We start from the raw sequence: 55,624 nt of genomic DNA on the forward strand, positions 1-55,624 counted from the left end.
GCAGGTCGAGGCGCGTCTGGCGGCTGCCGGCTCGCTGTCTTCGAGCCAGGAGCGTTCCTACAAGCAGCTCAAGGACCAGTTGATCACGGCGGTGAAGTCGCTGTCGCTGAACAATGCCCGCATCGAGGCACTGGTCGAGCAGCTCTACGACATCAACAAGCGCCTCGTGCAGAACGAGGGCAAGCTGCTTCGTCTTGCGGAAAGCTATGGCGTGCGCCGCGAGGACTTCCTGAAGGAGTACCAGGGCACAGAGCTCGATCCGAACTGGATGAAGTCGATCGCCAACCTGTCCAGCCGTGGCTGGAAGGAGTTCTATCAGAACGAGAAGGAAACGATCAAAGACATCCGCGCCGAGATTCAGAACCTCGCCACGGAGACGGCGATCTCGATCCTCGAGTTCCGCAAGATCGTCAATCAGGTCCAGAAGGGAGAGCGCGAGGCGGCCATCGCCAAGAAGGAGATGGTCGAGGCCAATCTGCGCCTCGTCATCTCGATCGCCAAGAAGTACACGAACCGTGGCCTTCAGTTCCTCGACCTCATCCAGGAAGGCAATATCGGCCTGATGAAGGCGGTGGACAAGTTCGAGTACCGGCGCGGCTACAAGTTCTCGACCTATGCGACATGGTGGATCCGGCAGGCGATCACGCGTTCGATCGCCGACCAGGCGCGCACCATCCGCATCCCGGTGCACATGATCGAGACGATCAACAAGATCGTGCGGACCTCGCGCCAGATGCTGCATGAGATCGGTCGCGAGCCGACACCGGAGGAACTGGCCGAGAAGCTGGCGATGCCTCTGGAGAAGGTGCGCAAGGTCCTCAAGATCGCCAAGGAGCCGATCTCGCTCGAAACGCCGGTTGGCGACGAGGAGGATTCGCACCTGGGCGATTTCATCGAGGACAAGATGGCGATCCTGCCGATCGACGCGGCGATCCAGGCCAATCTGCGCGAGACGACGACGCGCGTGCTGGCCTCGCTCACTCCGCGCGAGGAGCGCGTGCTGCGCATGCGCTTCGGCATCGGCATGAACACCGACCACACGCTTGAGGAAGTCGGACAGCAGTTCTCGGTGACGCGCGAGCGCATCCGCCAGATCGAAGCCAAGGCGCTGCGGAAGCTCAAGCATCCGAGCCGGAGCCGCAAGCTGCGAAGCTTCCTCGACAGCTAAAGACACCAAAACCCGGCCTCGTGCCGGGTTTTTTCGTTTTGAGGATTCGTGCTAGCTTTCAAGGATAAGCAAGCCCGCCACACGTCCTGCCGAGCTATCATGAACGACATTACCCAGACCCTGCCGCGTGCTGACCTTGTCACCGTGAGCGATGCGAGCGAACGCGACCTCATTGCCGTGCAGGCGATCTATGCACATCACGTGCTGCACGGGCTCGCAAGCTTTGAGGAGGTCCCGCCCACTGTCGAGGAGATCGCTGCGCGACGGGCAGGGGTGCTGGCGGCAGGCCTGCCCTATCTCGTGGCCGAGTTGGGCGGGCGCGTCGTGGGATATGCCTATGCCACTGCATACCGCCCGCGCCCCGCCTATCGCTATACGGTGGAAGATTCCGTTTATGTCGAAGACGGGCTGGGCGGCAAGGGTGTCGGCACCGCTCTGCTCGGCCAACTAATCCAGCGCTGCGAAAGTGGCCCATGGCGGCAGATGCTGGCGGTGATCGGAAACAGCGAAAATGCCGGCTCGATGGGACTGCACCGTCGCATGGGGTTTGCAATGGTCGGGACCTTTGCCTCGGTAGGCTTCAAGCACGGACGCTGGGTCGACTCGGTGCTGATGCAGCGGGCGCTGGGCGATGGCGACGGGAGCCTAACAACTGCGTGAAACAAGACCGTCGATGATTGCCTTCAGTACCGCGCGATGATCGTCGGCGCTGCCGCCGGCTTCAATGGCCAGGGCTGCGCGGTCGTACATGGCCGCTAGTTGGGCTGTCAGCGCTTCCAGCGGCAGGGGCGGCAAGACACCTGCTTCGATTGCGGTAGCCAGTCCATCCTTCAGGGTGCGGTTGGCGTGGCGCGTCTCGATATCATCCATGATCGACCGGCCGAGGACAGACGGCCCATCCAGCAAGAGCAGCCGCGTTCGGCCCGGCGAATTCATCGCGTCTAGGAATGCCTCTCCGCCGGTGACAAGTGCGTCCCGCGGCGACAGGCTCTCAGGAGCGGCACGCTCGATCTCACCAGCGACCGATTGCGATTCCCGTTCCACGACGGCCGCCAGAAGTGCCCTCTTGTCGACAAAATGGTGATACAACGCCCCACGCGTGACGCCGGCTTCCGCGACGATTTCTGGCGTGGCCGTCTCCGCATAGGACTTTTCTACGAAGAGTTTCCGCGCCGCCTTCAGCAGGGATGCGCGCGTCGCTTCGCTACGCTGGTCGTTTGAGCGGCGAGATCGATTCTCTTGCATGCATGCAGCCTGTATGTTAATTGCCAATACATGCAGACTGTATGTTTTATGATCGAGAAAGGGAAGACTATGAATGTGACCAGTTACTATCCTGTGATCATGACCGGCGACGTGGCAGCCACCGTTGCCTTTTACGTGGAGCATTTCGGGTTTAGCACGGCCTTTGAAAGCGACTGGTATGTCCATCTAGCCTCCGAGACCAACAGCAGCGTGAACCTCGCGATCTTGCAAGGTGACCACGAGACCGTCCCGGAAGCGGCGAGGGGGCGAGTATCTGGACTGCTGCTGAATTTCGAGGTCGAAGACGTCGACACGGTGCATCAGCGATTGGCCGATGCAGGCCTCCCGATCTTGCGCTCTCTGCGCGACGAAGATTTCGGACAACGGCATTTTATCACCGCAGACCCAAACGGCGTGCTGCTCGACATCATCACACCGATCCCGCCAAGCGCGGCATTTGCAGCCCAATATACCGATGGCGCATTACCGCGCTAAGGTGACTTGCGCGTCAGTCGGATCGACTGTACCGCCGACGCGGATACGAAATCAGAGCACGTCTGGCTGCAGACGTGCCAGCCCGGAGGCAGATATGACCGCGGATGAACACGAGCGAACGGGCGGCTGCCACTGCGGAGCGGTTCGCTTCCGGGTGCGGCTTGCAGAGGGACTGGACAGCGCGCGACGTTGCGACTGCTCGTTGTGCCGGATGCGTGGTGCGGTGGCCGTCACGGCCCGGCAGGGCGATCTGACGATAACCCAGGGCGAAGACATGCTGGCGCTCTACACGTTCAACACCGAGGTTGCCGAGCACTATTTCTGCTCGCGCTGCGGAATATACACCCATCATCGCCGTCGTTCAGACCCGACCCAGTTCGGCGTCAATGCAGCCTGCCTCGACGGCGTCAGTCCGTTCGATTTCAGCGAAGTGATCGTCACCAATGGCCGCCAGCATCCAAACGATCGCGCGCAGCAGCCGGGGCCGTCCGTCGTCGGCACCTTGACGTTCACGCCTGCGACAGAGCGTTGAGCATGACCCGGCAATGTCTGCTGTCGCTGCAGACACAGGGGCCTGGCCTCTACGAGTTCACGGACCGGGCAACGGCTTTGGTGAAGGATGCGGCGGTCGACACCGGCCTGCTGACCGTCTTCGTACGCCATACCTCGTGTTCGCTCGTGATCCAGGAAAACGCCGATCCCGACGTGCGGCGCGATCTTGACGCATTCTTTCGCCGGCTGGTGCCGCCGTCGAACGACCCGTCCATGCGCTGGGTCGTGCACACGACCGAGGGGCCGGACGACATGCCCGCCCACATAAAGGCGGCGCTGACGGCGGTCTCGCTGTCAATTCCAGTCATGGATGGACGGCTGGCGCTCGGCACCTGGCAGGGCATCTACCTGTTCGAGCACCGCGACCGACCGCACAGGCGCGAGGTGGTACTGCATCTGGGTGCATGATCATCTTTTGATCGCGCCGCTACTGGCGCTATATGAAACCACACCCCTATCGCTCGCCGCTTGGCGAGCCCTGGCACATGGAGATGCGCGATGTCGTTCTGGAAGAAGCTGTTTGGCGGCGGCGGTGGCGGCGAGACCGTGGAAGAAGCGGCCGGCGAGCCGGTCGAGCACAATGGCTTTACCATTCGCGCGACGCCGTTCAGCGAAGGCGGCCAGTTCCAGACTTGCGGCGTGATTTCCAAAGAGATCGGCGGGGAGGTGAAGGAGCACCGCTTCATCCGCGCCGACCGGTTCACCTCGAAAGACGACGCGATCGACGTCACGCTGCGCAAGGCGCGGCAGATCATCGACGAGCAGGGGGAGCGGATCTTTGGCTAGGACGGCTTCGGCGCTGGTGCTGGTTTCAAGCCTGCTGTTTTGCGGGTGCACCACCTATGGCGGCGTTACCGGCGCGCGGATCAGCGGCTCGACTCTGTCGACATCGTCGGCGAGCGCCAGCATCGGCACCGATGGAGTGTCGACGCGATCGAGCCGTTCCACGACTGACATCAGGATGCCCGAATAGGCGGGTCGAGGAGGAAATCATGTCTCTCAAGGGAAAGACCCTGTTCATCTCGGGCGGGTCGCGCGGGATCGGTCTGGCGATCGCGCTGCGGGCGGCCCGCGACGGCGCGAACGTGACGATCGCGGCGAAGACCGGCGAGCCGCACCCGAAGCTGCCCGGCACGATCTACACCGCCGCCGAAGACATCGAGGAAGCCGGTGGCAAGGCCCTGCCGATCCTGTGCGATATCCGTGAAGAGGTACAGGTTGCAGCGGCGGTTGAAAAGACGGTCGAGACCTTTGGCGGCATCGACATCTGCATCAACAATGCCAGCGCGATCAACCTGACCGGGACGCTCGCCACGGACATGAAGCGCTTCGACCTGATGCATCAGGTCAACACGCGAGGCACGTTCCTGGTCTCGAAAATGTGCATTCCGCATTTGAAGTTGGCCGGTAATCCTCACATTCTGAATCTTTCGCCGCCGCTCGACATGCAGGCCAAGTGGTTTCAGAACCACGTCGCCTACACGATGGCGAAATTCGGCATGTCGATGTGCACGCTGGGCATGAGCGCGGAGTTTGCCAAGGACGGCATCGCGGTCAATTCGCTGTGGCCGCTGACGGCCATCGATACAGCTGCGGTGCGCAACCTTCTGGGCGGCGAAACCGTGGCGGCGATGAGCCGTTCGCCCGCGATCATGGCGGATGCCGCTCATGCAATCCTGACGCGGCCGTCGCGCGATTGCACCGGCAACTTCTTCATCGACGAGGAAGTGTTGCGCGAGGAAGGTGTGAGTGACTTTTCCGTCTATTCTCCCGGCGCGAAGGGCCCGCTGGCTGCCGACTTCTTCGTTCCCGATGCGGTGTACGAGAAATCTGACACGAAAGTCGTGCGCTCGTTCGGCTGAAGCCGGTCGAAGACAACGTTGCCCGGCGTTGACAGGTGTCAACGCAAGATCTGGTCGTATTCAATGATTTTCGAGGCCAACGGGTCCCGATAGTCTCCGCTTCGACTTCCTGGATGAGGCCGGGTGCGGGCAACTATGGCCGGTTAAGGGCAGGACCCACCATCGGTCATCTGTGTCGACCGACGAGAGCTCCTGTACATAAAGCAAGGCCCGGCCGGGAGGGGGATCGGCCGGGCCTTGCGCCGTCGTCCCCCAATGGGGGACGGGGCAGGGAACCTTACTGCTGCGCTTCGGCTACAGGCGAGACCAGCGCGGTGATGCGGCGCATTGCGACCCGGCGATTTTCGCGTTCCGGGTCCTCCGTATTGATCTTCAGATAGCTCTCGCCATAGCCCTGCGTGACGAGGTTTTCAGGCGGGATGCCGAAAACGTTCGTCAGGGCAGCCGCGACGGATTCGGCGCGCTGGTCCGACAGAGCCAGATTGGCCTCGTCGGTGCCGACGGCATCCGTGTGGCCCTCGATGAGGAACGTCTCCGCCGGGTTTTCTTCCAACAGGCGCTCCATGGCGATCGCTACGCCTTCCAGCCGGCCGATCTCGCTCTCGGCGATAGAGGCCGAACCGAATTCGAAGGTGATCGTATCGAGGTCGATGCGCCGCACGCTGTCGCGAACGCGGGCGGAATACTTCACCTCGTCGATCGAATAGAGGCGCCTGACAGGTTCAACCGGCGGCTGGTCGAGGAACTCGTAATAGTCCTCTGGCGCGTCGACTCGGCCTGCGTCGAGAATGTATTCCTCGACCGGTATCGTCAGACGCAACGGCGGCAGGTCGCGTGCCGGATCGCGCCATTCCCGTCGCTCGTCGCGCTCGGAATCGCGATCCCCGGCATAGACGAGTACGTATTCGCGGCCGTCGGGCGTGATACGCGAACGCCGGATGACGTCACCATAGCGATCGCGGATCGTGACCACCTCCACGCCGTTCGGGCGAACGATCGTTTCGCGGCTGCGGCCACGCGGCAGTTCTTCATAGTAGACCTCGCTCGCGTCGCGGCCCATGCGATCACGATCGTCGCTGCGCACGATGGTCTGGTTGTTGAACTGCAGGATCACGCGGTCGCCGATCTCGCGAAGCACATCGCTGCCTTCGCGGCTCTCGCGACGCTCGTCGCGGCGCTCAATGCGGCGCCCTTCTTCCTGGCGCAGGGACCGGACTTCGACGGGGGCCTCGAGCTGCTGGGCTTCCTCATCCGAAGCAGGGGGGGGACCTGATTGCTCCGGAGCCGGCTGCGCGGCTTCGCGGGCCGGCCGCTCACCATTGCCTTCCTTCTGGCTGTCCAGGATCGGCGTGCCCTGCTCGTTTTCGACAGGGGCGGCTTCCGCTGGCTGTTCGGGCTGTTGGGCCGGCGCAGCTTCAGGAGTCGGTGCCTCGTCGGCTTCCGGCTGGCTCTGCTGTTCTTCAGCCTCGGGTTCGGGCTGCTGGTCCTGAGCCCCGGCGGGCTGTTCCTGGGGAACCGGCGCATCCTCGGGCGTCGGAGCTTCCTCGGCAGGCGCCGCCTGCGGGGCGGGCTGTTCTTCTTCCGCAGCAGGCTGCTCCTCAGGCACAGGGGCCTCTTCAGGCGTTGCCTCTTCCTGTGTTGCAGCAGGAGCCTGCTCTTCGGCAGGAGCCGCTTCGGGAGCAGGTTGTTCTTCTTCCGCGGCAGGCTGCTCTTCAGGAACAGGAGCCTGTTCGGGCGTTGGCTCTTCTGCGGCGGCAGGCGCCTGCTCAGCAGGTTCTTCCTCCGGAATGGGCGCTTCCTCAGGCGTGGGCTCTTCGGCGGGCGCCGGCTGCTGAGCCTCGGGTTGGGGCTCCTCGACAGGTGCCTCGGGCTGTTCCGCAGCCGGCTCCTCGACAGGTGCTTCCGGTGCCGGCGCCTCGTCTACAGGCGCTTCGGCTGGGGCTTCCTCGGCAGGCGCTTCCTCGGCAGGCGCTTCCTCAGCGGGGGCTTCTTCTGCCGGTGCCTGCTCCTCCTGCTGACGGCGCAACTCTTCCTCGCTCGGTGCGTCAGTCGCCTGCGCAAGCAACACGGCATCCGATGGCTGGGACGATCCGGCGGGCGCTGCGAGTGGCGTTTTGATCTGGGGGGCGGACATTGCGGGGGCGGCTGCCATTACAAGCGCCAGCGCAGTTCCCGCAACAATACCTGTTCGAATTCTCATTGGTCGTTCACTCCTGTCCGGTGGTCCCATCGGACAGGCAACTTAGAATGCAGCACTTTGTTCCCCTCAAGCAGCGACAACGGCTGAAGCCGGGCGATTGTGGGGCGATTGCGTGGCCAGCCGGCATGGACTTGACCGCGGCGCCGCGAACGCCCAAACCGGCACCATGAGCCGACCATACTGGAGAGAGAAGACGCTGGAGGAACTGTCCCCGCTGGAATGGGAACAGCTTTGCGATGGTTGTGGCAAGTGCTGCCTGGCAAAGCTGGAAGACGAAGACAGCGGCGAAATCTACTTTACCAGCGTTGGTTGCCGTCTGTTCGATGGTGCGCAATGCCGCTGCCGCGATTATCCGAACCGGCTGAGCGAAGTGCCGGACTGTGTCGGTCTGACGCCGGAAAAGGTGCGTGCCCTGAAATGGTTGCCCACGACATGCGCCTACCGCCTAGTGGCGGAGGGCCATGACCTTTACTGGTGGCACCATCTGGTTTCGGGTAGCCGCCAGACCGTTCATGACGCGGGCATTTCCATGCGCGGCAGGGTGAGCGTTTCCGAAGAGGAACTGGCGGACCCGGAAGACTATTTCGACTATATCCTGGAGGAAGAGCCCTAGCCGCAGGGCAGCGCTGGCTCGATCGCACGCCATTCAACAGAGGACCATCCTGATGAGCGAAGCTGAAACAATCGCGCTGGTGGAGCGCTATATCGCCGCGTTCAACGCCGGCGACAACGACGCAATGCTGGCGTGCCTGTCGCAGGACGTGGCCCACGACATCAACCAGGGCGCGCGCGAAATCGGCAAGGACAAGTTCCGCTGGTTTCTCGGCATGATGGACAAGCACTATCGCGAGGAACTGTCCGACGTCGTCATCATGGCCGGACAGGGCGGCAGCCGCGCCTCGGCGGAATTCACCGTGCGCGGCAAATACCTTGCAACGGCTGAAGGTCTTCCCGAAGCCGACGGCCAGACCTATTCGCTCCCGGCCGGCATCTTCTTCGAGGTCGATGACGGGCTGATCTCGCGGGTGACGACCTACTACAATCTCGCCGACTGGACGGCGCAGGTCAGCAAGGGCTGAGGCTATGGTGGAGGTGCGTCGGCTTTCGCGCGCGGAGGCCGCGGCGCGCTTCGATGATCTTGCCCGGCTGCGCATCGAAGTGTTCCGCGATTTCCCCTATCACTATGACGGGGACGTGGCGTACGAACGGGGCTATCTGGCGACCTACATGAAGGCGCCGGGCGCGCTCGTCATTGGCGCGTTCGATGGCACGAATCTCGTCGGCGCAGCGACGGCGGCACCCTTGAACGAGCATTTCGAGGAGTTCGCCGCGCCGCTTGCCGAGCGGGGCTACGACCCCGCGCGGTTCTTCTATTTCGGCGAATCGGTGCTTCTGAAGCCCCATCGCGGCCGTGGCATCGGCGTGACATTCTTCGAGGCGCGCGAGGACGCCGCGCGTGCGGCTGGTTTCGCAGACTGCCTGTTTTCTTCCGTGGTGCGGCCGCTGGATCACCCGGCGAGACCTCGCGACTATCAGCCGCTAGACGCGTTCTGGCGCAAACGTGGCTATGCGCCGATCGAAGGGCTGACGACAGGATTTTCCTGGCGTGACCTTGGCGAGGCGGAGGAAAGCGTCAAGCCGATGGAGTATTGGCACAAGGCGCTGTGAAGCGGCGGAGACTGAACGCTTGATGAACGACCGGTTCGAAACCGGTTCAGGAATGGCGCGTTATGGTCCAGGGCATCGAACAACCAGCCCGGAGACAGACCATGTTCAAGTTCATCAAGACCGTAGCACTTTCCGCCCTCATCGGCATCAGCGCGTTTGCGGCAATGCCCGCCACCGCCCAAGCCCAGAGCGGCGGCATCTATCTCGGCTTCGGCAGCCAGGGACCGAGCATCGGCGTACAGTTCCATGATCGTGATCGCGACCGTGACCGCCGTCACGGTTTCCGTCGCGACCGCGACCGTGGCTGCTCGGCGCGCGAGGCTGTGAACAAGGCAGAGCGGATGGGACTGCGCCGCGCGCGTGTCATCGGCGAAAATCGCCGCGTCCTGCGCGTGGCAGGGCGTGCGCGTGGCCATGGCCCGGCGACGATCGTGTTCGCCAATGCACGCAACTGCCCGGTCATCCGCTAAAGCCCAGGCCGCTCCGGCAACCCGCATGATCAACGCCGGCTCGAAAGAGCCGGCGTTTTTCGTTTTTGCTATGAGTGACTACTGCTTGAGTTCGAAGGTGACGTTGACCTGGACGCGGTAGGTGTTCTCGCCGGCAGCAACGGGCACCGAGTCGGCGGCTGCCTCCATGCGGAGTGCCTTACCGGCCATCGGCATGGGCGGCTGCGAAAAGGCCTGTTCCGACATTTCGATCACCGGGCCGAGCTCTGCGCCGGCTGCTTCCGCAAGTGTTCGGGCACGCGCCATCGCATCTTCCACTGCGCGCTTGCGTGCCTGTGTCGTGGCCTCGGCCGGATCGTCGTTGGTGAAGACGATGCTGCCGCCCTGGTTGACGCCCAGCGTCACCGAGCGATCGATGATCTCGCCGACGGCGTCTATGTCGCGCACGCGCACGCTGAGCGTGTTGGAGACCTGATAGGCGACGATACGCGGCTGTTCCTCGCCGCCATTGTTCTGCGGATAGACATAGCGCGGATTGATCTGCAGGCCGGCGGTCTGAAGGTCTCGATCCTCAATGCCGGCCTCCTTCATCGCAGCTATTACGGCTGCCATGGCCTCATTATTCTGGTCGAGTGCCGCGCGCGCGGTCTCGGCTTCGCGCATGACGGCGAGCGACAGGATCGCCATGTCGGGCGCGACCGCCATCTCGCCTTCGCCGGAGACCACGATGCGCGGCGTGCGCGGTCCTTCCTCTGCGAAAACGGGCGCGGGAAAGGCGAGGGCGGCAGCCAACAGAAGCGGCGCGTAACGACGGTACATGAACGATCTCCGATCCGGTTTAATGTCCCTGGTTGCGGGATAGATAGCGAATATGTGTGGATTGCGGCGGCGCACTTGTGCGCGAAGGAAAAAGCCACTAGGTCAACCGCGTGGGGCCTGTAGCTCAATGGTTAGAGCCGGCGGCTCATAACCGCTTGGTTGGGGGTTCGAGTCCCTCCGGGCCCACCATTCTCGGCTGTCCGACTTGGTCCAGTTTGTGCCACAACGGCCATTTTATCTTTCTGTTTCAGTGGATTGCGGCAATGGTATTGTTTGTCGTCGTCTCGTTGCGTCCGACGAAATCCGGGCTGCCTGTTGGTAAAATTGTTGGTTTCGAGTGGCGGTTTATGCAAAAATACCAACATGCCCTTGACCGATGTCTTCTGCCGAACCGTTAAAGCTGCTGAAAAGCCCCAGAAATTCAGCGACGGCGGCGGTCTATTCCTGCTTGTCGAGCCACGTGGGAGCAAACTTTGGCGGTTGGCTTATCGATTCGATGGCAAGCAAAAGACACTTTCATTTGGTGTCTACCCAACAATCGGCTTGAAGGAAGCGCGCGAGCAGCGAGACCGGGCGCGAGAACTGTTGGCCCGCGACATCGATCCAGGAGAACACAAGAAGCAGTTGAAGCGCAGAAAGCGACTTGAAGCGGAGAACACTTTTGAAACCGTTGCCCGCGAGTGGTTCGATGGGCAAAAATCGGGATGGACGCAGGGTTATTCTGACAGGATCCTGAGAAGACTGGAAGCCGATGTCTTTAGGGAAATTGGCCGCCGACCGATCAACGATATTGAGCCACCCGAGCTGTTAGAAACAATTCGGAAAATCGAAAAGCGTAATGCGGTGGTCCTTGCTCGCCGATTGCTGCAAGTTTGCGGCCAAGTCTTTCGATATGCCGTCGCCAGCGGACTTGCGAAGCGCGATCCGTCGCAGGATATCCGGGGCGCGTTGCGCTCCGCCGGTCCTAAGAAGCGACGCACCGCACTCAAGGAAGCCGAAATTCCGGAGTTTCTGTCTGCGCTAGACGCTTACGAAGGTGACCGCAGAACCGTGCTGGCGCTCAAACTGGTCATGCATACATTCTTACGCACATCCGAAATTCGCTTTGGGGTTTGGTCGGAATTGGAGGCACTGGGCACCGAGCGTGCGCTCTGGCGCATACCGGCAGAGCGAATGAAAGCAAGGTCTGAGCATCTGGTACCGATTACGCCTCAGGTCGAGCTGATTCTTGAGGAGCTAAAGCGGCTCTCTGGCGATAGCCCCTACCTTCTGCCTGCGAAGACAAAGGAAGGGGTAATATCTCAGAACACGCTCATCTATGCGCTTTATCGGATGGGCTACCATTCCCGAGCTACAGTTCACGGTTTCAGAGGGACGGCCAGCACGATCCTAAACGAGCACGGTTTCAACCGCGACTGGATTGAGCGCCAATTGGCTCATGCCGAGCGCGACGGGGTGCGTGCAGCCTACAACTCTGCTGAATGGCTACCTGATCGCCGAAACATGCTTCTCTGGTGGTCTATGCACCTTGAAAACTTGAACAATGGCGGGCTGCGGGATGGCTAAACAGTCGTCAGACCGTGCCCGAGAGAGGTTTTTCTTTGAGCATACGTGGCTCCGGTTTTCGCCGCGGCGCAATCTTCGATTCCTCCTGCGGGATGATGAGCAGTTTCTCGATCAAAAGGAGATGGTGACGAGAGCACTATCGACGTGGGTAATCTCCGGTCGCCGCACACTGTGCAAGAACGCTATTGCTTTACAGATCGTCAGCACGATTGGCCGGGTAGAGCGCATCGCCTTCGAGGAACATCAGCAACGAGACATCATCACCGATTTCGTCGGGCGTGTATCGCACATGAAACCGGAGTTTTTCACGCTCGCCTATTATCCGATTGGCGGTATGACCACTTTGTCGAAAATGTCCTCGCTAAAGCGGCACCGTGAGGTTCTGGCGGATGCATCGAAGGACCTTGATGCCTTCATCGAGCTGATGCGGATCTTCCATTTCTGGCAAGCCGAGCTAGTCGATCCGACGCGGTTCGCAAAGCCCAGTCTGAACAAGGCGGTGGGGCTGATTGCGGACGTGAAGGCGTGGACAACGTTTCCAGCGTTCAGCACCAGCAAGCTTCGCGGCGATCTGCGCCGTTACATGGGGCGAGGAGCACTGATCTATGCAGCATCAACGATCGAACTAGGGAACGGCCGGACCTTGTTGGAGGCGATGCGGCTGCACTTCCTCTCGTTTGATCAGCTGCAACCTGTCCTCGATCTCTGGATTGCCCGCGCTCAGTTCGTGACCCAGTCGCTCTTACAGCACGTGGCGAAAGTTGCCGACCAGACGGGTCGGGAAACGTACGACCCTAAGGGGCTAAATATGAACACGCTGCCGAGGGGCGATGCCAGTTCTTTCCCACTCGATCCTCCTTTCTCCGCGGAAGCCGAGAAAGCAGTTCGCAAGCAGTTCATTCGCGATCCCGGCGGGCGGCCGAAAACGCGAAAGGTTGAGCAGGAGGTGACGCCATCGGATCGAGCAGCGAAAGGGTTGCCCTAAAAAATCCAGCAAATGTTTTGCCGTCCGATACGGTTCTATCTGTCGGTCCTCTTCAACACAGAGAGGACTAGGAAATGAAGGACAGAACTGTAACCAACCTGCGCGGCACCCATGCATTTAGCAATGTGGCGGCAACCGAAAAGCGCCTGCTCGCGGGCTTTCAACCTGACGGCTATGTTCGTCTCACTTCGATCATCAGGCCCTTGGGTCCGCTGCCAATCAGCCGCAGCACGTGGTGGAAAGGCGTCAAAGAAGGGCGCTATCCCCAGCCGATCAAGCTCGGGCCGCGCATCACGGCGTGGCGTACCGCCGATATTATTGAGCTTGTTGAGCGGACGGGAGGGCCCGTCAATGACTAAGAACGAGAAGCCCCGGCTGAACGGGAGGCTGTCACTGGCGAACGGCCGCGAAAGTTTCGGTAACCGAAAAATTGCTACGAGCGATCCTGGAAGCAGTGAGAACAGGCCGCCCGCCTTCCCAGATATGTGTGGGTGGAAGTCCGTCAGCTACACGAACCAGTTCCCAGCGATGAGGGACAATCCACTGGAGATGGTGGACCGCTGTCAGACAGCCTTCTCCGCACTGGACTCCAGCTTCCGTCGTCAGCGTCGCGAGTTGATGGCGCTGATCTACGGCTTCGCCATGATAGCCCGCGATGATCCGGCCACTATGGAGGGCTTCATGAAGAAGCCATTCTGGAAGCACCGCAAGTACAAGGTGCAGTCGGGTATACTGCAATTGGCAATGCAGTATTGCCTCAAGGCTCCGAACGATGACCCTAAGTACGGACGCGCCTGCACGTATGCGCGCGGCCTGTCCGAATTCTTCGATAAAGCTATTCCAATGGAGGAAATCCCCGATCTGATCGAAAAGGCGGGTGGTATAGAGAAGCTTGCTGGTCCGGAGGTTTATCGGCACGCTGATGACCCTCGGAACAGTCGGGCAGCCAGCACTGGTGCTGCTCACCGCTCCCAATCGGTCTCTGAAAATAGGGGTGAGGCGGAGGGGCAGGACGAACCGTCGGTTGAGGTCCATGCTTCACCCCATGCAGATGTTCTCGAACTCGACGTTCTCGCTGATGCGGGCACTGACCCTACTCCGATAGGGAACAGGCCAGCGCGTGCCTCCGCCCCTAAGCCCGACTGGAGCTGCCAGATCTTGGTCGAGCTGTCACCGAAACAGATGAGCCGAGCGATGAACTGTCGCGAGAATGAGCGGGTCAAGATCGTTGCCACCGTCTCAGGCGAACCCGGAAAGTGGCGCGCATTTGATGCCACGTCCGTCAAGAAACTGCCTGCAAGAGATCTTCCGTAAGTGGGTGCGACACCGGGGCGACCTTTGTCCCGGTGTCGGCTGTCGATTTCTAGTTCAGTTCGCTGACCGCTCTGGGCAGCACGAGGATGTCGTCACATCCAGTGCGTCCCGACTTAATTGCCTTGAAGACGTAATCGGTGACCTCGCCCGGCGTTTCATGGATCTCCATCGTATGAATGCGATGGAGATGGGGCTCAGCATCGAAATAGAGCCGCTGCTCATCGAAGAAGATGTGGTCACTTAACAAAATGCCCCGCTTCCGCAGCCGCGAGTGCGGTGACTCCAGTGCCATTATGTGCACGTGCTGGCCGTCATTCAAGGCGATGTTCGCGTAGTGATCCTTGTCCCACTTTGGTATCGGCCAGTCCGTGCAGCCCATCCAGAGAGGCAGCCTGTCCCAAGCTTCCTTGCGCGGGCGTCGGTTTGTCCTTGTCAGAACCTTTTCGAAGGTCCTGCGGACTGTGTCATACATCTCAATCTGTTTGCGGGCTGGCGAGCCCGGTATCGGCTTGAACATGAATGTCAGCATGTAGGGTTCGTAACCGGCGTCGAGGCGATCTTCTACCCACTCGACATAGCCTGCGACGAGTTCTTTTGATTGCATGGTATTCTCCAACTCGATGGTAGCGATGGTTGTCGCATCGTCGTCTTCGGATTCGCCGATGACGAACATCAGTTTCCTGCGGTGTCAGAAGAGCCATTCGGCAAATCCGGCACCATATGCTGAGGCTCCAGGAGCCAAAGCATTCTAGGCCTGATGAGACAGTAAGGTTCTCCGCGGGCCATCTCCACGCGGATACCACTTTGCTGCTGATGTGAATTGGCATGATGCCGACATCACCCTTTACCGGCCGGAGCGCAGTGCTCTTCTTTGCCAAGGCAGGACTTCGATGGTGGTGACAGGCGAAGAGGGAAATTGCAGGGATGCTTGAGGCGGCGCTGGAAAAACTCGTCGTGGGCAATGAAGATTTTGAAGCGATCGAGAACGCTTACGACGTGTACTGCCCGTTCGAAGCTATCGGTGTGATCCGGCAGGAAATTCGGCACGCGCATTTCCTAGCGCATTGCTTGGATCCTCAGCGGCCCCATGGATTTGGTGCTGAGTGCCTGAGAGCAGTGATGCGTGTCGCAGCAAAAGCTAAACAGTCTGACGCATATCAAGCCGACGGTCATTTTTCGTCACTCGATGTGCATCTGATGGATTTGGATTCAGCACAAATCCGTCGGGAATGGCGTCGCATCGATCTTGTAATCGTGCTGCGCGAAGAGCGGCTGATTATCGCTGTTGAGCTCAAAATCGATGCTCGTGAGCACTCCGGCCAGCTCACACGGTACCGCAGCATCGTGGATGAGGAATGGCCGCGTTCCGAAGGGTGGCGGCACATGTTCCTGTTTCTGACCGCAGCGGGGGACGACGTAAGCGAAGAGGAAGCATCCCATTGGCTTCCAATCGAATTTGATGCCATCGCTCGCGAGATCGAAAAGATCACCGACAAGGGACTCGGCAACCCTGATGCTCGGGCCCTCTTAACCGCATATCTACGAATGCTTAGGAGACATCTCTTGACGGATGACCGGATGAAGGAACTTGCCGCGAAACTGTGGAGCCAGCATCGGGAAGCCTTGGCCTTCTTGATGGATAATCGACCGGACACCGGCGACGGATTGCTCGCGCATCTAAACGAGGAGCGGCTTCAACTGGCCAGCATGCTGGCTGACGCAAGTGGTCTGGACGTTCAGTGCGATGATTTCAGTCGGAACTTTATCCGGTTTGGCATCGCGGATTGGGACGGCGTCGTCGGCATGACGGATGGGACTTGGACGTCATCCAACAGGCTTATGTTGATCGAACTTGCGCAGGCGAAGTCAGGTCGCGTGAGGATGCGGTTCGTACTAGGGCCGGGTCAGTCCGGCGCGCGGCAGAGAATCTATCAGCTGCTTGAATCCGGCGACGTTAAACTGGGCAGGCGCGGCAAGTTGTCGGGTATGTTCACCCGCTTGGCTTCACAGAGTGTCGCTCTACCGGAAGAAATTGAAGACGGTGAGTTCGCCGGTGCCATCGAAATCGTCAAAAGCGCGCTTCTTCGATTTGGGGAGAATGAAATCAAAGCCTACGACCGCGCTTTGAGACCCACATCAGCACCAACGTTGACATAGGAAAATAATCCTGTTAGCTTGCCAGTGGGCGCGGTTGCGTGCTCGCACTGTCATGCTGTCGAACGAAGGGAAGTCGCGGTGAACCAGCACTTGCATCGAACTGCCGCGCCACCCGGCGGCGCACCATGGCATTCACCATCCACACCTTGCGAGGGGGCCTTCGGGCTCCCTTTTTTTTTGGAGATGAGCCAATGAACACTTCCGTGACCGCTGCCACCGCGTTGCCAGCCCCCTTTCCCACTACGCTGCAATTGCCCCTTGTCGCGCTACCAACGCCGACGCCTTCCAAACGACCGGCCCCGGTGCTGATCCTCGGCCGTGATGACAATGGGCGACCACATGCCTCGCGATTCCGGACGGGGGACGCGCAACTGGCCAAGGACGCTGCCGATGCGATGCAAATGTGTTCGGTTGCCGCGGAGACTGACGTGTTGTTACGGCTGGCCGACAAGCTGCCCGAGGGCAAGATCTTCGCCAGCGGCAAGGCGTTCGTGCCCTTTGTCAAGCAGGAGATATACGACCAACTTGTTGCCCACCTACCAGTTGGCACTACCATCCCTCGCCGAAAGCCGAAGCTGATCCAGGCCGCTGGTAATCCCAATCCCCCGGTCAAACCAGAGACCGGCTCGAACTACGCGGCAGTGACCCGGCAAGCAGCAACGCCACAACGCGGTTCGCTGCCCGACGATTTCACCAAGATCAAGGTCGGCAGCCTCGTGCTCGCCTCTCTCGCCCGCGATGACGGCTGGTGGCCCGCCATCGTGACCGAAGACAAAGGCGACGGCATGTTCGTCCTACAGTGGCAGGATTGGTCGGACTGGGAGCCTTTCCAGCGCACGCGCGAGCAATTGGCTCTGTTGCACCCAAGCTACAACGGGCAGTGAGGGACGGTCATGTTCGACATCGATCCCATTATGGCCGACGTCAGCCGTGACGGGCTGAACAAAGTTCATGCAACGCGGCGGCTGAACGACACCTTCCGGCGCACCTTCGCGGGCGGCACCGTCGTCGTGACGCCGGGCGTGAGAGCCCTCGACCCTACCAATCACCGCGCGCTGCTCAAGGCGGTGCAGACTTTTGACGCCTTTGCTACCGAGAACGATCCATACGAGGAGCGCGACTTCGGTGCGGTCGAGCACAACGGCGAACGGTACTTCTGGAAAATCGACTACTACGATCTCGGCCTGAGCAACGCCTCGCCTGACCCAAGCGACCCGGAATTGACCATTCGCGTCATGACGATCATGCGGGCGGATGAATACTGATGGAAAGCAACACGTGCCCCGCGTCGCCCCTGCTGCTCGGCTGCGGCGAGCGGGATCAACCAGTCTTTCGCTTGCGTCCAGACGGCAATGACGGGGGTGGTGAATCAGGAGTCTCCACCGGGTCGAAGAGCGCTTTGACCTCAACTTCCAGCACCGCCGCCATGGCTTCCAACGTCGCAACGGTGACGTTCTCCGAGCCGCGCTCGACGCGACCGACATATGAGCGATCAATGCCGGTCTCGAGCGCCAGCCTCTCTTGGCTGAGTCCTTTGGCCACGCGCAGGCGTCGAACATTCCAGCCGATGGTTTGTCGCACATTCATGCGGCTGAATAGAACAGTTCAGCGGCTTGACAATCGACGGACTTACAGTCCCCTATTCCACCACAGGTGTAGCTGTCCGACAGCGCTAACCTGTTGTAGGAGCAAGTCTCGATGGAGGAGGTATTTCTTGATCACCGCGATAGAATTCGGGCCGCGCGCTGTACGCCTGCGAGCCTCGGCAGGTGCTACGAGGCCAATTTGGCAGCACACCTGCGACGGCAACCGCCACACGCGCCGACGAGCCTGCAAGGGCCCTATGCGCCGCCCTGCTGACGTGGGGGGGTGCATGATGCGCATCGCCATTGGAATTTTGGGCTTGGCCCTCGGCATGCTGGTGCTGCTGCAATCGTGCGCGATCAGCATCGGCTCAGACGTCGTTGGCGATGCCACGACATCAGAAGCGGGCGGCGTCGGCATCATCATGGGCATACTCTACTTCATCGGCGGAGCGTTTGCGTTCGGCCTGCCGCTCGTTTCGCTGATCGTGTTTGCGCTTGCAACTCTTGCCGGGCTTACCATCGGCACCGGAGTGTTCGCGGACTTGCAAATCTGGGCGTACGTGGCGCTGGCGCTGGCGGTGCTTAGCTTCGTCGCATGGCGGAAAGGTCGGCGGAAAACGGATAACGCCGGAGCGTCGGGAGCATGATGGCATTCGTTCGCCGCACGCTTGTTCAGACGCTGATCATAATAACCTTCACGGCACCATATTTCATCGGCGCACATGCACAGGACCTGACACCGGAAGACATTGAGAACATCCTGTCCAACGCAGATCGAACAGAGGAAAGCTCCGCGCTACCGCCAGAAGGTTGGACGGCGGGCCGATGGCGGTGCAACCTCATCGAACGTCTGGCTGAGGCCAGCTACAGTGCTGGCAGCGTCACTCTGAACAATTTCCAATTCGGGGAAGCAACGGAGTTCGGCTATCCAGTCCCACGAGCGCGGCTCGCATTCAGTGCCGTCAATCGAAGCGTTGATCCGGTACATTTCAGCTTGCAGTTCATCGGGCTGCGCGCCAGCGAGCCGGTTGTTGCCTTGTCTGCTCAACCCTCATTTGGGATGATTCCGCTCAGACGAATGACGAGGTGCGCGCGGGGGCCATGGTCACACCGGGCGAGGTATCGACCATCGATCAATTCTGTCTTCGCATCGACGGGAATTTTTAGGATGCATGAGGTCGCTAGAATACGGCGCAGGAAGATCGCCACCGCATTGTTCGGGATGATCTCTACGGCAGCGCTTGCTCTACCCTCGTCGGCTCAAGCCTCGGACTGTATCGAACGGCAGCAGGCCGCTTGGCAAATGCAGATCATGCGGCAGGAACTGGCCTATGCCTATCCAAGCGGCCAAGCTCCCGCTTGGTACTCGACGGCGAACCAGACGCAATCGCAGGCGGCGCTGCGCGAGTTGATGAGCGGGGATTACACCGAAGCGATCCACGGGCACATCGACCAGCTTCACCTGCTGCCTCTGCCCAACGGGCGATATCTCACGCTGATCAGCGTGCAGGATCGGGTGTGCGGGTTTGACGGAAACCTCATTGCTGAACCTACGCGCGCCCGCGCCAGCATCACCGCAGCCGAGAATGTCCGCGCCGCACAGCAGGAGCAGAAGGCGGCACGCTTTCCCGGCAGTCCGGAATTTGAGGAGTTGTACCAGATCGGGCTCGATGCCCATCCGGCCCAACAACCCTATCCGAGCCACACCTGCGAAGCGCTTGCCCATGATCCCGAGCTACAACTCATCCCTGAACTTGACGAGCTAGAGGTCAATGGGACTTGGCGCGGGCAGACAGTGACGTACCTGTCGAACCGTGATGACACGGCCAAGAAGTTCCTGTTTCACATATTCGGCCCCGACAAGAACGACGATTACCCGTGGATGGAAGGATTGTTCCTACGCGAGCGTGGTCTACAAACTGACGCCATCCTCATCGTGCGTGAGAACGTCTGCGGGCTCGACGGCCGCGCCTCGTTTGCGACTGAGCAGGTTCGCCAATGGTTGAGCACGCCGCCGGACAACCAGCCCACGTTCCAGCCCGGCGACATTATCTATATGACGCCTAGCGAGCGAGAGGCGTTTCAGACGCTGATGGGTGCTCTTGGCGGAACGGCCCGCTAACTCCGACAGACAGCGCTGAGGGTGAGTATTCTCACGAACGTTGCTAATGTGAACCTTAGCTAATGCCCGCTTTCGACCCCTCTGCGGTCGTTAGTGCCAGCGATCATCACTGCTGAAACCGGAAGCCACGAGTTGCCGTGGTTGTCATTGCTTTCTCTTCAACGAGAAGCCAACCGACACTGCACATCCATTGTCATAGCTTCGGACCAGGCCAGCGGTTATTTGGAAAGAGTGTTTCGACGATCGCAGATAAGGAAAGAACCCCCCTGTCATCCAGGTGACGGCCCATGATTTGCAAGCCAATCGGTCGGCCGTCATTTGTGAAGCCGATCGGAACAGAGGCCGCAGGTTGACCGGTAAAGTTTGCGAGCGCCGAGAATGGAACCCACGCTGACGGAGGAAGAGCTTGCCCCGCTATTTCCGCCGGGCCGTCTGTATCTATCGGAAAAGCCGCCGTTGCGGTTGTCGGCGTTAGCAGGAAATCAAAGTCGGCCATGAACTTGGCGGTAATATTGACAACCCGCTTCCGCTCCAAAAGTGCGGCAGTGAACTGGTCCGCGCTCCACGTGCGCTCAAGGATGCTGCCTATCCAGCCGTCCAATTCGATCCCGCGCTCGGCGGCCATGGCCTTGAGGCCCGCGCGATCCGTCTCAAGCGCAACGAGGGTGTCGAGCAGGCCTTCCGTGTTGCCGACGGCCGGATAAGCGCAGTCGATGGTACCGACTATCCTTTCCAACTGCCGGACGGCATTTTCGAAGACCGCGCTCACTTCCGGATCGACGGGCGCAAAGCCCAGATCATGCGTATATGCAATGCGGACATCTTTCATCGTTTCCATGCCATCCAAAGCCCAATCGCGGGCTTCCGATGGAATCGAGTGCCTGTCGTAAGGGGTGGGGCCGCTGATAACGGATAGGGCAAGGGCGGCATCCGCCGCGTTGCGGGACAATGGACCGATGTGCTCCAGGGACTCCCAACTGGACTGGCCAGGATACCGTTCGTCGCGACACCCTGGATAAAGAGGTACACGCCCCCAGGAGGGCTTCATGCCGAAGACGCCGGATAGCGACGCGGGGATTCTTATTGAGCCGCCGCCATCACTTCCCAGGGCCAATGGAACCATTCGAGCGGCTATAGCAGCGGCCGAGCCGGCACTGGAGCCGCCCGGGGTCAGAGCCGTGTTCCATGGGTTCCGTGTCGTAGGGAAAAGGTGATTGTGGCCGACAGCGCCATAGCCAAATTCAGAAGCATTCGTTTTGCCGACAATGATCGCATCTGCCGCTCTAAGGCGTTCGACAACGATGTCATCCTGATCGGGCACAAAATCGTCATACAGACGCGACCCAAACGTCGTGCGTAGACCTCGGGTGCATATCAGGTCCTTCACAGCGACGGGAACACCTGCGAGCGGCCCCACGGGCAATCCGGCAGCAAGGCGGCGATCGACGTCCTCTGCCTGAGCCATTGCCGTTTCGTCCAAGGTGCAGAACGCATGTAGATCGCGGTCGAGCTCTCTAATACGGGACATAGTTGCCTCAGCAATCGCGCGCGCAGTCCATTGTCGCTCGATGAGCGCTTTCGATAGCTGTGTTAAGTCAAGCTCCAACGGCGACTGAATAGGCATATCCGATCCGATTCCAGAAATACGAGTGATTGACCTGTCAGGCTGCAATACACGGATTCTCGGGTCCGCTTATGAAGTTTCCGGCCTGAAAGCGGACTGACCGCTTCCCATCTGTGGACGCCCCATCTGTGGACGCCCCATGAGACGCAAGCGGTTTTTTGAAGGTTGGCACGTGGTCGGATGCTGCCATCTGTCCGGCCTCTGATGCAGCACCAGAGGCTGCGGGCCCGTATGGGAGTTCGCGGATCGGATCCATATCACCCACAGCGTGCTCGAGGCACAGTGGAAAGCCCTGGTTTTCCGACCCCGTCTCGCCGACTGTTGCGCCATACCTTCCTTCGACCGACTACGTCTCCGACGACCCCTGGTCCGCCTTGGCTTACGCCGCAACGGCGACCGGAGCTTTGTATTCCTCCTGCTTCAAGAGCAGCGCCCAGATGATGCGCGCCGTCTTGTTGGCCAGTGCGACCGTGACCAGCATGCGTGGCTTTCGAGCCATCATCTGCTCAAGCCACGAACCCGCCGGCGCACCACGTTTGCTCGCCTGCAGGACGACGGCGCTGCACCCGATGATGAGAAGACGTCGTAAGGTTCGCTCGCCCATCTTCGTGATCGACCCCAGCTTTTGCTTGCCCCCAGTCGAGAGCTGACGCGGAGCCAGACCCAGCCAGGCGGCAAAGTCTCTTCCTTTGGTGAACGATTCGGGCGGTGGAGCGAGTGCGGCAATCGCCGTGGCCGTGATCGGGCCCACGCCCGGTATCGTCATCAGTCGCTTGGCAATCGCATCTTCTCGGGCTCGCTGCGCGATTTCTTTATCCAGTTCGCCGATCTTCCCGTTCAATACTTCAAGCAGATCGAGCATCGTTCGGAACATCGGCCTGGCTGCCTCCGGAAGCGATGATCCCATGTCACCATCAAGCAGGTCGCCCAGCACCGCCACATGTGAGGGGCCTTTGGGTGCAACCCAGCCATACTCGGTCAGATGACCCCGAATGGCGTTGATCAACTGGGTGCGCTGCCGCACCAGCAGATCGCGGGTTCGGAACACCAGCGCCGATGCCTGTTGCGCCTCGCTCTTGATCGCGACGAACCGCATGTTCGGTCGCTGCGCAGCTTCACAGATTGCCTCGGCATCGACGGCATCGTTCTTGTTCCGCTTCACGAATGGTTTTACGTAAGCCGGAGGGATTAGCTTTACCTCGTGACCCAGTTCCGTGAGTTCGCGGGCCCAGTGGTGCGCACCGCCGCAGGCCTCTAACGCCACCAGACACCGTGGCTGTTTGGCGAAAAACTCAAGCAACTTTGTGCGGCTGATCTTCCGGCTGAAGCGAGCCTGCCCGCTGGCAGCCGCGCCATAGGCGTGAAAAACGTTCTTCGCGATATCAAGCCCGATTGTGGTAACTTCTGACACGGACGCCTCCTCAAGTGGTGTTCAACACCTCCACTTTGGCACATCGATGCCGCCGGGGGGCGTCCACCCCATCACCCCACGCCGGCCATTTCGATTCTACACCTGAGCGGTCGAGGTCTGCTTCTGCGTTTCCAAGATGCGGTAGACTTGCATCCGCGAGCACCCCACCGCCTTTGCAATAGCTGTCGCGCCCATCCCCAATGCGTTCATGGCCTCGATACGTGATCGGTCAAGGCGGCGCTTGCCGCCCTTGTACACACCTTCGGTCTTCGCTCGCTCGATGCCCTCGCGCTGGCGCTCGCGAATGAACCGGCGCTCCATGGTGGCGACCATGCCAAGGACCGTGAGGATGACGTGCCCCATTTCGCCGCGCGTAGACACATGTGGGTCGAGCACGGTGACGAACGCGTCCCGCTGTTCGCACTCGTGGATGAGGTTCAGCACGTCGCGCGTGTCGCGCCCCAGCCGGTCAAGGCGGGTGACGACCAGCTCGTCGCCGGGGCGCAGAAACTCTATGATCGTCGCCAATTCGGCGCGACCATCGCGGCTCGCCCCCGATACCTTCTCAGATCGGATAATTTCGCAGCCTTCGGCTTTCAGCTTCGCGAGCTGTAGATCGAGGTCCTGATCAATGGTGCTGACGCGGGCGTAACCAATGCGGGCCATGTGTCACCTCAAGCTTTAGGCCCGAGGCTACCCTGTCACAAATAGTCGCCGTCAAGGACGATGTGACAGATATTGCAATGGTGACGCTGCTCGCGCCGAGTGTCGCCTCAGGGTACACCCTGCTGCAACAGGATTGACTACCTTGGGCCGATCGATAGGTTGAGCCTAAGCGAGAACTTTTCCCAGCATATGGACGACGATTTTGGCCGAGAGTGTAGACCCGTACGCCTGAAGACGATCATTTTTTTCCTCGTCTGCTAAGTCGACAACCGTTTTAACAGCAAAAAAATCCACGTTTCCCTGTGCGAGATGGCAAGCTCTGGACACTCCATATACTTCCATATCTAAGCCAAGTAGCCTCTTGTGCTGATCAGCAATCATCTCCTGCAGATGGTTCGAAGCAATTACAGCAGAGCCACTCACCAACGGCCCAATATGAGCAGTTCCGGTCTGATCCTCGCGCGCTGCTGGGATACTCTCTCTAAAAGTCTTGAATGAATCCGTTTGCTCTATTTCTTGACGCAACAATGTGCGAAGCCGCTCGTTTAGCGGCATCTGGTATTCTTCAAGTTTGAAGTTCGGCCCCGACCACTTTCCGGCTTGATGTTCCCAGCAGTTATCGACGCACACGACGTCGCCAATCTTCGATCGAGCAGAGAATCCGGCGCAGATCCCTGACATCGCAACTACCCGTGGGGAAAACAACTCAATCGCCCGCGCCGTAACTGCTGCGGCATCCACGATTCCCATCCGGGGAAGGAGCACGCATATGCCTCGGTAGTCGCCAACCTTCAGACGCAGACAATCAAGTCCACCTAAAATAATCAGTGGCCCAAGGCTCGCGTCAGTGTATTGATAGCTTTGCCTTTCCATCGGCAATGCGCAAACAATTAAAAACGTGCAGACTTCTCTACTGTCGACTCGCTGACATATGACGTCGAGTACATCCCGCCATGTTGGATTTACATCAGAGTAGTGGATTAAAACAATACCTGCTTCGCTGAACTCTAATCGACGCGCCTCGACTACATCATCGAATGCAGAAAGCGCGATGACCTGTGAACGCACATTGTGTTCCGACTGACGAACTGCATCAACAATCTGTTCGGAAACGTCGATTGGTTCTCCGCCCCTCATAGGGGGAAGGACGAGATCAAGGACTATCAGGTCGTACTGCTTCTGGGTCAGAGCCCGAATGCCATCGGAGACACATGTGTGTCGATCGAGCTCTAACCCTTCCGAAAAACGATCAGAAAGTACTGCAGAGATATCCGACGCTTTAGTGTCGTTGTCGTCAATGATTAGGATGTTGGTCAAAGCACTCTCGCACGATTTTCTGAAACGTCGTTCTCCATTCCGGAGCAAACTCATCGTACTGGACGATGCCATGCAACTCGATATCAACAATTTTCGGCAATATGAAAGGAACTTGTTCTATCGGTATAAGCTGTCCATTAATCTCGATTTCTGGATACTGAGTGACAACGATTACTGGATCTCTGCGTCGCTTCTCATTGAGGTTCAATAGAATCTCTAGTCCTCCAGACGGCATCTGTCGTGGATTGCCTATTCCAAGAGTGCGATCATGGCTGGGAAGGGCCATGTCAAGTAAGACCAAGTCAAAGACGCTCGATCGCACGGCCGCCACCGCAGTCTGAACGGAGACAACCAACACCACATCGACCTCGTGCAGGATTTCCGCCATGGCGTCCCGCAAACCCTTCTCTTTGTGGGGATCATCTTCTACGAGGAGCACACGGATCATGCTGTCGCAAGAAAAAGGTCAAAGGAGCATGTAAGCGTGGCGTCGCTGCCCCAGTAAGCCACGTTTCGGATCTCCTTGCCCTCGCTTTCTAAGCTACGCAGTTTCGGTATCCCACTTTCACCTTCAACGACCATGGCTCCGTCTATGGGTTTGCTCATCGCTTGATCGATTCGCCTCAGAACCACATTCATCATATCAGAGTTGAGAATACGGTTCGAAATTTCGACGTGGACAACTACGCGTTCAAGCTCGACCGACTTCTTTGTGGCGATGCGCAGTAATCCTGTGCGGTTGCCGTAAATTGCGGCATTTTTGACGATCACATACAGCGCATCATACACGTACTGATGACGGTGGCCGACAATCCTGATTGAAGCCTCGTCGACAATCTCGACCTCCGGCTCATAGCCGCTGACCTGAGTTCGTGCTTCCTCAACGACGATGCGGAACAGTTCTTCCAGCGTCGCTGAGGGGAGTGTCTCAGGAGGCTGGGCAAACCAACTCGCGATTTGAGCTACACGCTCCTGAACGATAGCGTTCGCGCGATGTATCGCGACGCGGGCGTCCCTAAGTGCTTGTTCTTGCGCAGCAGGAAGATCGCGACTGTCAAAGAATAGCCGTTCTGTTCTGTAACGCTCTAGCTGCTGACGGATATTAACAAGGTCGGGACCAACTAGAAGCCAACAATGCTGATGTATAACGTCCATCACTTGAGGAACGTTAGTGGTGCTATCTAGTAAATTCTCGATGTCTTTGTAGATCAATTTCAGATGGCTGATTTTTGCATCCGTGTCTAAATGAGGGACAATTAGTCCTTTTGGCTTTTCAGCTGATCTGATCTGGATGCGATCCACCGCGAAACGGCGAACATCACTTTCAAACGAGCGGAGACGCTGCGCCACAAAAGCTGCAATATCGGGGTTCCGCTCTTGTTCTGCTGCAATGAACGCTCCGAGTATCGTCCGCACTTCTGCCGTAATTGTCCCAAAAAAGGTCCCGTGGCGAATCCGGCGTCCAATATAAGAATCCAGCCCGAACGACCGATTCGAACAGAATTCGTGGAAGACCTTTGCCACTATTCGCGCCAACTGCAACCCGGGATCGCTCAAGAGCAATATCTCGTTCTGAGCCTCGCTGACATTTTCAACCGGGCGTAGTATAATCTCACCAGAGGTGATTAGTGAACGTATTGCCGTTGCCACCTCGTCCTGCATCCAGTGTCGTAAACGGGTGCCATCTACGTGGAGCCGGTTAGCATCAATTTCATTTCGAAGACGGAGCAGCTTGTTCTCAAGCGAAAGGGACCGAGCACGCTCTTTGTGTACTTCACTATCGGTGTAATCTCCGTACCACGTGAGCATCCGTTCTCGCGTCTCCCATACTGCTTCAACGGATTCATAAAGACCGTACAGTTGCGTCAGAAACTCGTCGGTCCAGAAACCAAAGTAGTACTCTCCGACTGACGGTGCAGCTGAGTAGATGGATTGCAGCATTGCGAGAATGTCGCCATCGTAGTCGTCAAGCACCATGCGCTCTGTAGCCTGTCGCACCGCATAGTCGGTGGTGAGGCTCTGGTCCGCATCAAACACGATTGTCGTTCGGAGTAGTTCGTACAATGGGTCGTTGGGCTTCGGCGGCAGCGCCGCGGAAAGTTCCACTGCCGTCAAGATCAAGGGGATGTTTTCACAGGCGTCCAAAGCGGCAAGCAATTGCTCGCCAGAGACATCGAGAGCTTCTGTGCTATTTGTAACGATGTATGCGAAGGTGCCTGTCAGTTCAAGTCGCCCAGCAGGTAGCGCTCCTGATCGAAACTGCGCACGATCAGTACTGCCGCACAACGCGAGAATTCCCTCTGTTGGACTCCACTCATGGTCTATAATCAGCGGTGAAGACGGAATTGGGGCAGTAAAGAGGCCGTCATATCGACCAGACATACAACGTTCGATACTGGCTCGGAATGAAAGGGCGGCGCTATAGTTTCCTAGAGCTGGTGAGTGACGAAATAGAAACTCTGATCGTTGACCGAATTTATCATCATAGAATGGTTCGAGAGGTAGATGATCTGTGGTGAACCGCGCGGCCTCATGTGCGAGGCGTACCGTCTCTGGCACGGCAGCGACTAGATCGGATGGAAATTCTAAGCCCGATTGCGTGTACAATTCGGCAGAAGAAAGTATGTACTGCGCCAAGTCGATAACTGAATAGCCCGCAAATGCGCGTGCTCTGTCGTATATCTCGACATCCTTATCAGTAAAGGGGCTAAAAAAGCCTGTAATATAATGCCTGACCTGTCGGTTAAGACGATCACCTCGCGCGAAATTCATGAACGTTCGGCGGGTCGTAAGATACGATCGCGAAGCATCAAACGCGTCTTCTATTGCAACAAAGAAAATGCTTCTCTTGCGGTCATTGAGCGGGGATAGAATAGTCTCTATTGCAATATCAGTTTTTGGGATTGCGGTGTGTCTATAACGTAAGCTCATCAGGCGAGTTACGAGATCAATGGAATATCCGAACTTATCGACTACCGTCTCTAGGCACGCAACAATTCGTTGGTCGTCTGATGCCTCACACAAAATGTCCAGTTCATGGGTAAACTCAACATATTGACGTATAACGTCATTATATTCGTTCATGAGACGATCGGCGTAGGCTAGGAAAGCCTTCTCGGGCATGGTGACAGAATAGGTGATATCGGCGACCGCGGGCGGCAACGGCGGGAGAGGGAGCGAAAGCGTCACCTCACCCGCTCGTTGAAGTGCGCTCAACGCATCCACAACGGTTTTATAATCCTGGCCTTTAGCCACTCTGAGTATGTTGTCAGTCTTTTCGCCGAGAGAATTGTCACCCTTCTCGGCGAGAAGTCCTCGAACAAGATTTCGAACGGCTGCCGAACGGATGGACCGCAACTGCCTTGCGATTTTTAAGCTGCGGTTAGTTTCTGCCATCTGATTCTCTCTATAGGCCCCATGTCGACATCTAAACGCACGGGAGCTATTTGCCAAAAAACAGATGTGGGACGCTAGGTATGCCGGGCACCAGAGTCCACTTCTGAGATGCAGCTGCTTAGACCGAGACATTTAGGCATCCGCAGACGTTGCCAGTCGCGATCAAAGGTCTCAGCCACCACCGGCTTCTGAGAGTGTTGGTATATTTGTTGGTGCCCGGTTTAAGCGTGGGGCGCTAAGATACGGAAAAAACTAATAATATCGGTGTTGGTTTGGTAGGCTCCGGGCCACCAGATATGTTCCTGCGGCGAGAGCAGATTCAGGAACCAGTACCGGTTAGTTCGAAACCGAGATAGCTGTTCGCCCCCCGTCGTCAAAAGGTTGTATCTCAGATAGGGCCATTTCGTCGGCCGCAATTTGTGCTCGCGGTAAGCGCAGGCAAGCACTCCACGTGAGCACACCCGACGAATTGTAAGAAAACTCGCGCAGAATCTGAATCTGCAACGCACCTCGTCGGCTCAGTTGCCCTTCACAGCAGCGATTACGGCCTCTCTGGGGGTGCCTTCGGCCAATCTGGCAACGAAGTAGCTCTTGCCACCATCATCCGCTGCGCGACCCGCGTAGCGCTCATATGCTGCATCGACAAATGTATTGTCGTCCGCGATCCTGAGCACATTGTCGGGCTCCGCGTGGCGCATCTTCGTCGCCACCACGTCGAACAGCCACTCATCCCTGTGGCCGAAATGAGCGATCTCGAAACCGGCATCGTGCAGTGCATGCTTGAGAGAAAGCTCAGTGAAGCCGTTCAGGTGATAGTCGCCCTCGTAGCTTTGAGTCCCGAACATGCATTGCAGGAGATGCTGATGCCCCTGCTCACTGGCAAACTGTTCGTCTCGCATCAGAGCGACAATCGCCACCACGTCAGGGACGCGAACGTCCAATTGCCCACCAATCTTGAGGACACGGTTCCATTCGAGCAGAGCGGTGGCGCATTTGACGCGGTGAATATGCTCCAATACGTCCTGGGCGAGGACGTAGTCAGCCGAATTGCTCTCGATTGGCTTCAGCCAAGTGACGTCACAGACAAGGTCCGGCCCGTGGTGATCATGCATATCGACATTGATCCATCCCTCACGAACATCGAAGCCACAGCCAAGATTAAGCCTGATTCCCGTCGCTGGCGGTTCCGGCTTTTTCACAGCATCTATTGCGGATGATGTTTCAGTGTTTTCTGTTGAATAGAACAGGCGCTTCAAGGCGCGCGAAACGGACATTAATCTCTTTCTGATTACTAACTATCCTACCGACCTCTCTTGACCGCAAAAGGTTGCGGGATAAATCCCTGATTGCGTCGCGCCAGCGGGAATTCTACCAGAGATGCGTGTTCCAGTCGGTGTGCGAGCCGCTTCCGCGGCGCACGACTAGCTAGAGGGAGGCATACAGGTGGACCATAATGTTCACCTTACCCAGCCGGATTCCCGAGACCTCTAGGCTCTTGCGAGACCGTGGGCTATCAGGCGGTCGAGCAGGCCGGCGTAGTCGATGCCGCTGGCCGACATGGCCTTGGCGTACATGCTGATGTCGGTGAAGCCGGGGATGGTGTTGACTTCGTTGATCAGGATGCGCTCGCCGGCGACGAAGAAATCGACGCGGGCCATGGCGTCGCAGCCGAGCGCGCGGAACGCGCGTTCGGCCATCTCACGCATCCTGCTTTCGATCGTCGGTGGCAGGTCTGCCGGCACCTTCAGCAGCGCGCCGTCGGCGTCGACATATTTGGCCTCGTATGAGTAGAAGCCGTGACTCTCGGCCGGGACGATCTCGCCCGGCCGGGACACGAAAATGCCGCCGTCGGTATCTTCCAGCACGCTGCATTCGATCTCGCGCGCGGCGATGAATTCTTCCGCCAGAAGCTTGCTGTCATGGGCAAAACCTTCGGCGAGCGCCGTGTCGTAGTCGGCTTGGCTGCCAACCTTGCTGACGCCGACCGACGAGCCTTGGCGCGCCGGCTTGACGAAGACCGGAAGGCCGAGCGTGGCGTGCAACGCGTCAAAGGAGGGCACGTCGCCGGGGATGATGGTGACGGACCGGGCCGTCGGAAGGCCCGCTGCCGTGAAGAGCTGCTTTGCGACACATTTGTCGAGTGCTGTCGCAGAACCAAGGATGCCGCAGCCGACGAGCGGGACGCGCGCCACCTGCGCCAGCCCCTGGACCGAACCGTCCTCGCCGTGGAGCCCATGCAGCACCGGGAACAGGGCGTCGATCTTCGGCAGCTCGTGCGCTTGGTCTTGCTTTGCAAGGGCGATGATCCGGCCTAGCCCGCCGGGCACCAGGCACAGTTCCGGGCCGCTCGTGGGCCGAGCAAGTTCGCCGTCCTGGAAACTGCTCGGCAGCCAGCGCCCGTCGCTGGTGACGTAGACCGGGACCACGTCATATCGCGCGGGGTCGAGCGCGGCGACGACGTTGGTGGCCGAAAGGACGGAGACCTCGTGCTCGGCGGAACGCCCGCCGAACAACACGGCGATGCGCAATCTACCATCCGTTCCAACCATGGATTCTCCATTCCAGTGAGCGTGACGACGTCGATCACCGATAGTCAAGTCGCCGCCAAATGTCTGCCGGGAATGTCGGAAGGCGGCGCTTTTCGGGCGGTGGGCGGGCGCATCCGTGAATGCGCGTGCAAAGCTCATACAACTGGTTGACACGCATGGGCGTCATGACGCTAGATGTAGTCGTCATGGTCTTTCGAGTCGGTCCGGCTCGGAAGCTAAGAGGGAAGCCGGTGCCCCTTCAGGGAAAGCCGGCGCTGCCCCCGCAACTGTAAGCAGTGAGCTTGAGTCGAGTGACGCCACTGATGCCTAACGGCATCGGGAAGGCAGACGAGAGCGGCGACCTGCGAGCCAGGAGACCTGCCGTGACGATTTTGAACGAACCTACGGGCGGGGTGTCCCGGCGGTGCGCGATGCTTACGTGTGGGTGAAGTCCGCGCGTCCTTGCATGCGTTCCACGCAATCCCCGTCCACAACGCCCACGGGGACAAGATGCCGGCAACTACCATCCATCACGAAACGGGGCCAAGAGCTCCGATCCTGCAAGAATCCGCAGCGACACAATCGGCCGAACCCGGCTACCGGGTAATCCGCCGCAACGGCGCGGTCACGCCCTTCGACGCCAGCAAGATCATGCTGGCGCTGACAAAAGCCTTCCTGGCGGTCGAGGGATCGACGGCGGCCGGGTCACGACGGGTGCACGGCATCGTCGAGGACCTGACGGAGCAGGTGGTTTCGGCGCTTACGCGCCGCGCCGGCGAGGGGCGCACCTTCCACATCGAGGACGTGCAGGACCAGGTCGAACTGGCGCTGATGCGCAGCGAGAACCACAAGGTGGCGCGGGCCTATGTGCTCTACCGCGAAGAGCGCTCGCGCGAGCGGGCTGCAGGAACGCTGGTGGCCGAACTGCCGGCCACGCCGGCACTGCACGTGAAGGCGGAGGACGGCACGCTGCTGCCGCTGGACGAGGCACGCCTGGCGCGGGTGGTGGAAGAAGCATGCGACGGGCTGGAGGCGGTGTCGGCCGCGCCGATCATCGCCGAGGCCAGGCGCAATCTCTATGACGGCATCACGCTCGACGAACTTTCGCTGGCGCCGATCCTGGCCGCGCGCACACTGGTCGAGCAGGAGCCGAACTATGCCTTCGTTTCGGCCCGCCTGCTGCTCGACCGGCTAAGGCGCGAGGCGCTGACTTTCGTCGCCGGGAGACCGGAGCAGGCGACACAGGCGGAAATCGCCACGCGTTATGCGAGCTATTTTCCGGAGTACATCCAGACAGGCATCGACGCCGACCTGATCGACCCCGAACTGGCGCGGTTCGATCTGAAGCGCCTGGGCGACGCGCTCAAGCCGGAGCGTGACCTCGACTTTCAATATCTGGGGCTGCAGACCCTCTACGACCGCTATTTTCTGCACACGAAGGGCAAGCGGTTCGAGCTGCCGCAGGCGTTCTTCATGCGCGTGGCGATGGGGCTGGCGATCCGCGAAATCGACCGCGAGGGCAGGGCGATCGAGTTCTACGACCTGTTGTCGTCGTTCGACTTCATGGCCTCGACACCGACGCTGTTCAATGCGGGCACGACGCGACCGCAGCTTTCATCCTGCTTCCTGACGACCATCGGCGACGACCTCGACGCGATCTTCAAGGGTGTGAAGGACAACGCGCTTCTGGCGAAGTATTCGGGTGGGCTGGGCAACGACTGGACGCCGGTGCGTGGGCTTGGCGCGCACATCAAGGGCACCAATGGCGAGAGCCAGGGCGTGGTGCCGTTCCTGAAAGTCGCCAACGATACCGCCATCGCCGTCAACCAGGGCGGCAAGCGCAAGGGCGCGGTCTGCGCCTACCTGGAGACGTGGCACGTCGACATCGAGGAGTTTCTCGACCTGCGCAAGAATACCGGCGACGACCGGCGCCGCACGCATGACATGAACACGGCGAACTGGGTGCCGGACCTGTTCATGGAGCGCGTCGAGGCGAACGGCGAGTGGACGCTGTTCTCGCCCGACGAGACGCCGGATCTGCACGACCTTTACGGCAAGTCGTTCCGCAAGGCCTACGAGGCGCATGAGGCGCGGGCGGCGGCCGGCGAGGTGAAGGTGTTCCGCAAGATCAGGGCCGTCGACCTGTGGCGCAAGATGCTGACGATGCTGTTCGAGACCGGCCATCCGTGGATCACGTTCAAGGACCCGTGCAACATTCGCTCCCCGCAAGGTCATGTCGGCGTGGTGCATTCGTCCAATCTGTGCACCGAGATCACGCTCAACACGTCGAAGGACGAGGTAGCGGTCTGCAACCTCGGATCGGTGAACCTCCTCAATCACGTGAGCGAGAACGGGCTCAACCTCGACCGGCTGGCCAAGACGATCGGCACGGCGATGCGCATGCTCGACAATGTCGTCGACATCAATTTCTACACTATTCCCGAAGCGCGTGCGTCGAACCTGCGCCACCGCCCGGTTGGGCTCGGCCTGATGGGCTTCCAGGATGCGCTGCAGAAGCTGCGCATCGCGTATGCGTCGGATGCGGCGGTGGATTTCGCCGATCGTTCGATGGAGGCGATCAGCTATCACGCGATCTCGGCATCAGTTGATCTCGCAGCCGAGCGCGGACGCTATGCCAGCTTCGATGGCTCATTGTGGTCGAAAGGCATCCTGCCGATCGATTCGATCAAGCTGCTCGAAGAGGCGCGGCCCGGCGTCGACATGGATGCCGGCGCGACGCTCGACTGGGAAAGCTTGCGCAAGCGCGTCAAGAAGACCGGCATGCGCAATTCCAATACGATGGCGATCGCGCCGACCGCGACGATCTCCAACATCTGTGGCGTGTCGCAGTCGATCGAGCCGGGCTACCAGAACCTGTTCGTCAAGTCGAACATGTCGGGTGACTTCACCGTGGTGAACGCCCAGCTCGTTCACGACCTCAAGGCCCGTGGCCTGTGGGACGAGGTGATGGTGTCGGACCTGAAATATTTCGACGGGTCCATCGGCCAGATAGACCGCATACCCAACGATCTCAAGGCGATCTTCGCAACCGCGTTCGAGATCGACTCGGCGTGGCTGATCGAGGCCGCCTCACGCCGGCAGAAGTGGATCGACCAGGCGCAGTCGCTCAATCTCTATCTGGCCAATCCGAGCGGCAAGAAGCTCGACGAGCTCTACCGCTTCGCGTGGAAGAAGGGGCTGAAGACGACCTACTATTTGCGCTCGCGCTCGGCGACGCATGTCGAGAAGTCGACGCTGAAGGGCACGGACGGCAAGCTCAATTCAGTATCGGCAGGCGCTGTCGCGGCTCCGATCGCGATCGATGCCAATGCCGCATGGGGCAAAGCCTGCGCCATCGACGATCCCGAATGCGAGGCCTGCCAGTAAGCGCGGCGCGTCCTCACCCCTCATCCATCTCGGCGCTCACGCGCCGACCCACCTTTTCGCCTTGTGGGAGAAGGTCGCCGAGCGAAGCGAGGTCGGATGAGGGGTCGTGAAACAGCAAAAGGAAAAAGAACAATGCTCGACTGGTCCGAACCGAAAGCCGCTCCGGCCAACCTCATCCCCGCCGATGCCGAAACCGACGCCACGGGTCTCGGTGAGATCGAACGCGGTGCCGCGCGCGTGTCCGTGGATGACAAGCGGATGATCAACGCACGTGCGGACGTGAATCAATTGCTGCCGCTAAAGTATCGCTGGGCGTGGGAAAAATACCTTTCCGGCTGCAACAACCACTGGATGCCGACCGAGGTGTCGATGCAGGCCGACATCGCTCTGTGGAAGTCGAAGGATGGGCTGACGGAAGATGAGCGGCGCATGATCAAGCGCAATCTCGGCTTCTTCGCGGCCTCGGAATCGCTGGTGGCGAACAACATCGTCCTGGCGATCTACCGCCACCTGACCAACCCCGAATGCCGGCAGTACCTTCTGCGCCAGGCATTCGAGGAGGCGATCCACACGCACACATTCCAGTACATCGTCGAAAGCCTGTCGCTGGACGAGGGCGAACTCTTCAACATGTATCGCGAGGTGCCCTCGATCACCGACAAGGCGGCATGGGCGCTCAAGCACACGCAGAACCTCGACGATCCGGACTTCAGGACCGGCACACCGGAAACCGACACGGCCTTCCTGCGCGATCTCGTCGCCTTCTACGTCATCTTCGAAGGCATGTGGTTCTACACCGGCTTTGCACAGATCCTGTCGCTGGGACGCCGCAACAAGATGGTCGGCATCGCCGAGCAGTACCAGTACATCCTGCGCGACGAGTCCATCCACCTGAACTTCGGCATCGACGTGATCAACCAGATCAAGATCGAGAATCCGCATTTGTGGACGAAGGCGTTCCAGGACGAAGTGCGCGGCATGATCGCCAATGCGGCGGAACTGGAGGCGTCCTACGGCCGGGACACGATGCCGCGCGGTTTTCTCGGGCTGAATGCGGCGCTTTGCGAGCAGTACATGCATTTCATCGCGAACCGCCGCTGTGCGCAGCTCGGTCTCACGCCGGTCTTCAAGGAAACCGAGAACCCGTTCCCGTGGATGTCGGAGGCAATGGATCTGAAGAAGGAGAAGAACTTCTTCGAGACGCGTGTCATTGAATACCAGAACGGCGGCGCGCTTTCCTGGGATTGACCGCAGCGACCTCCGCCGGGAGCAAATGCGTCCGGCGGAGAATGGTCATCCGCTTGCAATGAAGCCGGCGCAGAGTGCCGCCGGCTGAAACCGCAAGGATCGGGACCGCCGTGAGCCAAACCCCTGGCAGGCTGCTGGACGCATGCGAAGCGCTTCTGTGCGAGGTGGACAGCGTCGACGAACTGACGGTTCGCCGGCTGGCGGCCCACGCGCACACGACACCATCTTCTGTCAGCTATCATTTCGGCTCGCAGGAGCAGTTGATCATCGCGACGGCGGAACGCGTCTACAAGCGTCTCAACGCCGAACGCCTGTCGCTGCTGAACGCGGCAGTGCAGAAGGCTTCGCCGAATCCACCTCGGCTCGAAGACATCATCGCCGCACTGATCGGACCCTCGGTGCGATGGAGCCTCGAGCCCAATTCCAAATACCGCGTGCTTTCGCATTTCACCTCGATGGCGCAGCGCAGCCGCGAGCCAGATCTCTATCGCCCGGTGATCGAAGGCATCGAGCATCATCGCGTGTTCATGCCTTATTTCAGGCTGCTGGCACCGTGGCTGAGCGAAGCCGAGATCGGCTGGCGGATGAGTTGCGCGCTGGGCATTCGTTCGCAGGTCACGCGCAGCCGCTCGCGCAACGAAGTCCTCACCGACCACACGATCGATTTCTCGGATGCGGGGCAGGTGATCGAACGCATTGTCGAAGTGGTCGTGCCGATGTTCCGCAGGCCGGGCTGAGGCGCATCGTATCCGGCCGCCGATTCAAACAGCGTTCGAAGAGTGTCATGCGCGCGATATAGCGGACCGATAGGCCAGTCCCGTTCCAACACGGAGACGAGACATGGCGCAGGAAGTTACCTTTGTTCATCTGACCGACCTGCACATCGGTGATCCCGCAAACGACGATCACCTGTTCAGCGACACACGCCAGACGCTGGAGGAAATCCTGCGTCTCGTCGCGACCATCGAGCCGAAGCCGAGCTTCATCGTCGCCAGTGGCGACCTCAGCAATCGCGGCGATGCCGAAAGCTACGTCGCGCTGCGCGACATGATGGATGCAACCGGGCTCCCGGTGATCTACGCGCTCGGCAACCACGACACGCGCGCAGGCTTCTACACCGGCATGCATGGCCGCCAGGAGGACCTGGAGGCGCCGTATCACCATGACCGCGTCATCGACGGCGTGCACATCATCACGCTCGACTCGAGCACGCCGGGCTTCATCGGCGGCAGCATCGAGGAAGCGCAGTTCGCGTGGCTGGAGACGGTGCTGGACACCCATGCGGCGCTTCCGAAACTGGTGGTCTGCCACCATCCGCCGGCGCTGGGCGAGGGGCCGGACGTCACGCATTGGCGCCACGTCGTGCACGAGCATTCGGTGCGGCTTGGCGAGATGCTGCGCGGACGCAATGTGCTTGGCATTCTGAGCGGACATATCCATCACGACCGCGTCTCGATCTGGCATGGCATTCCCGTCATCGTCGGGACCGGCCAGCATGCGGCGACCGACATCCTGCGCACCGACGTGCTGCGCATGGTGCGCGGATCGACATTCGGCATCGGCACCATCCGTTCGAGCGGCTTGACGATGGCCTTCGTGCCGCTGCCGACCGATCGCGCCGAACTCAACGTCTATCCGCTTTCGCTGATGCGCGAACGCGCTGCGCCGGTTCCGGTCGCGGCCGAATGATCCTCCCCGTCATGAAAGGACATATTCCGATGATACGCAGGCACTTCCTGACGCTGGCGCTTGGCGCGAGCATTCTCGCCGGAGCAGGCGCCGGCACGGCAACCGCCCAGATGGCCGACAGCGTCACCGAGCCGGTGACGATCTCCTTCTACAACTACAATCTCGCGTCTGCCGGTCTCGGCCGCGAGGCGACGCTCGAACTCATCGCGGCTTTCGAGAAGGCCAATCCGATGATCAAGATCGAGCCGGTCGGCGTGCCGTCGAACGAGGTGCTCAGCCGTGTCCAGGCGGACATGATCGCAGGCCTCGAGGTCGACGTCGCGCAGCTCGTCTTCCGCGACCTGATCTATGCCGCCGAGCAGCTTGGCGCGCAGCCTCTGGAAGATGTCGTCGGCGACGAACTGTCCGCGCACGCGGCAGGCTTTGTGCCCAACGGACTGGCGCTGGGCGAGGTGAACGACAAGACCTACGGGCTCGCCTATGTCTTCTCGACGCCGGTGATGTTCATCAACCGCGATCTCTTCCGTGAGGCCGGCCTCGACCCAGACCAGCCGCCGCGCACCTGGGACGACGTCAAGCAGGCCGGCATCGCCATCGCCGAGAAGACCGGCAAGCACGGCTTCTTCCCGGGCGCCTACGGTCCAATCGACGGCACATTCGTCTACCAGTCGATCGTCATGTCGAATGGCGGCAAGGTGCGCGAGGGCAACACGCTCACCTTCGCCGACGAGAACCAGGCGGATGCCGTGGCGATGCTGCGCGACCTGATGGATTCCGGTGCGCATGCACGCATCGACGTCGCATCGCACATGGATACGTTCCAGTCCGGCAATCTCGGCATGTTCCTGTTCACGTCGGCGGTCCTGAGCCGGTTCGAGGAGGCGGCAGAGGGAAATTTCGAACTCGGGCTCGCGCCGATGCCGTCATTCGGCGAAAAGCCGACCGCACCGACCAATTCCGGTTCGGCCGTGTTCATGTTCTCGCAGGACCCGGTGAAGCAACGTGCGGCCTGGGAGCTGATGAAGTTCCTCACCTCCAACGAGGCCTACACCACCATCACCTCCAAGATCGGGTATCTTCCCCTGCGCCCGGCGACACTGACGGACGATCGGTACCTGAAGGGCTGGCTCGCGGAGAACCCGAAGTTTCAGGCCAACATCGAGCAGCTCGACCGCCTGACACCGAACGTCGCGTTTCCCGGTCCGAATTATCGTCAGGTCGAGAACATGATGAAGGAAGCGATGACCGAGGCCGTGTTCGGCGATGGTGATCCACGCGAGGTGTTGCGCACGGCACAGGAAACGGCGCAGCCGCTGATGCCGTCCAACTAAGTTTGCATCCCGTGCCGGGGCCGAGCGCCCCGGCACCAACCACCAAGACCAAGATGACCGAAACCGCCATTTCCGCTCGCCCGGCGACGGCCCCCGCGATGCCGCGTCTGCGGCTGCGGGCCGCCGAGCCCTGGTTATACCTCGCACCGGCGCTCGCCGTGGTTGCCGTGTGGACCTACGTGCCGCTGTTGCAGGCATTCGAATTGTCCTTCTACCAGTGGAACATGTTGCCGCGATCCCAACCGCAATTCGTCGGCTTGGGGAATTATGTGAATTTGCTCACACTGCCCGACATGCAGCGAGCGGTGGTCAATACAATTCTCTATACGGCCGGGCTGCTTCCTCTATCGGTGGGCATTCCGCTGGTGGTCGCACTGATGACGGCGGGACTGAGCGGGCCGCTGCGCAATCTCTATCGGGCGTTGATCTTCGTGCCGATGATCGTCGCGCCGATTGTTGCGGCAATCGTCTGGCGCTGGCTGCTCAACGAGGATCATGGCCTCGTCAATCACTGGATAGAGGCGATGGGTTTCGAAGCGGTGGGATTCCTGCGCGACCCGCAATTTGCGTTGTGGACGCTGGTCTGGATCACCGGGTGGAAGCTGATCGGCTTCTCGACGCTTCTGTTCGCGGCAGCCGACGCGGGCATCAATCCGAGCTATGTCGAGGCGGCACGCATGGATGGTGCCACCAACTGGCAGATCGTGCGCGATATCAGGCTGCCGCTGCTGTCTCCGACGATTTTGCTGCTGACGATGATGACGATCCTGTTCGGCGCGCAATGGAGCTTCGTCTACATCAACGCGCTGACCGGGGGCGGCCCGCTGGGCTCGACCACGAACGTCTATTTCGTGATGTGGGAATACGGCTTCAAGACGATGGCCGCGGGCTGGAGCACGGCCGCGGGAATGCTCGTCTTCGCGGTCTTCGGCCTCATCGCTCTGGCGTGCCTCGGGATCATGAAGAGGATGGCGTTCTATGACGAATAGCTCGCAGGCGCGTAAAGCGGGCGCCCATGCGGTGATGATCGTGCTTTCCGCGCTGGCCATCTTCCCGGTCTACTGGATGGTGCAGACGTCGTTCCGGCCCAGCAACGAGGTGTTCTCCACGCTGCTGTTTCCTACCGCCCCGACGCTCGACAATTATCGCGCGGTGATGGACGCCATGCCGATCCTGCGCATTCTGGGAAACACCTTCGTGATGGCCGCGGCGACGACGCTGGCGCAGGTGCTCACGGGGTTGCTCGCCGCCTGGGCCCTGGTGCGGTGGCGTTTTCCCGGTGGCCGGATCGCGCATTCCCTGATCGCGCTGTCATGGCTGGTGCCGTTCCAGGTGGTGATGATTCCCAACTATGTTCTGGCCACTCGGCTGGGGCTGCTCGACACGCTGGCCGGGCTGGTCATTCCCAACGCGGCCGCGGCGTTCGCGGTTCTGGTGCTCTACAATGCCATGCGCGGCTTTCCGCGCGAGGTTGTGGAAGCAGCGCGGATGGATGGCGCAGGCAGCTTCAGGACCCTAGTCGAAGTCGTGGTGCCGAACCTGCGCGCACCGCTCGCCTCCATCTCCATCCTCTGCTTCATCTCGGCATGGAACGAGTATTTCTGGCCGCTGCTGCTGATCCGAAAGATGGACAATGCCGTGGTCCAGATCGGGCTGCAGTTCTTCATGACGCAGGAAGGCAACGACTGGGGCCTCCTCATGGCCGCCGCCACGCTGGCGTCTCTGCCTATCCTCGCGCTCTACCTTGTCCTGCAGAGGCAGGTCGTCGAATCCTTCATGAAATCGGGTATCCGCTGATGTCTTCCAGTTTCGAACGCCACATCCGCCTGACGGGCGCCTTCAACGTCCGCGACCTCGGCGGGTACCCGGTGGCCGGTGGCGGCACCACGCGCTGGCGGTCGATGCTGCGCGCCGACGGCCTGCACGGCCTCGACGAGAATGACGTCGAGCGCCTGCTGGAGCTCGGCCTGCGCACCGTCGTCGACCTGAGAAGCAATGCCGAACTTGCCAACCAGCCCAGCCCGTTCGCAGCCCATGCTGTGGTGGCGTACCGTCATGTGCCGCTTTTCGAGGCGCTCGCGCCGGTGGATATGCTGACGACGGGGGCCGGCACGTTCGAACTCGCCGAACGCTATGCCGATGCTGCGGATCGCTGCCGCCCGGCGCTCGTCAAGGTCATCGAAGAGATCGACGACGCGCCGCAGGACGGCATCGTGCTGTTCAACTGCAGCGCCGGCAAAGATCGCACCGGGCTGGTTGCGGCGATGCTCCTCTCGCTGGCGGGCGTCCACGGGGATGAGATCGCCGCCGACTATGCGCTGACGGGCAGCATCGCGGCGCCGCTGCTCGAACGTCTCAAGGGGCAGGCGCTCAAGCGCGGCCTCGACGAGGCGATCGCGACGCGGTTGCTCGCATGCCAACCGGCGACGATGCATTCGCTTCTGCGCCATGTCGATGGCCGCTATGGCGGGTTCTCGGCCTATCTGGCGGATGGCGGCGTGGAGAGACGGCGCATCGACCGCATCGGCGCCCGTCTACGGGACGCCGTCGCTGCGGAATGATGGGACCCGGGCCCGTCAATCCTGCGGCTTGTCGCCGGCAGCAGCGCAGACAATGATCATCTCGACCTTGAGGGCCGGGTTGGCGAGCCGGGCCTCGAAGCAGGCGCGGGCAGGGGGTTCGACGCCGACGAGCCAACCGTCCCAGACTTCGTTGACCGCCGCGTAGTCGGCCATGTCGGCAAGAATGATCGCGACGAAGGCGAGCTTGCCCTTGTCGCTGCCGATCTTGCCGAGGCGAATGTCGGCCTTGGCGAGAAGTTGGCGCGCCTGTTCGGCTGCCGGCAGGTTGCCGTCATAGGGCGCTTCGGGGGTCACGGCAAAATAGCCGGTGCCGTTGAGGATCGTCGCAATGCTGGCGCGGCTGCCGACGCCGAGACGCTGGATGAGACCTTCGGTCAAATCTGGATTGATCGCGGCCATTGATCAGGCTCCCTTGCCTTCGGGAATGACGAAGACGGCCTCGGATGGCCAGCTAATCGTACAATCCTCGTTTTCCCTGATGACCACGACATCGCGGCCAAGCACGCGAACGCGCATCTGCTGGTCGCCGACATTGCCGATGACCAGCGCGTTGTCGCCGTAGTTGACGATGGTGTCGACATGCATCGACACGTTCTTGCGACCGTCGATCGGCTGGCGCGAGAGCTTGATATGTTCCGGGCGGATCAGCAGGCTGACGGGGCGGCCGGCATCCAGGGGCGCGGCCGGCTGATAGTCGCAATCGCCCAGCGCCTGCGTGCGCGCGACGCCTTTTGTTCCATCGACGATCGTCGCCGGGACGAGGTTGCTCTCGCCGACGAAGTTGGCGACGAAGCGGGTCTGCGGCTTGTGATAGATGTCGAGCGGGGTGGCCGCCTGCTGGATCTCGCCCTTCTCGAAAACGACGATGCGGTCGGACATCGACATCGCTTCCGACTGGTCGTGGGTGACGAATATGGTGGTGACGCCCAGTGAGCGCTGGATGCGCTTGATCTCGATCTGCATCTGTTCGCGAAGATTCTTGTCGAGCGCGCCGAGCGGTTCGTCGAGCAGCAGCAGCGAGGGCTCGAAAACAAGTGCGCGCGCCAGGGCCACGCGCTGCTGCTGGCCGCCGGACAGTTCCTTGGGATAGCGATGCGAGAAGCCCTTCAACCCAACGAGCCCGAGCATCTCTTCGGCCTTCTTCAGGCCCTCGGTGCGGCCAACGCCGCGCATTTGAAGCGGGAAGTAGACGTTGTCGGCAGCCGTCTTGTGCGGGAACAGCGCGTAGTTCTGGAAGACGATGCCGATGTTGCGCTCATGGGGCGCCAGGGCGGAAATCGAGCGGCCTTCGATCATCACGTCACCGCGCGTGGCCTTCTCGAAGCCGGCGATGATCATCAGCGTCGTCGTCTTGCCTGAGCCGCTGGGGCCGAGGAAGGTGACGAACTCGCCCTTCTCGACCGAGAGATTGACGCCGTCCAGCGCGGTGAAGTCGCCGAAAGTCTTGTTGACGTCGGTCAGTTCGAGATAGCTCGTCATAGCGTGTTCCAAGGGTTCTCGCCGTGGTCAGCGCCGCGCTAGAGCGGCACGTCGGCGCTCTTGCAGGGCGTTCCAGGCGAAGGGTGTCAGCAGGGCGACCAGGACGACCACGAAGAGGAGCGTCGAGATCACGGCGATCACGGGGTCGGCTTCTTGGCGAATGCTGTCGAACATCCGCCGCGGCAGCGTTTCGGCGTCACGGCCGGAGATGAAGATTGCCAGAACCGTTTCATCGAAAGACTGGATGAACGCGAACAGCGCACTGATGATGATGCCGGGCCGCAGGATCGGCAGGGTCACGTGCCGGAACGTACGGATCGGGCTGGCACCGAGGCTTTGGGCGGCCCGCTCCAGGGTGCGGTCGAAGCCCTTGAGGTTGGCCGACAGCACGAGGAAGGCGATCGGCACCGACAGGCAGGTATGGGCCACGACAACACCGAGATGGGTGTGGACGAAGCCGAGATTGCCCAGGAAGGAATAGTAGCCGATGGCCATGACGATGTGCGGCACAGCCAGCGGCATCAGCATCATCAGGTCGGCGATGTTCTTGCCTGCAAAGCGGTAGCGCACCAGCGCGAAGGTCGCCGGCACGACCAGCAGCATGGTCAGCACCATGGTAGCCATCGCGATGATGATGCTGTTCCATGTCGGCTGCAGCCAGCGCATGTCGCTGAAATAGGCGCGGTAATAGCCGAGCCAGTAGCCGGTTGGCGGGAACTGGAGCGAGTTGGCGTCGGAGAACGACATCGGCACGACGACTACCAAAGGTGCCGCGACGAAAATGATGATGACGACGCCGGCAATGCGCATGAAGCGGTCCATGGTCATCCCCAAAGCTTGTCGAGGCCGAATCGGCGGTGGTAGATCGCGAGCACGATCAGGGTGACGGTGAGCAGGATCATCGCCATGGCCGAGCCCATGCCGAAGGCAAGGAACTCCTCGATCTGCGTGCCGATAAGGCCGGCAATCATCTGCTCGCGCGGGCTGCCGAGCAGCACCGGCGTGACGTAGAAGCCGAGGCAGATGACGAAGACCAGCACGCAGCCATTGGCGATGCCGGGCGCAGTCAGCGGCAGATAGACGTGGCGCAGCAGCGAGAAGCCGCGCGCGCCCAGGCTCTCCGCCGAGCGGATCAGCGCCGGATCGATCTTCCGCATCACCGAATAGATGCTCATGATCATGTAGGGGGCCAGCATGTGCACCATCGCCAGCGTCGAGGCGAAGCGGGTGAACAGCATCTGCGGCGGCTGTTCGATTCCAAGCGACTGCATCAGCGCGACCAGCGGGCCATTATTGCCGAGAATGACCATCCAGGCATAGGTGCGGACCAGGAAGCTGGTCCAGAAACTCATGGTGACGAGCAGCAGGATCAGCATCGCGGTTCGCGGCCGCGAATGGTTCATCAGATAGGCCAGCGGATAGGAGACGATCAGGCAGCACACCGTCACGAGGGCTGCGGTCAGAAATGTGTTGATGAACACGCGCTGGTAAAGCGCGCCGGTCAGGGCACGCTCGTAGTTGGCGAGCGTCGGACGCGGATGCGTGAAGCTCATGATCGCCACGTCGGCCAGGGGGACGACGAAGAACACCGCGAGATAGGCGGCGAGCGGGGTCAGCAGCAGCCAGGGCCAGAGGTTGGGCCGCTGGGCAAGTCGGGAGATTGTCGTGCCCATGAGGAGTCGCTGGGTCCTGTGTTTGACCTACGGGGCGAGGAGCGGTCCGGGCGACGTGCGCCCGGACCCCGGTTGGCGATCAGGTCGCAAGCCATTCCTCGAAGCGCTGGGAAATCTCTTCCGGATCGGCACCGAGATTTGCGATGTCCTGCTCGAAGACCTGCGGGTAGTTGGTCGGAGAGGTCGGCATGCGCGCGCCTTCCTCCTCGGTGATGTACTCGTTGGCGGCGGGATTGAGCGGTCCGTAGTCCGCAGCCTTGACGAAGTTGGCAAGCGGCTCGCCGCTGGTCGCGAAGGCAACGAATTCCTTGGCGATGTCCATATTCGGAGAGTCCTTTGCGACCACCCAGTAGGCGCGGTCGATCTGGCCCTGATTCCAGGTCATGGCGACGGGCGCGCCGGCTTCTTCCGCCTCGAAATAGCGACCATGCCAGATGCCGATCATGTCGACTTCGCCATCGCGCAGGATCTGCGTGGACTGGGCACCCGCGGTCCACCAGACCAGCACGTGCTCCTTGATGCGATCGAGCGATGCGAAGGCGCGGTCGAGATCGAGCGGGTAGAGGTCTTCCACCGCGACGCCGTCGGCAAGCAGCGCCAGCGGGATGACGCGGGCAGGATAGCGCTGCAGCGAGCGCGGTCCGGGGAAGCGCTCGACATCCCAGAAATCGGCCCAGTTCTGCGGGCCGCCGTCCGGGTACTTGTCGGTGCGCCATCCAATCACCGTGGCGAAGGCGTGCGAGCCAACGCCGTTTTCGAACAGGCCACCCTCATACGGCGCTTCCAGATCCTCGATGATGCCTGCCTGGTTGGCGCGCACCAATTCGGCGCCGCCGAGCGTCGTGATGTCGAATTCGTAGACGCCCGTCTGGACCTGCTGGGCCAGCTTGGCGAACGAGACCGGGGAAACGGTACGGATTTCGATGCCGCTTTCTGCGGTGAACGGATCGAAGAGATTGGCGCGCGCCGCCTCTTCCCACGGTCCACCCCAGGTGTTGATGTAAAGTTCCTTCGACTGCGCACGCGCGATGTGCGGCATGGCGAGGCCGGCCGCGAAGGCTGCACCGGTGGTCTTGAGGAACGAGCGGCGCGTCGGTGTCATGAGGCCCGAGGGGCCGATGCGATAGGTGGTCATGATCAGTTCTCCTCTGTTGTTGTCCTGAAGGTCGCCTCGTAGAGGCGAAGCCAGTTGCCGTGGGTTATCTTTGCGACCTCTTCTTCCGAGAATCCCACGCTGCGGAGGCCGTTGGGGATGACGTTCATGTCCTCGACGGTCTGGAACCAGTCGGGTGGTGGCGCCTTGATCGGCCGGCCTGCTGCGCTGGCGCCGTAGTCGACGCCGCGCGTCCAGCGGCCCTGCCGCATCCAGGCATAGTCCGGCGCGGTGAAGTTGTGGCTGCGGTCGGTGCCGATGGCGACGGCGTCGATGCCGGCGATGTCGACGGTCTTCGCAACCATCCCGCACCATGCCTCGATCGTCTTGCAGAACGCGTCGCCAGTGATGTTGCGGTAGGCCGCGCAGCCGATCACGCCGCCGGTTTCCTTCAGGCCCTTGAGCACGTCGTCGGACTTGTTGCGCTTGTGGTCGAACAGCGAGCGCGCATTGGCGTGGGTGACCGCGATCGGCTTGTCGGATGCCTCGATGGCATCCAGCGTCGTGCGGTCGCCGACATGGCTGCAGTCGACGAGGATGCCGGCCTTGTTCATCTCGCGCACGACTTCCTTGCCGAAACGGGCGAGGCCGGAGTCCTCCGCTTCGTAGCAGCTTCCGCCGAGTTCGTTCTGGTTGTTGTAGGTGAGCTGCACGACCCGGACGCCGAGTTCGGCGAAGAACTCGACGAAGCGGATGCGCGCATCGAACAGGTTGGCGTTCTGGTAGCCGAGGATGACGGCGACCTTGCCGGATTCGCCAATGCGCTTCACCGCAGTGGAGGTCGTGGCGATTTCGCAGATATCGGCATTGTCGCGTACGAGGTCACGCCAGCGACCGAGCGAGTCGAGCGATTCAACCGCGCCTTCCCAGAAGCCGCAGGTGACGACAACGCCGCCGACGCCCGCGGTCTGGAGGGACTGGAACGCCTGGCGGTCGAAATGACCGCATTGCAGTCCGTCGATGATCATGAGGTCTGCCTTTCCGTTTCGCGGCCGCCATCCGGAGCGGCAAGGAAGCTGATGTCGGTCTCGTCGTCATTGTCGCGGCGGCCGATGACGGTGCCGTCGTCATTGACGATGAGCGGCCCGGCGTGGCGGCGCGACACCACGCTGTCGGGTGTGAGGGCCTTCTGGGCGCGCTCGTAGATGCGCCACCATAGATCGGCGGCGATCGGCGTGCCGTCGGTGAGCAGGCTCCACAGAACTGGCTCGTCGGTCGCCAGGTCGCCTGCCAGCCGGAGAGGTGTCGCGAGGAGAAGATGCCCGTCATTCGCATCCAGCGCGATGCGAAGGCCGCGACGACGCCCGTACTCGGCCGCGACCTGCAATTCGCTCTCGTCGACGACATTGGCGACGGTGATTTCCGCTGTGCCGAAGCGGGCGACCAGTTCGCCGGCGAGGTCGAGCAGCGAAGGTATGGCAACCCACGCATGCTGACCTGCCGCGTCGAGCCGAAGCACCGGGCCATCTTCCGAAGCAATGGTGATGGCCGCGGGGTCCGCCAGCTTCAGCGCGTCGAAGCGATCCTCGATGAGGGCAAAGCCGCCAAGTCCCAGACCTTGTGACAGCATGATGATATCGGTCTCCGCAAGGACAAAGCCCTTGGGCAGGCCGGTGAGGGACAGGATGCGCTCGCTCATCATGCGCATCTCGCGCGGCATGACGCGGAGCGTGGTTTCGGTCGCGGCGTTCATTGGACGGGTTCTTCCGGATAGGCCCAGAACGCGGAGCCGCCGGCGCGGATCTCGTCCGGCGTCGGGGCGCCGTGGTAGAGAACGCCGCGCAGATTGCGGCGCAGGAAATCGCGAGTCTTGTCAATGCCGTGCAGGCCCGCATTCATCAGGCGCACGAGGTCGATCGGCGTGAACTCTTCGGAATTGATGTTGCCCATCGGTGTATGGAAGCTCGCATTGCGTAGCCCCTGGACACGCGCCGTGAGATAGCGGTGCTCCGGGTGGCGCATCAGTACACGCGATAGGGGCGTATCCGCTGCGACGGCATCGAGATCGGCCACAAGGCGCTGCAGGTCGCCGCAGATGTCGAGGCCGAGATCGATTGCCTCGGGCACCTCTTCGCGCAGGCCGCGGCGCGGCTCTTCCGCCGTCTCCGACTTGTACCAGACGAAGCGTCGCGATGCCGGGGAGGACAGGTCCTCTTCGAGCGCCCAGCCATAGGCTTCGCGCAGATGCGACGCCAGCGAGCCCACGCTTTCGGTCGGATCGAGGGTGAATTCGTCCGCACCTTCGACCGTGGCGGCAAGCGCGTCGGCTTCGAGGGGAACCAGTTCTATGACCAGCGAAAGGAAGGTTTCCAGCGCTTCCGGCGTGACGCTCATGTCGAACTTGTGCGCCAGCGTCTGGAGCGGACGCGTGGTGGCGGCCTCGTCGACCATCCCGTCTGCTGCGAAGCGTTCGAGAGCCGCAGCGATCGTGTCGACATCGTCGGCAATCTGCGCGCTCGATGCGAAACTTTCATACATCATCTTGTCCTGCCGGCGGAAGGTGGCGGCGCGGCGCAGCAGGGCCAGAAGTTCGCCGACGCGCGGATCGGCGGGGGCGAGTTCGAGCGCAAGTGCCGACGCGATCGCCTTTTCGCGCGCGGCGAGCCAGCTTCCGATGAGGCGTGGATGCTTGTGGACGAAGAAGATCAGGCCAAGTGCCGAGCCATTGCCGACACCGAGGAAGCGGCGGATCGCGGGGTCGAGCGAAACGGCGGTGTCGGACTGGAGGCGGGCGAGGTGTTCGACGAGATCGCAGGAATATTCCCGCATCAGATAGGCGGTCAGAAGCTGCGCCTGCAGCGGCCCACCCAGTGGGTGATCGCGACCCAGCGAGGGGAAGGATTTCGTCCCGAACGTGCCGTTGCCGTCGAGACCGGTGTTGCGCATCAGGTAGCAGACCTGGGAGAGTTCCTGCATGTCCGGCTGACGGCCTGCGGCAAGTTGCGATAGCGTATAGTCGAAGACACGCATGGAACGGTTCGCGCGGCACCAGACCAGCGCGTTTTTGGTCGCGCGGCCGCGATAGAGCTTTGGCAATTCGCGGCGCGCGGCTTCGATGTCGGCGTCTGTCGCCGGCCCCTCGTTGAGGGTTCCCATCATGTCCCAGGCACGGCCGATGATGCGGCCGGTTCGCGCTTTTCGGCTGGGAGGATGCGAAAAGCCGATGAACGAGAACTCCTGTCCCGGGGTCTTGATGGAATAGACGACGGTGCCGCTCGCGGACGCGTCGACATCGAAGCGTTGGATGGAAATGTCCCAGCGCTGCCGCAGCATGCGGTTGACGAGCGCGCGGGTGATCGAAACGCGGCTGGGCTGAAGCGCGGCAAGCCGCTGCGGCCTCATCAGATCTGACTGCGGCCTGGGATATGCCGCTGCGCCAACGGTTTGCATGGTCCTATCGTTCTCCCCGATGGATGCGTGTCGCCTCGGCCGCGGCGCGCAGCAGCGGCGCCCTGAAACGGTCGAGGTCGAAGCGCATTTCCGGCATGACCAGCGACAGCGTGGCCACGCACTTGTCGTGAATGTCGAAAACCGGCGCTGCGATGGCCCGCACGCCGACCTGCGTGTAGCCGCTGGACGAGGCGAAGCCGTCGCGGCGTGCGGCGTCCAGTATATCGCTCGACGCCAGCGGCTCGCCGCCCGCCTGCAGGCGGCGAAGCGTGGATTCGTCGGCGAAGGCGGTGAGGATGCGTCCCGATGCCGAGCCTTCGAGAGACATCGTGGTGCCGATCTTCTGTTCGGCGCGCAGCACGCTGTCGGACTCGACGCGCGAGATGATGCAGGGCAGGCCGCGGTCCAGCACAGCGAGAGACGCCGTCTCCGAAACGTCTTCCACCAGTCGCTCCAGCACAGGCTGGACGCGGCTGCCGAGGCCGGCCTGTTCGAGCGCTGCAGCGGCAAACCGCGTGACATGCATTGAAAAGCGGTAGCGGAGCTGGTCGTCCTGTTCGAGCCAGCCTGCTTCCATCAGGGTCAGGAGACGCTGATAGGCGGTGGCGCGCGACAGGCCGGATGCCGCGGCGACCTCCGGAAGGCGCATCGGGCGGGCGCTGGCGGCGAGAATATCGAGAAGTGAAAGCGTCTTCAGCACCGTCGACAACGGCCTGACGCCTCCCTCTTCTTGTATTCTATTTGAATATGACGTCTCCATAACAAATACAGAATTGCGTCATCATCCAATCCTGTCAATCCACACGCTCAAGATTTTTTCCACAACCCACTGGGGCCAGAAGCCGAAGCCGGCTCAAGTAGCTGGAATCTCTCCGGTTTGGCGCGCCATTGAATCGTCGCGGTGCGGCGTGAAGTTGTTAGCCGGAAAGGTTGAAGCCTCATACGGGCCGGATGCCGTTCCGCCGCAAGGCGTTCCGGATCGCGCGTGGAGCGCGGAACAGGGCTGTCCTGGGTTGGCCAAGATAGTAGGCACGTCACGTGCTGCGGCGGCCGGCGCTCAGGCAAGTTGCGGTGGAATGTTCTCGCGGAAGATGACTTCCATGTTGAGCGGTCGCTGCCGGACATCGCCCCTCGCGGCATCGAATGGCCGCGCGAAGCGGGCGAGAGTCTGCGCGATGACCTGGTCGGGATCGGAATTGATCACCACGTCCATCGTCCCCTCGATGAGGAGTCGTCGGGTGTCGCTGGTCAGTCCGTGACCGATGAACACCACCTTGTCCGAACGGTCCTGTTCTCGCAGGGCGCGTCCAATTCCGTCGGAGGAGCCGCCAACATTGTAGATGCCGACGAGATCCGGATTCTGCTCCAGCAGGGACAGCGTATGGCGGTAGTTTTCGTTGCGGTCGTCGTGCCCCTCGCGCATGCCGACAACCTTCAGCCCTGGATGTGCCTCCTCGATGAGGCTGAGGAACCCCATCTCCCGCTCGGCATGGGCCCGGTAGTTGCGGCTACCCGCCACCAAGGCGACGCTGCCTTCACGGGCGCGGCAGAAGCGGCCCAGCAGGTACGCAGCGGTCCGCCCGGCCGCCTGGTTGTCGAGCCCGACATAGTATTCGCGCGCGGCATGCGGCAGGTCCGAGACGATCGTCACGAGACGCGTTCCCTGGGCGCCGACTTCCTCGGCCGCCTCGCGCACGAGCGGATGGTCGATGGCCATGAAGGCGATGCCGTCCGCCCAGCGGGCGTGGTGGCGCAATGCCGTGGCGAGGGCCTCGGCGTTGAAGCTGTCGATGAAGAAGCAGCGCACCGGCGCCTCGTCGCGCACCCGGGTGTCGGTGATCGCGCGCACCTTGTCACCCAGCAGACGCAGATAGGGATTCGCGCCCATGGGCAGCAGGAACGCGACGTTGGCGGGGCGCCGTGTCGACAGACGGTCTCGCTCGTCGGCGCTCATGTAGCCGAGCTCGACGGCGGCGGCGAGCACGCGTTCGACAGTGCGGACCTTGACCCCCTTGCGGCGGTTCAACACGCGGTCGACGGTTGCCAACGATACGCGCGCTTCTTCCGCCACATCGGCCATCGACGGGACCAAGCGATCTGACTGCACCTCAAAAAACCTCAAAAATGGTTATTTGACGTGAAGCATGATGCTTCATAGCCTCTTGTCAAGAGGAGCAAGTTTCGAAGCTGGATCGATTCCGGCGGCCCTCGAAACACGTCAAGGGAGGACAGCATGGCAGGAAGTATCAACTCATTCACCCGTCGTGGCGCGATGGCGCTTGGCCTGGGCGCCGGTGCGCTTGCGATGACGCCACGCTGGGCATCCGCCCAGTCCGTCACGCTTCGATACGGCCACAACAACGAGCCGGCCAGCGTCGCGGGTGCCCAGGCCGACTGGTTCGCCGAAGCCGTCGGCAAACATTCGAGCGGCGACCTGCTCGTCGAGGTGTTTCCCTCCTCGCAGCTCGGCAAACTCCAGGAACTTGCCGAAGCCGCTTCACTGGGCACGATTGCGCTGACCCACAATACTGCGGGTGGTATCGGGTCGCTCTACGAACCCTTCGCGGCCCTCGACACCCCCTATCTCTATCGCGACGTCGACCACCTCATGAAGGTGATGGACGTCAATTCCCCGGTGATGCAGGAACTGAACGAGGGCCTGGTCGCGGCGGCAAACGTGCGTGTCATCTACGCCCATTATTTCGGCCGCAGGAACCTGACCGCCAACAAGGCCGTCTACAGCCCCGCCGACCTTGCCGGCGAGAAGATCCGCGCCGTTCCGTTCCCGATCTACCAGACGGCGATCGAAGGAATGGGTGCAGCACCTGTCCCCGTCGACTGGTCGGAAGTGCCGACCGCTCTGGCGACCGGCGTCGTCGCCGGGCAGGAGAATCCCGTCAACGTCATCCTCAATGTGAAGCTCTATGAGGTGCAGTCGCATCTGATGCTGACCGGCCACATGGCGAATGCCGAGGTGGTGGTGATGAACGAGGATGCGTGGCAGGGCCTGTCGGACGCCCACAAGGAAGCGGTAACCGCCGCGGCCTCGGACATCCGCGATCGTGCGACAAAGGCGATCCAGGACAATGAGGAGAAGGAGACCGAGGAACTGCGCAAGCTCGGAATGACCGTCATCGGGCCAGAAGAAGGGCTCGAGGTCGATGCGTTCCGCGACTCGGTGTCGAAGCTCGTGGACGAGCGTTTCGGCGAAAAGTACGGCGATCTCTACGACAAGATCCGGGCCATTTCCTGATCGGACGCCAAGGGAGGTTGCGGCCATGAACGGCGAGACGGACGTCGCGGGCGGAAGGGCACTGGAAGGCGTGGCGATCGGCTGCCGTGTCGTTTCCATGCTGCTCCTGGCGCTGATGTGCGCGCTCATCGTCGGCCAGGTGGTCGGCCGCAACCTCTTCGATACCGGCATGCCATGGGCCGACGAACTCGCCCGCTTCTGCGGCGTGGCGATCGTCTTCCTGTGCGTGCCGCTGCTTGCTCTTCGCGGACAGCACGTCGCCGTGGACATGGTTCCGATGCTGTTGCCGGACCCCGCGCGGCGATGGGTCGGCCTGTTTGCCGAAATCCTAATCCTCGCCTTCGCCGCGATCGCGCTCTGGGGGCTCTACGCATTTCTCGGGCGGGCATGGAAATTCGCCAGCCCGTCGCTGGGCATACCCAACTGGGTCTTCTATTCGCCCGCGATCGTCGGATTCTTCCTGCTTGCGGTGATATCGGCCGTGCGGGTGGTCGGCCTCGTGCGCAACCAACCGCTGCCGCAGGCCGACAAGGTCCTTCCATGAGCATCGTCCTCATCATCGTCTTCTTCGTCGCGCTGGTGGTCGGCGCACCGATCGCGGTAGCGCTCGGGCTTTCGTCGGCGCTGGCGATCGTGCTTTTCGACCTGCCCGTCCACGTGCTGGTCCAGCGGGCGGTCAACGCGCTCGATTCGACGCCCTTGCTGGCGGTGCCGCTGTTCATTCTCGCGGCGAGCCTTCTCAATGCGATGGGCGTGACGACACACATCTTCGATCTCGTGCGGCTTGTCGTGGGCCGCATCCGCGGTGCCGTCGGGCAGGTCTCGATTCTCGTCAGCCTGATCTTCTCGGGTGTCTCCGGCGCGGCGCTGGCCGACATCGGTGCGCTGGGCAAGATCCAGATCGACCAGATGGTGGCGCAAGGCTATACGCGACGCTTCGGCGCGGGTATCACCATAGCTGCAGCCACTATCGGCCCAATCTTTCCACCCTCGATACCGTTGATCATCTACGCCAGCGTGACCAATGTCTCGGCGGTGCAGCTCCTTGTCGCGGGGATCGTGCCGGCGCTGCTGATCACTGCTCTGCTGATGGCGCAGGTGGCGGTGATGGCGCGTCTCTACGATCTCCCACGTGACACGGTCAGCCCGTCGCTGCCCGCAATCGCGAAGAAGGCGCTCGTCTCACTGCCGGCGCTAGCGGCTCCGATCCTGCTTATCGGGGGCCTGCTCAGCGGCTATTTCGGACCGACGGAGGTCGCCGGGGTCACTGTCGCCTACGCACTGCTGATCGGCTTTCTTGTCTATCGCACACTGACCTTGAAGGCGGTCTGGGAGAGCCTGCGCGAGACTGCGGAAGCCACGGCGGGCATTCTCTTCATCGTCGCGACGGCAGCGGTGTTTGCCTGGGTCCTGACGCTGGACCGCGTCCCCGCAGTCGCTGGAAGTTTCCTTCTCGGGCTCTCCGACAATCCACTCGTGCTTCTGCTGCTGGTCAATCTGCTGCTGCTTGTCGTCGGCATGTTCCTGGAGTCGATCGCAGCGATCCTCATCATCGCGCCGATCGTCGCACCGGCACTGCATGCGGCGGGCGTCGACCCGCTGCAACTGGGCATCGTGTTCGTGCTCAACCTGATGATCGGGCTGCTGACGCCGCCGGTCGGCATGAGCCTCTACATGGTCTCGATCATCGCCAAGATGCCGGTGCATTCGGTGGTGCGCGGGGTTCTTCCGTTCTTCGTTCCTCTCGTCCTGTCGCTGCTGGTGGTGTCCGCAATACCCGCCGTTTCGACGTGGCTCCCCAATCTTCTGTCGCAGTAGGTAATTTTCATGAGCAGGTTTCTGGGTGCGATCCGTCAGCTCGGCTATGTGGTCGACGATATCGAAGCGGCGATGACGCACTGGCATGAGGTCATGGGCGTCGGTCCGTGGTTCTACAATCCCAAGGTGCCGATCGAAGACTACCGATATGACGGCAACTCCTATGAGCCGCACAATTCGGTGGCGCTCGCCAATAGCGGCTTCATACAGGTGGAACTGATCCAGTGCCGCAACGACGCGCCGTCCATGTATCGCGACTTTCGCCAGGCCGGCAGGCTCGGCCTTCAGCATGTCGCCTTCTGGACGCAGTCGTATGACGAGGACCTCGCCCGGATGGAAGCGCAGGGGTTTGCGCCGAAGATGAGCGGCAAGGTCGGCGAGAATGGCCGCTTCGTCTATTTCGACAAGGAGGCGCATCCGGGCACGGTGATTGAGCTTTCCGAAGTGATGGGGCCAAAGGGACGGATGTTTGACATGATCCGCGCGGCGTCCGAAGGCTGGGACGGCAACGATCCGGTCCGGCCTTTCCCCGACCTCTCGGCGATCTGAGATGCCGGTGCGCGACGATCGCATAGAGGCGAACTACCTGATCGAGACGCCGCTGGAGCCGGCCAGGATCGCGGCGATCATGGCGGGCGAGCAGAGCTGCGGTACATTCGTCCGCGTCGCCGGCGAGACCGACGAATTGCGCGAGCGCGCGGCAGCCGAGGTTCTGTCGGTAGAGGAGATCGAAAGCGTGGACGCCCCGAGCCTCACCAGCGCGTGGCTTGAGCGCAAGGGAACGCAGGGGCCGTGGCGGCGCGCCAAGGTGACGGTTTCGTTCCCGGTCGCCAATATGGGTGCAAACCTGCCAACGCTGGCCGCAACGGTTGCCGGCAACCTGTACGACCTCGGAGAGGTCACCGGCCTGCGCCTGCTCGACATCGCGATTTCGCAGCACTACCGCGCCCGTTTCGAGATGCCGCTGGCGGGCGTTTCGGGCACGCGCAAGCTGCTGGGTGTTCATGATCGACCGATCTTCGGCACGATCATCAAGCCGAACGTTGGTCTTCGGTCGCACGAGATCGCGGAACTCGTCGCGGTCCTGTGCGAGGCGGGCGTCGACTTCATCAAGGATGACGAGATTTGCGCCAACCCCGACCACGCGCCGCTGGCGGAACGCGTGCCGGCGGTGATGAAAGTGGTGCGCGCGCATCGTGATCGAACCGGCAAGGAGGTGATGGTTGCATTCAACATCACCGATGAGACCGATGCCATGCGCCGCCATGCCGAACTCGTCGAGCGTGAGGGCGGGTTGTGCGTAATGGCCAGTCTCAACTGGTGCGGCCTTTCCGCTATGCAGACGCTGCGGCGCGCAACGCCGCTTGCCATTCACGGCCATCGCAACGGCTTCGGCGCGCTGTCGCGCCATCCGCTGCTGGGCATTGGCTTCGACGCCTATCAGGCGCTGTATCGGCTTGCCGGGGTGGACCACATGCATGTGCACGGCAT

The 55,624-nt window shown here is 61.1% G+C and carries 56 protein-coding genes, 1 tRNA gene and 1 riboswitch (2 of these 58 cut by a window edge); of the genes, 34 read left to right on the forward strand and 23 right to left on the reverse strand.

The window, feature by feature from the left end:
- A protein-coding gene (gene rpoD, locus AAFN84_RS03020; RefSeq protein WP_347513026.1) for an RNA polymerase sigma factor RpoD crosses the window boundary here: on the forward strand, nt 1-1,168 show its 3' portion. 851 nt of this gene lie to the left of the window's left edge; only the last 1,168 of its 2,019 coding nucleotides appear in the window; the start codon falls outside the window, past its left edge; the stop codon is at nt 1,166-1,168.
- Between the two features lie 99 nt (nt 1,169-1,267).
- Nucleotides 1,268-1,828, forward strand: a complete 561-nt coding sequence (locus tag AAFN84_RS03025; RefSeq protein WP_347513027.1) for an N-acetyltransferase family protein — start codon at nt 1,268-1,270, stop codon at nt 1,826-1,828.
- Here the strand turns inward: AAFN84_RS03025 and AAFN84_RS03030 are convergent.
- Entirely contained in the window at nt 1,814-2,413 is a 600-nt protein-coding gene (locus tag AAFN84_RS03030; protein ID WP_347513028.1) for a TetR/AcrR family transcriptional regulator, read from the reverse strand. The two genes, AAFN84_RS03025 and AAFN84_RS03030, sit on opposite strands and share 15 nt — an antisense overlap.
- A 69-nt stretch (nt 2,414-2,482) precedes the next feature.
- On the opposite strand from AAFN84_RS03030, the gene AAFN84_RS03035 reads away from it, so the two are divergent.
- The 5 genes from AAFN84_RS03035 (at nt 2,483) to AAFN84_RS03055 (ending at nt 5,322) form a co-directional block, all read left to right on the forward strand.
- Nucleotides 2,483-2,908 carry a VOC family protein gene (locus AAFN84_RS03035; RefSeq protein WP_347513029.1) on the forward strand — a complete coding sequence of 142 codons (426 nt, stop codon included), beginning with the start codon at nt 2,483-2,485 and terminating at the stop codon, nt 2,906-2,908.
- A 94-nt stretch (nt 2,909-3,002) separates the two neighbouring features.
- Nucleotides 3,003-3,440: a GFA family protein gene (locus tag AAFN84_RS03040; RefSeq protein WP_347513030.1), complete on the forward strand. Its 438-nt coding sequence runs from the start codon at nt 3,003-3,005 to the stop codon at nt 3,438-3,440.
- Nucleotides 3,441-3,442: 2 nt separating this feature from the next.
- Entirely contained in the window at nt 3,443-3,868 is a 426-nt protein-coding gene (locus tag AAFN84_RS03045; protein WP_347513031.1) for a secondary thiamine-phosphate synthase enzyme YjbQ, read from the forward strand.
- Nucleotides 3,869-3,958: 90 nt separating this feature from the next.
- Nucleotides 3,959-4,246 (forward strand): HlyU family transcriptional regulator, encoded by a 288-nt coding sequence (locus tag AAFN84_RS03050; RefSeq protein ID WP_347513032.1) that lies wholly within the window; start codon nt 3,959-3,961, stop codon nt 4,244-4,246.
- A 206-nt stretch (nt 4,247-4,452) separates the two neighbouring features.
- The gene (locus tag AAFN84_RS03055; protein WP_347513033.1) at nt 4,453-5,322 is read left to right on the forward strand and encodes an NAD(P)-dependent oxidoreductase; all 870 of its coding nucleotides are present in this window, start codon (nt 4,453-4,455) and stop codon (nt 5,320-5,322) included.
- Nucleotides 5,323-5,599: 277 nt separating this feature from the next.
- On the opposite strand, the gene AAFN84_RS03060 is transcribed toward AAFN84_RS03055, so the two are convergent.
- Nucleotides 5,600-7,522, reverse strand: a complete 1,923-nt coding sequence (locus tag AAFN84_RS03060) for an OmpA family protein (RefSeq protein WP_347513034.1) — start codon at nt 7,520-7,522, stop codon at nt 5,600-5,602.
- 166 nt (nt 7,523-7,688) lie between these two features.
- Between AAFN84_RS03060 and AAFN84_RS03065 the strand changes: the two genes are divergently transcribed.
- The 4 genes from AAFN84_RS03065 to AAFN84_RS03080 all read left to right on the forward strand — a co-directional run bounded on the left by AAFN84_RS03065 (nt 7,689) and on the right by AAFN84_RS03080 (nt 9,660).
- Complete coding sequence (locus AAFN84_RS03065; RefSeq protein WP_347513035.1) at nt 7,689-8,135, forward strand: YcgN family cysteine cluster protein; 447 nt, start codon at nt 7,689-7,691, stop codon at nt 8,133-8,135.
- 52 nt (nt 8,136-8,187) lie between these two features.
- Entirely contained in the window at nt 8,188-8,601 is a 414-nt protein-coding gene (locus AAFN84_RS03070; protein ID WP_347513036.1) for a ketosteroid isomerase-related protein, read from the forward strand.
- Between the two features lie 4 nt (nt 8,602-8,605).
- Entirely contained in the window at nt 8,606-9,190 is a 585-nt protein-coding gene (locus AAFN84_RS03075) for a GNAT family N-acetyltransferase (protein ID WP_347513037.1), read from the forward strand.
- A gap of 101 nt (nt 9,191-9,291) precedes the next feature.
- The gene (locus AAFN84_RS03080; protein ID WP_347513038.1) at nt 9,292-9,660 is read left to right on the forward strand and encodes a hypothetical protein; all 369 of its coding nucleotides are present in this window, start codon (nt 9,292-9,294) and stop codon (nt 9,658-9,660) included.
- A 78-nt stretch (nt 9,661-9,738) separates the two neighbouring features.
- On the opposite strand, the gene AAFN84_RS03085 is transcribed toward AAFN84_RS03080, so the two are convergent.
- Nucleotides 9,739-10,458: an SIMPL domain-containing protein gene (locus AAFN84_RS03085; RefSeq protein ID WP_347513039.1), complete on the reverse strand. Its 720-nt coding sequence runs from the start codon at nt 10,456-10,458 to the stop codon at nt 9,739-9,741.
- Between the two features lie 113 nt (nt 10,459-10,571).
- Between AAFN84_RS03085 and AAFN84_RS03090 the strand changes: the two genes are divergently transcribed.
- The 5 genes from AAFN84_RS03090 (at nt 10,572) to AAFN84_RS03110 (ending at nt 14,323) form a co-directional block, all read left to right on the forward strand.
- Nucleotides 10,572-10,647, forward strand: a tRNA-Ile gene (locus AAFN84_RS03090).
- Nucleotides 10,648-10,821: 174 nt separating this feature from the next.
- Entirely contained in the window at nt 10,822-12,024 is a 1,203-nt protein-coding gene (locus AAFN84_RS03095; protein ID WP_347513040.1) for an integrase arm-type DNA-binding domain-containing protein, read from the forward strand.
- The gene (locus AAFN84_RS03100) at nt 12,017-13,009 is read left to right on the forward strand and encodes a hypothetical protein (RefSeq protein WP_347513041.1); all 993 of its coding nucleotides are present in this window, start codon (nt 12,017-12,019) and stop codon (nt 13,007-13,009) included. Before AAFN84_RS03095 ends, AAFN84_RS03100 begins: the two co-directional genes overlap by 8 nt.
- 74 nt (nt 13,010-13,083) lie before the next feature.
- On the forward strand, nt 13,084-13,368 hold the full coding sequence (locus AAFN84_RS03105; protein WP_347513042.1) for an AlpA family phage regulatory protein: 285 nt from the start codon (nt 13,084-13,086) through the stop codon (nt 13,366-13,368).
- On the forward strand, nt 13,361-14,323 hold the full coding sequence (locus AAFN84_RS03110) for a hypothetical protein (protein WP_347513043.1): 963 nt from the start codon (nt 13,361-13,363) through the stop codon (nt 14,321-14,323). The genes AAFN84_RS03105 and AAFN84_RS03110 overlap by 8 nt, the downstream gene beginning before the upstream one ends.
- Before the next feature lie 49 nt (nt 14,324-14,372).
- Here the strand turns inward: AAFN84_RS03110 and AAFN84_RS03115 are convergent, their stop codons facing one another.
- Nucleotides 14,373-14,996, reverse strand: a complete 624-nt coding sequence (locus AAFN84_RS03115; RefSeq protein ID WP_347513044.1) for a hypothetical protein — start codon at nt 14,994-14,996, stop codon at nt 14,373-14,375.
- Nucleotides 14,997-15,247: 251 nt separating this feature from the next.
- Here AAFN84_RS03115 and AAFN84_RS03120 point away from each other — a divergent pair, with 251 nt between their 5' ends.
- The 3 genes from AAFN84_RS03120 (at nt 15,248) to AAFN84_RS03130 (ending at nt 17,745) form a co-directional block, all read left to right on the forward strand.
- Entirely contained in the window at nt 15,248-16,480 is a 1,233-nt protein-coding gene (locus AAFN84_RS03120; RefSeq protein WP_347513045.1) for a PD-(D/E)XK nuclease family protein, read from the forward strand.
- Between the two features lie 191 nt (nt 16,481-16,671).
- Nucleotides 16,672-17,364: a hypothetical protein gene (locus AAFN84_RS03125; protein ID WP_347513046.1), complete on the forward strand. Its 693-nt coding sequence runs from the start codon at nt 16,672-16,674 to the stop codon at nt 17,362-17,364.
- Between the two features lie 9 nt (nt 17,365-17,373).
- Entirely contained in the window at nt 17,374-17,745 is a 372-nt protein-coding gene (locus AAFN84_RS03130; RefSeq protein ID WP_347513047.1) for a DUF3768 domain-containing protein, read from the forward strand.
- Nucleotides 17,746-17,800: 55 nt separating this feature from the next.
- On the opposite strand, the gene AAFN84_RS03135 is transcribed toward AAFN84_RS03130, so the two are convergent.
- Nucleotides 17,801-18,067 carry a helix-turn-helix transcriptional regulator gene (locus AAFN84_RS03135; protein WP_347513048.1) on the reverse strand — a complete coding sequence of 89 codons (267 nt, stop codon included), beginning with the start codon at nt 18,065-18,067 and terminating at the stop codon, nt 17,801-17,803.
- Nucleotides 18,068-18,353: 286 nt separating this feature from the next.
- Between AAFN84_RS03135 and AAFN84_RS03140 the strand changes: the two genes are divergently transcribed.
- The gene (locus tag AAFN84_RS03140; protein WP_347513049.1) at nt 18,354-18,713 is read left to right on the forward strand and encodes a hypothetical protein; all 360 of its coding nucleotides are present in this window, start codon (nt 18,354-18,356) and stop codon (nt 18,711-18,713) included.
- Nucleotides 18,710-20,188 (forward strand): hypothetical protein, encoded by a 1,479-nt coding sequence (locus tag AAFN84_RS03145; RefSeq protein ID WP_347513050.1) that lies wholly within the window; start codon nt 18,710-18,712, stop codon nt 20,186-20,188. Before AAFN84_RS03140 ends, AAFN84_RS03145 begins: the two co-directional genes overlap by 4 nt.
- A gap of 193 nt (nt 20,189-20,381) precedes the next feature.
- Here the strand turns inward: AAFN84_RS03145 and AAFN84_RS03150 are convergent, their stop codons facing one another.
- The 8 genes from AAFN84_RS03150 to AAFN84_RS03185 form a co-directional block, all read right to left on the reverse strand.
- Nucleotides 20,382-21,812: an amidase gene (locus AAFN84_RS03150; RefSeq protein WP_347513051.1), complete on the reverse strand. Its 1,431-nt coding sequence runs from the start codon at nt 21,810-21,812 to the stop codon at nt 20,382-20,384.
- Between the two features lie 379 nt (nt 21,813-22,191).
- Complete coding sequence (locus AAFN84_RS03155) at nt 22,192-23,223, reverse strand: IS110 family transposase (RefSeq protein WP_347513052.1); 1,032 nt, start codon at nt 23,221-23,223, stop codon at nt 22,192-22,194.
- A gap of 96 nt (nt 23,224-23,319) precedes the next feature.
- Complete coding sequence (locus tag AAFN84_RS03160; protein ID WP_347513053.1) at nt 23,320-23,889, reverse strand: recombinase family protein; 570 nt, start codon at nt 23,887-23,889, stop codon at nt 23,320-23,322.
- Nucleotides 23,890-24,054: 165 nt separating this feature from the next.
- Nucleotides 24,055-25,206 (reverse strand): hypothetical protein, encoded by a 1,152-nt coding sequence (locus AAFN84_RS03165; protein ID WP_347513054.1) that lies wholly within the window; start codon nt 25,204-25,206, stop codon nt 24,055-24,057.
- Nucleotides 25,184-25,654, reverse strand: a complete 471-nt coding sequence (locus AAFN84_RS03170; RefSeq protein ID WP_347513055.1) for a response regulator — start codon at nt 25,652-25,654, stop codon at nt 25,184-25,186. Before AAFN84_RS03170 ends, AAFN84_RS03165 begins: the two co-directional genes overlap by 23 nt.
- Nucleotides 25,651-28,602 carry a hypothetical protein gene (locus AAFN84_RS03175; RefSeq protein ID WP_347513056.1) on the reverse strand — a complete coding sequence of 984 codons (2,952 nt, stop codon included), beginning with the start codon at nt 28,600-28,602 and terminating at the stop codon, nt 25,651-25,653. The genes AAFN84_RS03170 and AAFN84_RS03175 overlap by 4 nt, the downstream gene beginning before the upstream one ends.
- A gap of 518 nt (nt 28,603-29,120) precedes the next feature.
- Nucleotides 29,121-29,876, reverse strand: a complete 756-nt coding sequence (locus tag AAFN84_RS03180) for a methyltransferase domain-containing protein (RefSeq protein ID WP_347513057.1) — start codon at nt 29,874-29,876, stop codon at nt 29,121-29,123.
- 213 nt (nt 29,877-30,089) lie between these two features.
- The gene (locus AAFN84_RS03185; RefSeq protein WP_347513058.1) at nt 30,090-31,151 is read right to left on the reverse strand and encodes a D-alanine--D-alanine ligase family protein; all 1,062 of its coding nucleotides are present in this window, start codon (nt 31,149-31,151) and stop codon (nt 30,090-30,092) included.
- A gap of 169 nt (nt 31,152-31,320) precedes the next feature.
- Nucleotides 31,321-31,531: riboswitch (cobalamin riboswitch) on the forward strand.
- A 109-nt stretch (nt 31,532-31,640) separates the two neighbouring features.
- Between AAFN84_RS03185 and AAFN84_RS03190 the strand changes: the two genes are divergently transcribed.
- The 8 genes from AAFN84_RS03190 (at nt 31,641) to AAFN84_RS03225 (ending at nt 41,346) form a co-directional block, all read left to right on the forward strand.
- Complete coding sequence (locus tag AAFN84_RS03190; protein ID WP_347513059.1) at nt 31,641-34,517, forward strand: ribonucleoside-diphosphate reductase subunit alpha; 2,877 nt, start codon at nt 31,641-31,643, stop codon at nt 34,515-34,517.
- Nucleotides 34,518-34,649: 132 nt separating this feature from the next.
- Nucleotides 34,650-35,765, forward strand: a complete 1,116-nt coding sequence (locus AAFN84_RS03195) for a ribonucleotide-diphosphate reductase subunit beta (RefSeq protein ID WP_347513060.1) — start codon at nt 34,650-34,652, stop codon at nt 35,763-35,765.
- Between the two features lie 110 nt (nt 35,766-35,875).
- On the forward strand, nt 35,876-36,502 hold the full coding sequence (locus AAFN84_RS03200) for a helix-turn-helix domain-containing protein (RefSeq protein WP_347513061.1): 627 nt from the start codon (nt 35,876-35,878) through the stop codon (nt 36,500-36,502).
- A gap of 103 nt (nt 36,503-36,605) precedes the next feature.
- Nucleotides 36,606-37,454, forward strand: a complete 849-nt coding sequence (locus tag AAFN84_RS03205) for a metallophosphoesterase (RefSeq protein ID WP_347513062.1) — start codon at nt 36,606-36,608, stop codon at nt 37,452-37,454.
- A gap of 29 nt (nt 37,455-37,483) precedes the next feature.
- Nucleotides 37,484-38,785, forward strand: a complete 1,302-nt coding sequence (locus AAFN84_RS03210) for an ABC transporter substrate-binding protein (protein WP_347513063.1) — start codon at nt 37,484-37,486, stop codon at nt 38,783-38,785.
- A 53-nt stretch (nt 38,786-38,838) separates the two neighbouring features.
- The gene (locus AAFN84_RS03215; protein ID WP_347513064.1) at nt 38,839-39,774 is read left to right on the forward strand and encodes a sugar ABC transporter permease; all 936 of its coding nucleotides are present in this window, start codon (nt 38,839-38,841) and stop codon (nt 39,772-39,774) included.
- A complete protein-coding gene (locus AAFN84_RS03220) occupies nt 39,764-40,582 on the forward strand; it encodes a carbohydrate ABC transporter permease (protein ID WP_347513065.1) in 819 nt (272 codons plus the stop codon). The genes AAFN84_RS03215 and AAFN84_RS03220 overlap by 11 nt, the downstream gene beginning before the upstream one ends.
- On the forward strand, nt 40,582-41,346 hold the full coding sequence (locus tag AAFN84_RS03225; protein ID WP_347513066.1) for a tyrosine-protein phosphatase: 765 nt from the start codon (nt 40,582-40,584) through the stop codon (nt 41,344-41,346). The genes AAFN84_RS03220 and AAFN84_RS03225 overlap by 1 nt, the downstream gene beginning before the upstream one ends.
- 15 nt (nt 41,347-41,361) lie before the next feature.
- Here the strand turns inward: AAFN84_RS03225 and AAFN84_RS03230 are convergent, their stop codons facing one another.
- The 10 genes from AAFN84_RS03230 to AAFN84_RS03275 all read right to left on the reverse strand — a co-directional run bounded on the left by AAFN84_RS03230 (nt 41,362) and on the right by AAFN84_RS03275 (nt 51,142).
- Complete coding sequence (locus tag AAFN84_RS03230) at nt 41,362-41,766, reverse strand: Rid family hydrolase (RefSeq protein ID WP_347513067.1); 405 nt, start codon at nt 41,764-41,766, stop codon at nt 41,362-41,364.
- Between the two features lie 3 nt (nt 41,767-41,769).
- The gene (locus AAFN84_RS03235) at nt 41,770-42,846 is read right to left on the reverse strand and encodes an ABC transporter ATP-binding protein (protein WP_347513068.1); all 1,077 of its coding nucleotides are present in this window, start codon (nt 42,844-42,846) and stop codon (nt 41,770-41,772) included.
- A gap of 27 nt (nt 42,847-42,873) precedes the next feature.
- The gene (locus AAFN84_RS03240) at nt 42,874-43,668 is read right to left on the reverse strand and encodes an ABC transporter permease (RefSeq protein WP_347513069.1); all 795 of its coding nucleotides are present in this window, start codon (nt 43,666-43,668) and stop codon (nt 42,874-42,876) included.
- Between the two features lie 2 nt (nt 43,669-43,670).
- A complete protein-coding gene (locus tag AAFN84_RS03245; RefSeq protein WP_347513070.1) occupies nt 43,671-44,519 on the reverse strand; it encodes an ABC transporter permease in 849 nt (282 codons plus the stop codon).
- A 79-nt stretch (nt 44,520-44,598) separates the two neighbouring features.
- Complete coding sequence (locus tag AAFN84_RS03250) at nt 44,599-45,654, reverse strand: ABC transporter substrate-binding protein (protein ID WP_347513071.1); 1,056 nt, start codon at nt 45,652-45,654, stop codon at nt 44,599-44,601.
- A gap of 2 nt (nt 45,655-45,656) precedes the next feature.
- Nucleotides 45,657-46,640 (reverse strand): membrane dipeptidase, encoded by a 984-nt coding sequence (locus tag AAFN84_RS03255; protein WP_347513072.1) that lies wholly within the window; start codon nt 46,638-46,640, stop codon nt 45,657-45,659.
- The gene (locus tag AAFN84_RS03260; protein ID WP_347513073.1) at nt 46,637-47,365 is read right to left on the reverse strand and encodes a hypothetical protein; all 729 of its coding nucleotides are present in this window, start codon (nt 47,363-47,365) and stop codon (nt 46,637-46,639) included. Before AAFN84_RS03260 ends, AAFN84_RS03255 begins: the two co-directional genes overlap by 4 nt.
- Complete coding sequence (locus AAFN84_RS03265) at nt 47,362-49,014, reverse strand: hypothetical protein (protein ID WP_347513074.1); 1,653 nt, start codon at nt 49,012-49,014, stop codon at nt 47,362-47,364. The genes AAFN84_RS03260 and AAFN84_RS03265 overlap by 4 nt, the downstream gene beginning before the upstream one ends.
- A 52-nt stretch (nt 49,015-49,066) precedes the next feature.
- Complete coding sequence (locus tag AAFN84_RS03270) at nt 49,067-49,762, reverse strand: IclR family transcriptional regulator (protein WP_347513780.1); 696 nt, start codon at nt 49,760-49,762, stop codon at nt 49,067-49,069.
- 357 nt (nt 49,763-50,119) lie between these two features.
- Nucleotides 50,120-51,142 carry a LacI family DNA-binding transcriptional regulator gene (locus AAFN84_RS03275; protein WP_347513075.1) on the reverse strand — a complete coding sequence of 341 codons (1,023 nt, stop codon included), beginning with the start codon at nt 51,140-51,142 and terminating at the stop codon, nt 50,120-50,122.
- Between the two features lie 153 nt (nt 51,143-51,295).
- Here AAFN84_RS03275 and AAFN84_RS03280 point away from each other — a divergent pair, with 153 nt between their 5' ends.
- The 5 genes in view from AAFN84_RS03280 to AAFN84_RS03300 are tightly spaced (at most 25 nt apart) and all read left to right on the forward strand, a layout consistent with a single transcriptional unit that may run on beyond the window.
- Nucleotides 51,296-52,315: a TRAP transporter substrate-binding protein gene (locus tag AAFN84_RS03280; RefSeq protein WP_347513076.1), complete on the forward strand. Its 1,020-nt coding sequence runs from the start codon at nt 51,296-51,298 to the stop codon at nt 52,313-52,315.
- A 25-nt stretch (nt 52,316-52,340) separates the two neighbouring features.
- Nucleotides 52,341-52,859 carry a TRAP transporter small permease gene (locus AAFN84_RS03285; protein ID WP_347513077.1) on the forward strand — a complete coding sequence of 173 codons (519 nt, stop codon included), beginning with the start codon at nt 52,341-52,343 and terminating at the stop codon, nt 52,857-52,859.
- Nucleotides 52,856-54,133 (forward strand): TRAP transporter large permease, encoded by a 1,278-nt coding sequence (locus AAFN84_RS03290; protein ID WP_347513078.1) that lies wholly within the window; start codon nt 52,856-52,858, stop codon nt 54,131-54,133. Before AAFN84_RS03285 ends, AAFN84_RS03290 begins: the two co-directional genes overlap by 4 nt.
- A gap of 9 nt (nt 54,134-54,142) precedes the next feature.
- A complete protein-coding gene (locus AAFN84_RS03295) occupies nt 54,143-54,682 on the forward strand; it encodes a VOC family protein (protein WP_347513079.1) in 540 nt (179 codons plus the stop codon).
- Between the two features lies 1 nt (nt 54,683).
- Nucleotides 54,684-55,624: the 5' portion of a ribulose-bisphosphate carboxylase large subunit family protein gene (locus AAFN84_RS03300; RefSeq protein WP_347513080.1), read on the forward strand. The gene runs 340 nt beyond the window's last position; 941 of the gene's 1,281 nt are visible here — the first part of the coding sequence; it begins with the start codon at nt 54,684-54,686; its stop codon lies beyond the right edge, outside the window.

The sequence above is a fragment of the Mesorhizobium sp. CAU 1741 genome (assembly GCF_039839275.1).
In the GTDB taxonomy this organism is placed as follows: Bacteria; Pseudomonadota; Alphaproteobacteria; order Rhizobiales; family Rhizobiaceae; genus Aerobium.

What these genes read in the sequence shown, in the direction of transcription:
- AAFN84_RS03275 (WP_347513075.1), bottom strand. Translation starts at nt 51,142, where the DNA reads ATGGCCGATGTGGCGGAAGAAGCGCGCGTATCGTTGGCAACCGTCGAC.
- AAFN84_RS03145 (WP_347513050.1), top strand. Translation starts at nt 18,710, where the DNA reads ATGATGGCATTCGTTCGCCGCACGCTTGTTCAGACGCTGATCATAATA.
- AAFN84_RS03170 (WP_347513055.1), bottom strand. Translation starts at nt 25,654, where the DNA reads ATGATCCGTGTGCTCCTCGTAGAAGATGATCCCCACAAAGAGAAGGGT.
- AAFN84_RS03230 (WP_347513067.1), bottom strand. Translation starts at nt 41,766, where the DNA reads ATGGCCGCGATCAATCCAGATTTGACCGAAGGTCTCATCCAGCGTCTC.
- AAFN84_RS03210 (WP_347513063.1), top strand. Translation starts at nt 37,484, where the DNA reads ATGATACGCAGGCACTTCCTGACGCTGGCGCTTGGCGCGAGCATTCTC.
- AAFN84_RS03040 (WP_347513030.1), top strand. Translation starts at nt 3,003, where the DNA reads ATGACCGCGGATGAACACGAGCGAACGGGCGGCTGCCACTGCGGAGCG.
- AAFN84_RS03215 (WP_347513064.1), top strand. Translation starts at nt 38,839, where the DNA reads ATGACCGAAACCGCCATTTCCGCTCGCCCGGCGACGGCCCCCGCGATG.
- AAFN84_RS03080 (WP_347513038.1), top strand. Translation starts at nt 9,292, where the DNA reads ATGTTCAAGTTCATCAAGACCGTAGCACTTTCCGCCCTCATCGGCATC.
- AAFN84_RS03125 (WP_347513046.1), top strand. Translation starts at nt 16,672, where the DNA reads ATGAACACTTCCGTGACCGCTGCCACCGCGTTGCCAGCCCCCTTTCCC.
- AAFN84_RS03140 (WP_347513049.1), top strand. Translation starts at nt 18,354, where the DNA reads ATGATGCGCATCGCCATTGGAATTTTGGGCTTGGCCCTCGGCATGCTG.
- AAFN84_RS03220 (WP_347513065.1), top strand. Translation starts at nt 39,764, where the DNA reads ATGACGAATAGCTCGCAGGCGCGTAAAGCGGGCGCCCATGCGGTGATG.
- AAFN84_RS03055 (WP_347513033.1), top strand. Translation starts at nt 4,453, where the DNA reads ATGTCTCTCAAGGGAAAGACCCTGTTCATCTCGGGCGGGTCGCGCGGG.
- AAFN84_RS03245 (WP_347513070.1), bottom strand. Translation starts at nt 44,519, where the DNA reads ATGGGCACGACAATCTCCCGACTTGCCCAGCGGCCCAACCTCTGGCCC.
- AAFN84_RS03110 (WP_347513043.1), top strand. Translation starts at nt 13,361, where the DNA reads ATGACTAAGAACGAGAAGCCCCGGCTGAACGGGAGGCTGTCACTGGCG.
- AAFN84_RS03255 (WP_347513072.1), bottom strand. Translation starts at nt 46,640, where the DNA reads ATGATCATCGACGGACTGCAATGCGGTCATTTCGACCGCCAGGCGTTC.
- AAFN84_RS03180 (WP_347513057.1), bottom strand. Translation starts at nt 29,876, where the DNA reads ATGTCCGTTTCGCGCGCCTTGAAGCGCCTGTTCTATTCAACAGAAAAC.
- AAFN84_RS03060 (WP_347513034.1), bottom strand. Translation starts at nt 7,522, where the DNA reads ATGAGAATTCGAACAGGTATTGTTGCGGGAACTGCGCTGGCGCTTGTA.
- AAFN84_RS03190 (WP_347513059.1), top strand. Translation starts at nt 31,641, where the DNA reads ATGCCGGCAACTACCATCCATCACGAAACGGGGCCAAGAGCTCCGATC.
- AAFN84_RS03260 (WP_347513073.1), bottom strand. Translation starts at nt 47,365, where the DNA reads ATGAACGCCGCGACCGAAACCACGCTCCGCGTCATGCCGCGCGAGATG.
- AAFN84_RS03030 (WP_347513028.1), bottom strand. Translation starts at nt 2,413, where the DNA reads ATGCAAGAGAATCGATCTCGCCGCTCAAACGACCAGCGTAGCGAAGCG.
- AAFN84_RS03160 (WP_347513053.1), bottom strand. Translation starts at nt 23,889, where the DNA reads ATGGCCCGCATTGGTTACGCCCGCGTCAGCACCATTGATCAGGACCTC.
- AAFN84_RS03045 (WP_347513031.1), top strand. Translation starts at nt 3,443, where the DNA reads ATGACCCGGCAATGTCTGCTGTCGCTGCAGACACAGGGGCCTGGCCTC.
- AAFN84_RS03150 (WP_347513051.1), bottom strand. Translation starts at nt 21,812, where the DNA reads ATGCCTATTCAGTCGCCGTTGGAGCTTGACTTAACACAGCTATCGAAA.
- AAFN84_RS03240 (WP_347513069.1), bottom strand. Translation starts at nt 43,668, where the DNA reads ATGGACCGCTTCATGCGCATTGCCGGCGTCGTCATCATCATTTTCGTC.
- AAFN84_RS03130 (WP_347513047.1), top strand. Translation starts at nt 17,374, where the DNA reads ATGTTCGACATCGATCCCATTATGGCCGACGTCAGCCGTGACGGGCTG.
- AAFN84_RS03295 (WP_347513079.1), top strand. Translation starts at nt 54,143, where the DNA reads ATGAGCAGGTTTCTGGGTGCGATCCGTCAGCTCGGCTATGTGGTCGAC.
- AAFN84_RS03075 (WP_347513037.1), top strand. Translation starts at nt 8,606, where the DNA reads ATGGTGGAGGTGCGTCGGCTTTCGCGCGCGGAGGCCGCGGCGCGCTTC.
- AAFN84_RS03280 (WP_347513076.1), top strand. Translation starts at nt 51,296, where the DNA reads ATGGCAGGAAGTATCAACTCATTCACCCGTCGTGGCGCGATGGCGCTT.
- AAFN84_RS03065 (WP_347513035.1), top strand. Translation starts at nt 7,689, where the DNA reads ATGAGCCGACCATACTGGAGAGAGAAGACGCTGGAGGAACTGTCCCCG.
- AAFN84_RS03195 (WP_347513060.1), top strand. Translation starts at nt 34,650, where the DNA reads ATGCTCGACTGGTCCGAACCGAAAGCCGCTCCGGCCAACCTCATCCCC.
- AAFN84_RS03115 (WP_347513044.1), bottom strand. Translation starts at nt 14,996, where the DNA reads ATGTTCGTCATCGGCGAATCCGAAGACGACGATGCGACAACCATCGCT.
- AAFN84_RS03185 (WP_347513058.1), bottom strand. Translation starts at nt 31,151, where the DNA reads ATGGTTGGAACGGATGGTAGATTGCGCATCGCCGTGTTGTTCGGCGGG.
- AAFN84_RS03105 (WP_347513042.1), top strand. Translation starts at nt 13,084, where the DNA reads ATGAAGGACAGAACTGTAACCAACCTGCGCGGCACCCATGCATTTAGC.
- AAFN84_RS03035 (WP_347513029.1), top strand. Translation starts at nt 2,483, where the DNA reads ATGAATGTGACCAGTTACTATCCTGTGATCATGACCGGCGACGTGGCA.
- AAFN84_RS03225 (WP_347513066.1), top strand. Translation starts at nt 40,582, where the DNA reads ATGTCTTCCAGTTTCGAACGCCACATCCGCCTGACGGGCGCCTTCAAC.
- AAFN84_RS03050 (WP_347513032.1), top strand. Translation starts at nt 3,959, where the DNA reads ATGTCGTTCTGGAAGAAGCTGTTTGGCGGCGGCGGTGGCGGCGAGACC.
- AAFN84_RS03250 (WP_347513071.1), bottom strand. Translation starts at nt 45,654, where the DNA reads ATGACCACCTATCGCATCGGCCCCTCGGGCCTCATGACACCGACGCGC.
- AAFN84_RS03100 (WP_347513041.1), top strand. Translation starts at nt 12,017, where the DNA reads ATGGCTAAACAGTCGTCAGACCGTGCCCGAGAGAGGTTTTTCTTTGAG.
- AAFN84_RS03085 (WP_347513039.1), bottom strand. Translation starts at nt 10,458, where the DNA reads ATGTACCGTCGTTACGCGCCGCTTCTGTTGGCTGCCGCCCTCGCCTTT.
- AAFN84_RS03095 (WP_347513040.1), top strand. Translation starts at nt 10,822, where the DNA reads ATGCCCTTGACCGATGTCTTCTGCCGAACCGTTAAAGCTGCTGAAAAG.
- AAFN84_RS03290 (WP_347513078.1), top strand. Translation starts at nt 52,856, where the DNA reads ATGAGCATCGTCCTCATCATCGTCTTCTTCGTCGCGCTGGTGGTCGGC.
- AAFN84_RS03285 (WP_347513077.1), top strand. Translation starts at nt 52,341, where the DNA reads ATGAACGGCGAGACGGACGTCGCGGGCGGAAGGGCACTGGAAGGCGTG.
- AAFN84_RS03175 (WP_347513056.1), bottom strand. Translation starts at nt 28,602, where the DNA reads ATGGCAGAAACTAACCGCAGCTTAAAAATCGCAAGGCAGTTGCGGTCC.
- AAFN84_RS03025 (WP_347513027.1), top strand. Translation starts at nt 1,268, where the DNA reads ATGAACGACATTACCCAGACCCTGCCGCGTGCTGACCTTGTCACCGTG.
- AAFN84_RS03135 (WP_347513048.1), bottom strand. Translation starts at nt 18,067, where the DNA reads ATGAATGTGCGACAAACCATCGGCTGGAATGTTCGACGCCTGCGCGTG.
- AAFN84_RS03205 (WP_347513062.1), top strand. Translation starts at nt 36,606, where the DNA reads ATGGCGCAGGAAGTTACCTTTGTTCATCTGACCGACCTGCACATCGGT.
- AAFN84_RS03120 (WP_347513045.1), top strand. Translation starts at nt 15,248, where the DNA reads ATGCTTGAGGCGGCGCTGGAAAAACTCGTCGTGGGCAATGAAGATTTT.
- AAFN84_RS03235 (WP_347513068.1), bottom strand. Translation starts at nt 42,846, where the DNA reads ATGACGAGCTATCTCGAACTGACCGACGTCAACAAGACTTTCGGCGAC.
- AAFN84_RS03265 (WP_347513074.1), bottom strand. Translation starts at nt 49,014, where the DNA reads ATGAGGCCGCAGCGGCTTGCCGCGCTTCAGCCCAGCCGCGTTTCGATC.
- AAFN84_RS03070 (WP_347513036.1), top strand. Translation starts at nt 8,188, where the DNA reads ATGAGCGAAGCTGAAACAATCGCGCTGGTGGAGCGCTATATCGCCGCG.